The sequence below is a fragment of the Maribacter sp. PR1 genome, assembly GCF_028464145.1.
Taxonomy (GTDB): domain Bacteria; phylum Bacteroidota; class Bacteroidia; order Flavobacteriales; family Flavobacteriaceae; genus Maribacter.
In genome coordinates, this window is the sequence record NZ_JAQPCG010000006.1 from 57,672 (window position 1) to 115,342 (window position 57,671).

General features: G+C 37.7%; 48 protein-coding genes and 1 pseudogene (2 of these 49 cut by a window edge). 20 read left to right on the top strand and 29 right to left on the bottom strand.

Features of this window, described 5'->3' with window-relative positions:
* The 11 genes from PP182_RS13065 to PP182_RS13115 all read right to left on the bottom strand — a co-directional run.
* A protein-coding gene (locus PP182_RS13065; protein ID WP_272651709.1) for an NADP-dependent glyceraldehyde-3-phosphate dehydrogenase crosses the window boundary here: on the bottom strand, positions 1–92 show its beginning. 1,501 nt of this gene lie to the left of the window's left edge; the window shows 92 of its 1,593 coding nt (coding positions 1–92); the start codon lies at positions 90–92; its stop codon lies beyond the left edge, outside the window.
* A 10-nt stretch (positions 93–102) separates the two neighbouring features.
* On the bottom strand, positions 103–1,353 hold the full coding sequence (gene ilvA / locus PP182_RS13070; RefSeq protein WP_272651710.1) for a threonine ammonia-lyase IlvA: 1,251 nt from the start codon (positions 1,351–1,353) through the stop codon (positions 103–105).
* Positions 1,354–1,387: 34 nt separating this feature from the next.
* Positions 1,388–2,863 carry a ketol-acid reductoisomerase gene (gene ilvC, locus PP182_RS13075; RefSeq protein WP_272651711.1) on the bottom strand — a complete coding sequence of 492 codons (1,476 nt, stop codon included), beginning with the start codon at positions 2,861–2,863 and terminating at the stop codon, positions 1,388–1,390.
* A gap of 64 nt (positions 2,864–2,927) precedes the next feature.
* Positions 2,928–3,455, bottom strand: a complete 528-nt coding sequence (ilvN, locus tag PP182_RS13080; RefSeq protein ID WP_272651712.1) for an acetolactate synthase small subunit — start codon at positions 3,453–3,455, stop codon at positions 2,928–2,930.
* Positions 3,456–3,524: 69 nt separating this feature from the next.
* Positions 3,525–4,106 carry an O-methyltransferase gene (locus PP182_RS13085; RefSeq protein ID WP_272651713.1) on the bottom strand — a complete coding sequence of 194 codons (582 nt, stop codon included), beginning with the start codon at positions 4,104–4,106 and terminating at the stop codon, positions 3,525–3,527.
* A gap of 3 nt (positions 4,107–4,109) precedes the next feature.
* Entirely contained in the window at positions 4,110–5,843 is a 1,734-nt protein-coding gene (gene ilvB, locus PP182_RS13090) for a biosynthetic-type acetolactate synthase large subunit (RefSeq protein ID WP_272651714.1), read from the bottom strand.
* Positions 5,844–5,870: 27 nt separating this feature from the next.
* A complete protein-coding gene (gene ilvD / locus PP182_RS13095; RefSeq protein WP_272651715.1) occupies positions 5,871–7,553 on the bottom strand; it encodes a dihydroxy-acid dehydratase in 1,683 nt (560 codons plus the stop codon).
* 382 nt (positions 7,554–7,935) lie between these two features.
* Entirely contained in the window at positions 7,936–8,775 is an 840-nt protein-coding gene (locus PP182_RS13100; protein ID WP_272651716.1) for a biotin-dependent carboxyltransferase family protein, read from the bottom strand.
* Positions 8,768–9,505 carry a 5-oxoprolinase subunit PxpB gene (gene pxpB / locus PP182_RS13105; protein WP_272651717.1) on the bottom strand — a complete coding sequence of 246 codons (738 nt, stop codon included), beginning with the start codon at positions 9,503–9,505 and terminating at the stop codon, positions 8,768–8,770. The genes PP182_RS13100 and pxpB overlap by 8 nt, the downstream gene beginning before the upstream one ends.
* Positions 9,502–10,245, bottom strand: coding sequence for a 5-oxoprolinase subunit PxpA (gene pxpA / locus PP182_RS13110; protein ID WP_272651718.1), 744 nt, complete (start codon positions 10,243–10,245; stop codon positions 9,502–9,504). Before pxpA ends, pxpB begins: the two co-directional genes overlap by 4 nt.
* Entirely contained in the window at positions 10,246–11,439 is a 1,194-nt protein-coding gene (locus PP182_RS13115; RefSeq protein WP_272651719.1) for an Nramp family divalent metal transporter, read from the bottom strand.
* A gap of 218 nt (positions 11,440–11,657) precedes the next feature.
* Here PP182_RS13115 and PP182_RS13120 point away from each other — a divergent pair, with 218 nt between their 5' ends.
* From PP182_RS13120 to PP182_RS13135, 4 genes are all read left to right on the top strand, one after another.
* Positions 11,658–12,104 (top strand): hypothetical protein, encoded by a 447-nt coding sequence (locus PP182_RS13120; protein ID WP_272651720.1) that lies wholly within the window; start codon positions 11,658–11,660, stop codon positions 12,102–12,104.
* A 9-nt stretch (positions 12,105–12,113) separates the two neighbouring features.
* Entirely contained in the window at positions 12,114–12,677 is a 564-nt protein-coding gene (locus PP182_RS13125) for a hypothetical protein (RefSeq protein WP_272651721.1), read from the top strand.
* A gap of 84 nt (positions 12,678–12,761) precedes the next feature.
* On the top strand, positions 12,762–13,880 hold the full coding sequence (locus PP182_RS13130) for a pyridoxal phosphate-dependent aminotransferase (RefSeq protein ID WP_272651722.1): 1,119 nt from the start codon (positions 12,762–12,764) through the stop codon (positions 13,878–13,880).
* A 207-nt stretch (positions 13,881–14,087) separates the two neighbouring features.
* Positions 14,088–14,948 (top strand): PIG-L deacetylase family protein, encoded by an 861-nt coding sequence (locus tag PP182_RS13135; protein WP_272651723.1) that lies wholly within the window; start codon positions 14,088–14,090, stop codon positions 14,946–14,948.
* Positions 14,949–15,187: 239 nt separating this feature from the next.
* Here the strand turns inward: PP182_RS13135 and PP182_RS13140 are convergent.
* Positions 15,188–15,756, bottom strand: a pseudogene (locus PP182_RS13140) (ATP-binding protein); the annotation flags it as partial.
* A 302-nt stretch (positions 15,757–16,058) separates the two neighbouring features.
* On the opposite strand from PP182_RS13140, the gene PP182_RS13145 reads away from it, so the two are divergent.
* Positions 16,059–16,943 (top strand): SDR family NAD(P)-dependent oxidoreductase, encoded by an 885-nt coding sequence (locus PP182_RS13145; RefSeq protein WP_272651724.1) that lies wholly within the window; start codon positions 16,059–16,061, stop codon positions 16,941–16,943.
* A gap of 137 nt (positions 16,944–17,080) precedes the next feature.
* Here PP182_RS13145 and PP182_RS13150 read toward each other — a convergent pair whose 3' ends face one another.
* The 13 genes from PP182_RS13150 to PP182_RS13210 all read right to left on the bottom strand — a co-directional run bounded on the left by PP182_RS13150 (position 17,081) and on the right by PP182_RS13210 (position 35,409).
* Complete coding sequence (locus PP182_RS13150; RefSeq protein WP_272651725.1) at positions 17,081–18,616, bottom strand: YifB family Mg chelatase-like AAA ATPase; 1,536 nt, start codon at positions 18,614–18,616, stop codon at positions 17,081–17,083.
* A 55-nt stretch (positions 18,617–18,671) separates the two neighbouring features.
* Complete coding sequence (locus tag PP182_RS13155; protein ID WP_272651726.1) at positions 18,672–20,420, bottom strand: hypothetical protein; 1,749 nt, start codon at positions 20,418–20,420, stop codon at positions 18,672–18,674.
* Positions 20,421–20,431: 11 nt separating this feature from the next.
* Positions 20,432–21,661: a DUF4249 domain-containing protein gene (locus PP182_RS13160; RefSeq protein WP_272651727.1), complete on the bottom strand. Its 1,230-nt coding sequence runs from the start codon at positions 21,659–21,661 to the stop codon at positions 20,432–20,434.
* Positions 21,662–21,700: 39 nt separating this feature from the next.
* The gene (locus tag PP182_RS13165; protein ID WP_272651728.1) at positions 21,701–22,930 is read right to left on the bottom strand and encodes a DUF4249 domain-containing protein; all 1,230 of its coding nucleotides are present in this window, start codon (positions 22,928–22,930) and stop codon (positions 21,701–21,703) included.
* Positions 22,931–22,945: 15 nt separating this feature from the next.
* Complete coding sequence (locus PP182_RS13170; protein WP_272651729.1) at positions 22,946–24,127, bottom strand: DUF4249 domain-containing protein; 1,182 nt, start codon at positions 24,125–24,127, stop codon at positions 22,946–22,948.
* Positions 24,128–24,139: 12 nt separating this feature from the next.
* Positions 24,140–25,096 (bottom strand): TonB-dependent receptor plug domain-containing protein, encoded by a 957-nt coding sequence (locus PP182_RS13175; RefSeq protein ID WP_272651730.1) that lies wholly within the window; start codon positions 25,094–25,096, stop codon positions 24,140–24,142.
* Between the two features lie 56 nt (positions 25,097–25,152).
* Positions 25,153–26,910 (bottom strand): carboxypeptidase-like regulatory domain-containing protein, encoded by a 1,758-nt coding sequence (locus tag PP182_RS13180; RefSeq protein WP_272651731.1) that lies wholly within the window; start codon positions 26,908–26,910, stop codon positions 25,153–25,155.
* Between the two features lie 2 nt (positions 26,911–26,912).
* Positions 26,913–27,644: a hypothetical protein gene (locus tag PP182_RS13185; protein WP_272651732.1), complete on the bottom strand. Its 732-nt coding sequence runs from the start codon at positions 27,642–27,644 to the stop codon at positions 26,913–26,915.
* A gap of 137 nt (positions 27,645–27,781) precedes the next feature.
* On the bottom strand, positions 27,782–30,172 hold the full coding sequence (locus PP182_RS13190; RefSeq protein ID WP_272651733.1) for a penicillin acylase family protein: 2,391 nt from the start codon (positions 30,170–30,172) through the stop codon (positions 27,782–27,784).
* 70 nt (positions 30,173–30,242) lie between these two features.
* Positions 30,243–32,228: a protein-disulfide reductase DsbD family protein gene (locus tag PP182_RS13195; RefSeq protein WP_272651734.1), complete on the bottom strand. Its 1,986-nt coding sequence runs from the start codon at positions 32,226–32,228 to the stop codon at positions 30,243–30,245.
* Complete coding sequence (gene tilS, locus PP182_RS13200; protein ID WP_272651735.1) at positions 32,225–33,529, bottom strand: tRNA lysidine(34) synthetase TilS; 1,305 nt, start codon at positions 33,527–33,529, stop codon at positions 32,225–32,227. Before tilS ends, PP182_RS13195 begins: the two co-directional genes overlap by 4 nt.
* Positions 33,530–33,569: 40 nt before the next feature.
* Positions 33,570–34,868, bottom strand: coding sequence for an anthranilate synthase component I family protein (locus PP182_RS13205; RefSeq protein WP_272651736.1), 1,299 nt, complete (start codon positions 34,866–34,868; stop codon positions 33,570–33,572).
* Positions 34,869–34,872: 4 nt separating this feature from the next.
* The gene (locus PP182_RS13210; protein WP_272651737.1) at positions 34,873–35,409 is read right to left on the bottom strand and encodes an NADPH-dependent FMN reductase; all 537 of its coding nucleotides are present in this window, start codon (positions 35,407–35,409) and stop codon (positions 34,873–34,875) included.
* 129 nt (positions 35,410–35,538) lie between these two features.
* Between PP182_RS13210 and PP182_RS13215 the strand changes: the two genes are divergently transcribed.
* Both PP182_RS13215 and PP182_RS13220 read left to right on the top strand, forming a co-directional pair.
* Positions 35,539–36,723 (top strand): heparan-alpha-glucosaminide N-acetyltransferase domain-containing protein, encoded by a 1,185-nt coding sequence (locus tag PP182_RS13215; protein WP_272651738.1) that lies wholly within the window; start codon positions 35,539–35,541, stop codon positions 36,721–36,723.
* 58 nt (positions 36,724–36,781) lie between these two features.
* Positions 36,782–37,012, top strand: coding sequence for a CDGSH iron-sulfur domain-containing protein (locus PP182_RS13220; protein ID WP_272651739.1), 231 nt, complete (start codon positions 36,782–36,784; stop codon positions 37,010–37,012).
* Positions 37,013–37,065: 53 nt separating this feature from the next.
* On the opposite strand, the gene lpdA is transcribed toward PP182_RS13220, so the two are convergent.
* Together lpdA and PP182_RS13230 are read right to left on the bottom strand one after the other, a co-directional pair.
* The gene (gene lpdA / locus PP182_RS13225) at positions 37,066–38,472 is read right to left on the bottom strand and encodes a dihydrolipoyl dehydrogenase (RefSeq protein WP_272651740.1); all 1,407 of its coding nucleotides are present in this window, start codon (positions 38,470–38,472) and stop codon (positions 37,066–37,068) included.
* A 141-nt stretch (positions 38,473–38,613) separates the two neighbouring features.
* Positions 38,614–39,072 (bottom strand): Lrp/AsnC family transcriptional regulator, encoded by a 459-nt coding sequence (locus PP182_RS13230; RefSeq protein ID WP_272651741.1) that lies wholly within the window; start codon positions 39,070–39,072, stop codon positions 38,614–38,616.
* A 154-nt stretch (positions 39,073–39,226) separates the two neighbouring features.
* Here PP182_RS13230 and PP182_RS13235 point away from each other — a divergent pair, with 154 nt between their 5' ends.
* From PP182_RS13235 to ribB, 8 genes are all read left to right on the top strand, one after another.
* On the top strand, positions 39,227–40,447 hold the full coding sequence (locus tag PP182_RS13235) for an aminotransferase class I/II-fold pyridoxal phosphate-dependent enzyme (RefSeq protein ID WP_272651742.1): 1,221 nt from the start codon (positions 39,227–39,229) through the stop codon (positions 40,445–40,447).
* Between the two features lie 69 nt (positions 40,448–40,516).
* Entirely contained in the window at positions 40,517–42,010 is a 1,494-nt protein-coding gene (gene nhaC, locus PP182_RS13240) for a Na+/H+ antiporter NhaC (protein ID WP_272651743.1), read from the top strand.
* A gap of 111 nt (positions 42,011–42,121) precedes the next feature.
* Positions 42,122–42,628, top strand: coding sequence for a thiol peroxidase (tpx, locus tag PP182_RS13245; RefSeq protein ID WP_272651744.1), 507 nt, complete (start codon positions 42,122–42,124; stop codon positions 42,626–42,628).
* A gap of 10 nt (positions 42,629–42,638) precedes the next feature.
* Positions 42,639–43,004: a diacylglycerol kinase family protein gene (locus PP182_RS13250; protein ID WP_272651745.1), complete on the top strand. Its 366-nt coding sequence runs from the start codon at positions 42,639–42,641 to the stop codon at positions 43,002–43,004.
* A 61-nt stretch (positions 43,005–43,065) separates the two neighbouring features.
* Positions 43,066–45,447, top strand: a complete 2,382-nt coding sequence (locus PP182_RS13255) for an FtsK/SpoIIIE family DNA translocase (protein ID WP_272651746.1) — start codon at positions 43,066–43,068, stop codon at positions 45,445–45,447.
* Positions 45,448–45,450: 3 nt separating this feature from the next.
* Entirely contained in the window at positions 45,451–46,095 is a 645-nt protein-coding gene (locus PP182_RS13260) for a LolA family protein (RefSeq protein WP_272651747.1), read from the top strand.
* A 73-nt stretch (positions 46,096–46,168) separates the two neighbouring features.
* Positions 46,169–47,611 carry an LptF/LptG family permease gene (locus PP182_RS13265; protein ID WP_419197732.1) on the top strand — a complete coding sequence of 481 codons (1,443 nt, stop codon included), beginning with the start codon at positions 46,169–46,171 and terminating at the stop codon, positions 47,609–47,611.
* Positions 47,601–48,743 (top strand): 3,4-dihydroxy-2-butanone-4-phosphate synthase, encoded by a 1,143-nt coding sequence (ribB, locus tag PP182_RS13270; RefSeq protein ID WP_272651748.1) that lies wholly within the window; start codon positions 47,601–47,603, stop codon positions 48,741–48,743. The genes PP182_RS13265 and ribB overlap by 11 nt, the downstream gene beginning before the upstream one ends.
* On the opposite strand, the gene PP182_RS13275 is transcribed toward ribB, so the two are convergent.
* Together PP182_RS13275 and PP182_RS13280 are read right to left on the bottom strand one after the other, a co-directional pair.
* Positions 48,744–49,943: a DegT/DnrJ/EryC1/StrS family aminotransferase gene (locus PP182_RS13275; RefSeq protein WP_272651749.1), complete on the bottom strand. Its 1,200-nt coding sequence runs from the start codon at positions 49,941–49,943 to the stop codon at positions 48,744–48,746.
* Between the two features lie 26 nt (positions 49,944–49,969).
* On the bottom strand, positions 49,970–50,320 hold the full coding sequence (locus tag PP182_RS13280; protein ID WP_272651750.1) for a pyruvate kinase: 351 nt from the start codon (positions 50,318–50,320) through the stop codon (positions 49,970–49,972).
* Between the two features lie 168 nt (positions 50,321–50,488).
* On the opposite strand from PP182_RS13280, the gene PP182_RS13285 reads away from it, so the two are divergent.
* From PP182_RS13285 to PP182_RS13305, 5 genes are all read left to right on the top strand, one after another.
* A complete protein-coding gene (locus tag PP182_RS13285; RefSeq protein WP_272651751.1) occupies positions 50,489–50,887 on the top strand; it encodes a hypothetical protein in 399 nt (132 codons plus the stop codon).
* 69 nt (positions 50,888–50,956) lie between these two features.
* The gene (locus PP182_RS13290; protein ID WP_272651752.1) at positions 50,957–55,291 is read left to right on the top strand and encodes a CusA/CzcA family heavy metal efflux RND transporter; all 4,335 of its coding nucleotides are present in this window, start codon (positions 50,957–50,959) and stop codon (positions 55,289–55,291) included.
* Positions 55,292–55,299: 8 nt separating this feature from the next.
* Entirely contained in the window at positions 55,300–56,436 is a 1,137-nt protein-coding gene (locus tag PP182_RS13295) for an efflux RND transporter periplasmic adaptor subunit (protein ID WP_272651753.1), read from the top strand.
* 85 nt (positions 56,437–56,521) lie between these two features.
* Complete coding sequence (locus PP182_RS13300; protein ID WP_272651754.1) at positions 56,522–56,965, top strand: thioredoxin family protein; 444 nt, start codon at positions 56,522–56,524, stop codon at positions 56,963–56,965.
* Position 56,966: 1 nt separating this feature from the next.
* On the top strand, positions 56,967–57,671 hold the 5' portion of the coding sequence (locus PP182_RS13305) for an FAD:protein FMN transferase (protein WP_272651755.1). 276 nt of this gene lie beyond the right edge of the window; the window shows 705 of its 981 coding nt (coding positions 1–705); the start codon lies at positions 56,967–56,969; the stop codon falls past the right edge of the window.

Below are 57,671 nucleotides of genomic sequence, written 5' to 3' on the forward strand. Positions count from 1 at the left end.
TCTTTCAACTGTCCATCTACCAAATATTTATTTTGATGAATAGGATTTTCTATCGCAAATTCCTTAGGTATGTTAGTGTTCTTTATACTCATGTTTTAATTTTTATACCAAATATTGAAATAAATCGGGTTTGTCGTTAATATAATCACCAAAAAAATTGTTCGCCTTCATTCTGTCCATTAAAGGCTGTAAATCCTCAGGATTTTTTAGCTCAATTCCCACTACTGCCGGTGCATTCTCCTTGCTTGATTTTTTAGAATACTCAAAATGTGTAATATCATCATTTGGACCTAATATTTCAGCAACGAATTGTTTCAATGCCCCTGGACGCTGAGGAAATCTTACGATAAAATAATGTTTTAATTTGCCATATAAAAGTGCTCTCTCTTTTATTTCAGCCGTTCTGGTAATATCATTATTACTACCACTTACAATGCAAACCACATTTTTGCCTTTGATTTTCGATGCATAGGCATCCAATGCAGCTATACTAAGGGCTCCAGCTGGCTCTACCACAATGGCATCCCTATTATACAAATCTAAAATAGATTGGCAAACTTTACCTTCATGAACCGTTATGATATCGTGTAGATTTTCTTTACAAATGGAGAATGTTAAATCACCTACCTTTTTTACGGCAGCACCATCAATGAATTTATCAATATTGGATAAGGCCGTATTCTTACCATTTTCAATGGAAATTTTCATAGAGGGGGCGCCATCAGGTTCCACCCCTATAATTTTGGTATGGGACGACAGTGTGTTGAATACAGCAATTAATCCAGATGCCAATCCCCCACCCCCAATAGCTACAAAAATATAATCAATAGGAAGCTTTGTTTGGTCCAGTAATTCCAGACCAACAGTTCCTTGACCTTCTATAACTTTTGGATCATCGAAAGGATGAATAAAAAACTTGTTCTCTTGCAGACAATAACTCAAAGCTGCGTCGAAAGAGTCGTCAAAAGTATCACCTTCCAGCACTACAGTAACCCATTCTTCACCGAACATTTTGGTTTGTTCCACCTTTTGTTTGGGGGTAACGGCCGGCATATAAATGGTGCCCTCAATTTTTAGATGCTTACATGCAAAAGCTACTCCCTGTGCATGATTGCCTGCACTTGCACAAACTACACCATATATTCGTTCATCGCTTGATAGGGAATTTATCTTATTGAAAGCTCCACGTATCTTATAGGACCTTACACGCTGCAAATCTTCCCGCTTTAAATGGATATTGGCCCCATACTGTTTTGATAGGCGTATACTATGAGCAAGCGGCGTTACCTCCGATACTTGCCGGATGGTCAACGCCGCTTTTTTTATATCCTCTACCTTAGGAAAATATTCCATAAGATCAATGGTAAAGGTTTAGGTTTGCCATAAACTAAACTATTGGTTTCATTGCGGTCATGGACGCTCTCAATCGAGTACCTACCACTTCTACCGGATGCTCTCTCAATGATTTGTTTACGGCAATAAGTTTGGCATTGTCAACACCATTATCATCACCTTCTCCATAATGCTTACCGATCACATCAACATCCACTTTCTTCATAAAATCGGCCAATAATGGTTTACAGGCATGGTCAAAAAGATAGCAACCGTATTCTGCAGTATCCGAAATAACACGATTCATTTCAAACAGTTTCTTTCTTGCAATGGTATTGGCAATTAGTGGTGTTTCATGAAGTGATTCGTAATAGGCCGATTCCCCTATGATACCTGATTCCGTCATGGACTCAAATGCCAATTCTACACCGGCTCGTACCATGGCAACCATTAAAACACCATTATCGTAAAACTCCTGCTCAGTAATTTCATCGCCACCAGCTGGTGTTTTCTCAAAAGCGGTTTCGCCTGTGGCAGCTCTCCATGTTAATAGATTTTTATCATCATTGGCCCAATCTTCCATCATGGTTTTAGAAAAATGTCCTGTCATGATATCATCCATATGCTTTTGAAACAAAGGCCTCATAATATCCTTTAATTCTTCCGAAAGTTCGAAAGCCTTAATCTTTGCGGGATTTGAAAGTCGGTCCATCATATTGGTGATACCCCCATATTTCATACCTTCTGTTATGGTTTCCCACCCGTACTGAATTAATTTAGAAGCATAACCCGCATCAATGCCTTTTTCTATCATTTTGTCAAAACAAAGAATGGATCCCGTTTGTAACAAACCACAAAGAATAGTCTGTTCCCCCATTAAATCCGATTTAACCTCGGCCACGAAAGAGGATTCCAAAACCCCGGCCTTGTGACCACCGGTTGCAGCAGCATAGGCTTTAGCCTGCTCCAATCCTTTTCCTTCAGGGTCATTTTCTGGGTGGACCGCTATTAAAGTAGGAACCCCAAAACCCCTTTTATACTCCTCTCTAACCTCGGAACCTGGGCTCTTGGGAGCTACCATGATAACCGTTAGGTCTTCACGTATTTGAGTACCTTCTTCCACAATATTAAATCCATGGGAGTAGGATAAGGTAGCACCCTTTTTCATAAGCGGCATAACTGCTCCTACTACTTGCGTATGTTGTTTATCCGGGGTTAGGTTTATAACAAGATCTGCACTAGGAATAAGTTCATCATAAGTACCCACGGTAAAGCCATTTTCAGTAGCGTTAAGGTAAGATTGCCTTTTCTCTTTAATTGCTGCGTCCCTTAATGTATATGCAATATCCAATCCGGAATCCCTCATGTTCAATCCCTGATTTAAACCTTGGGCTCCACAACCAACGATTACAATTTTCTTTCCTTTTAACGCGGTTACGCCATCTGCAAATTCCGAAGAATCCATAAATCTACATTTTCCCAATTGTGTTAATTGGTCTCTTAATGACAGCGTATTAAAGTAGTTTGACATTTTATTAGTTGTTTTTAAGTGTATTTTTTCCCGGAGGAAAATGATTAGTTAATATTCAAATTTATTAATTGTGTTGAAACTCTTTCAATAAGGTAGAAATTTGCATTTCATCCTTGGTCACGGATATACGCCCAGATCTAACAAATTGCATAATCCCAAAAGGTTTGAACTGTTCGTACATTTCATCGATCTCATATCGCCTTCCACTTTTTGCCAAAATGAAAAACTCCCTGGAAACAGTGACAATTTGGGAATTGCTCTCTTTGATAATATTCTGAATTTGACGCTCGTCAAACAACAAGTTTGAAGCAATTTTAAACAACGCGGATTCCTGATATATGGTTTCGTCATCCGTATGGTAAAAAGCCTTTATGACCTCTATCTGCTTTTCAATTTGTCCGACAATGTTGCGTACCCACTTCTCCGTTGTATATACAACGATGGTAAATTTAGATACATTATCTATTTCCGATTTCGATACGTTGAGGCTTTCTATGTTAATATGTCTTTTTAAGAAAATCCCTGATATTCTATTGAGTAATCCAACATTATTTTCGGAATATACCGAAATAGTAAACCATTCTTTTTTCATAATTAAATCCTATTCCCTTGCTACGGCTCCCGTAACAATTTGTTCATGAAAATGGACCAAAACTAGTCCTTATTTATTCTTTACTGCCAAAATAATTCCTGTTGACCAATTCATTTTTGTCAAGGTCAAATCCTCCCTCTTCTCCAAGTAACCCACCAAATCACTTACATTTTTATCATGCCCTTCCGGCCAATTGGGCTGTGCTATCATATCGTCTATCACATAAAAACCACCTACCCTCAACATATTCAAAGTTTCAACCAACTGTCCATATTTTCCTGGCCATGCATCGGCAAAAATCAAATCGAATTTAGGTCCTGAATAATTAAGTATCCATTCAGCTCCATCTTGACAAACAATGCTAAGCCTCTTGTCGTTGCCAAAAAAGGATTTGGCAATTTCAATTAATTCAGGATCATTATCCACCGTAGTCAAATGGGAATCCCTATCCATCCCATCTATCATCCAAGAAAGACTTAACCCTATCCCCGTTCCCAGTTCCAATATCCTTGACTTAGGTTTTGAGCTAATCAAGGTTTTCAGAAAAGTACCGACATACAAATCGGAAGGCATCGTGAATCCAATCTCATCGGATTTACCTTGAATTTGATTATGGACTTTTGGAATATCCTGTATATGGGAATCGTTCATTGATTATTTTAATCTTATTTCTGATACGGCCGCACCAGATGGTATCATTGGGAACACATTGTCCTCTTTTTCAACTTTCACCTCGAGGAAAAATGGATTTTTAGAAGCCATCATATACTGAATCGTACTTTTCAAATCCTTTCTTTCCGATACCCTTTTTGATTCTATATGATACCCCTCAGCAATCTTTACGAAATCTGGATTCGTCATTACGGTAGAGGCGTATCGGCGGTCAAAGAATAATTCTTGCCATTGACGCACCATACCTAAGTGATCATTGTTAAGTACCACAATTTTTACAGGGATATTATGTTGAAAAATAACCCCCAATTCCTGAATTGTCATTTGGTATCCACCGTCTCCTATTATTGCAACCACTTCCCTATCCATAGCACCCATTTTGGCACCGATAGCAGCCGGTAAGGCAAACCCCATGGTTCCCAGACCCCCAGAAGTTATGTTACTTTTAGACTCTTTAAACTTAGCATATCTACAACCAATCATTTGATGTTGTCCTACATCCGTTACTATAACTGCCTTTTGGTCAGATGCTAAATTTATCTCCTCGATTACCTCGCCCATAGTAAGTCCTTCCTTAGTAGGGTGAATATCATTTTTTATTACCGTATCGTATTCAATTTGATATTTTTCCTTAAAGATATTATGCCATGATTCATGACTTTTAGAATTGATCATAGGCAAAATTAATCCCAAAGTTTCTTTGGAATTACCAAGAACCGCAACATCGGCATGTACATTCTTATTTACTTCGGCCGGGTCAATTTCAAAATGAATAACCTTGGCTTGTGTTGCGTAATCTTCCAACCTTCCCGTTACACGATCATCGAAACGCATACCTATGGCGATTAAAACATCACACTGATTGGTCAATAGATTTGGGCCGTAATTCCCATGCATTCCAACCATACCTACATTTAGGGGATGTTCGGAATCCAAGGCAGATGCACCCATTATAGTCCACGCCGCAGGTATTCCTGCCTTTTCAACCAACTCCTTTAATTCTTGTTCCGCTTTTCCAAGTATTACTCCCTGGCCCCAAACGATAAAGGGTTTTTTTGCTGAATTAATAAGATCTGCCGCCTGTTTTAAAGATTCTATATCTGGCGTTGGAGCTGGTTTATAGCTTCTAACTCCGGTACACGGTGTATAACTAAAGTCCAATTCATCAAATTGTGCGTTTTTAGTGATATCCACTAAAACAGGACCTGGACGTCCCGATTTTGCAATATAGAAAGCCTTGGCCATAATCTCAGGAATTTCAGAAGCCTTCGTCACTTGATAGTTCCATTTGGTAACCGGTGTTGAAATACCAATGATATCCGTTTCCTGAAAGGCATCGGAACCCAATAATTCCCTTGTTACCTGTCCCGTAATACAGACTAATGGGGTAGAATCTATTTGGGCATCCGCTAAACCTGTCACCAAATTAGTAGCACCTGGTCCGGATGTTGCCATTGCAACCCCTACCCTACCAGATACCCTTGCATAACCTTGTGCCGCATGTGCCGCACCCTGTTCATGTCTTGTAAGGATATGGGTGAGTTTATCTTGAAATTTATAAAGCTCGTCATAGACAGGCATAATGGCCCCTCCTGGGTATCCATAAAGCAAATCGACACCTTCGGCAAGCAAACAGTGTATAATTGCCTCCGCTCCACTTATCTTAATTGATTTCTTGGTCTTTTGTGCTGTCTTTTGTTCTTTCAATGTTTCCATATCAACCTATTAATAATATGCCAATTATTAAAATTCGTCCGTAACACATCCTTTGGATGCCGACGAAACACTTTTTGCATATTTATATAAAATACCTCTTTTAGCCTTTAATTCCGGTGCTACCCATTTTGAGCGTCTTTCATTCAATACTTCGTCGGAAATTTCGATATCAATCGTATTGTTTACGGCATCAATAGAAATGATATCCCCGTTCTCGACCAAGGCAATATTACCACCTACTTGAGCCTCGGGAGCCACATGGCCAACCACAAATCCGTGAGAACCCCCAGAAAAACGACCATCTGTTATTAGGGCAACTTCCTTACCCAGACCAGCACCCATAATGGAAGACGTTGGTTTTAACATTTCTGGCATACCTGGTGCGCCTTTGGGTCCCTCATAACGAATAATAACAACATCCCCCTTCTTCACTTTACCCGTTTTTATACCTTCGTTTACCGCTGTTTCACTATCAAAAACATTAGCAGTTCCTTTAAAGGATAAGCCTTCTTTACCTGTAATTTTAGCAACTGCACCTTCTGTTGCAAGATTTCCAAATAAAATTCTAATATGTCCAGTTTCCTTAATTGGTTTATCCAAGGTGCTTACTATATCCTGACCTTCAATCAAATTTGGTACATCCTGTAAGTTTTCAGCCAGAGACTTACCCGTAACCGTCAAACAATCGCCATGAAGCATATCATTATCCAACATATATTTTAAAACACCTGGAATTCCACCAACTCCATGAAGGTCTTCCATTGAATATTTACCACTCGGCTTTAAATTGGCTAAAAGTGGTGTGTTATCACTTATTCTCTTGAAGTCCTCTAGTGTAAATTCAATTTGCGCGGCCTTTGCAATTGCTAAAAAGTGGAGCACGGCATTCGTAGAACCTCCTAAAACAGTAACCAATCTAAAGGCATTCTCCAATGATTCTTTGGTTACAATATCCAAGGGTTTAATATCCTTCTCCAATAAAAAACGTAATGCTTCACCTGCCTTAACAGATTCTTGCTCCTTTAAATTTCCATCGCTTATTGCAGGATTGGAAGAGTTGAAAGGAAGAGACATCCCTAAAGCCTCTATGGCCGATGCCATAGTATTGGCCGTATACATACCGCCACAAGCACCTGCCCCGGGACAAGCTTTATGAATTACTTCTTTATATTCCGTTTCATCAATATTTCCAGCAACTTTTTGTCCATAGGCCTCAAAAGCAGAAATTATATCCAATTTCTTACCGTTATGACACCCCGACGCAATAGTTCCACCATATACCAAGACGGAAGGCCTATTTAACCTAAGCATGGCCATTAGCGCTCCGGGCATATTTTTATCGCACCCTACAACGGTAACCAAGCCATCATAACTCATAGCCTCTACCACGGTTTCCATGGAATCCGCGATAATATCCCGAGATGGCAATGAAAAACGCATTCCCGGAGTTCCATTGGAAATGCCGTCACTAACACCAATAGTATTAAATATCAAACCAACCAGACCAGCATTATCAGCTCCTTTCTTAACATGGACTGCCAAATCATTCAAGTGCATATTACAGGGATTTCCCTCATAACCAGTACTTGCAATTCCGACTAGCGGTTTCTTTAAATCGTCATCGGTTAAACCAATAGCATGCAGCATAGCTTGTGCCGCAGGCAATGAAGGGTCTTGGGTTACACTTTTACTGTATTTGTTTAATTCCATAATAATATTGTAGTCTGGTAATCTTAAAATTTAAGTCGGTTTATTTCAAAGATAAAAGTTTAATAATCGTTGTTTTTTTAACAAAATTTCTGGGTTCAAATTCAATGCGATAAAATTTTATTTAAATAATTGATTTTCAATATTTTAACCTTTGTTTTTATATCATATTCAATACATATAAGATTTGATTGCAGCATATAAAAAAACCTGTATCGGACGCGTCTGATACAGGTTTTTTAAGTCAATGAAAAATCTATATCATTTCCAACAGGAAATAATGACGACCACACTGACTATAATGTATTTCAAATTCATAAGGCAATAGTACATAAAATTTTTAGCTAGCCAAAAAATAGTTTCATAAAATAAAAATCCTCAAAATTTATATAAATTTAAAAGAAACGGTATTGCCCTCCCGCTTTTGCGCTAAAATGGAGATTGATTTATCGGAGAGTTGCAAAATCCTTGGGTACCCCCCTGTGGTCTGCCCATCTTTCATAAGAATAATCAATTTTCCCGAAGGTGTTAACTGAACCGTTCCAGGTAAGGTGGCCGACGTTAAAATGCTGATATTATGCTTTTCTATCTGTTCAACCAATTGGTAGGCCATTCGATTATTTTCCTTTGAAATGGTAAATTCTTTTGAAAACAATATTTCGAGTTGTCTATCTGTCAGCAATTCATATTCCGGTGCCTTGTACACCTCCAAGACCACCTCATCCAAAAAACTATCAACTTTTATTTCCGATATTTTGGGTTCATAGGAATTAACGGCTTTATAGGGGATAGTGTCACCTTCCTCTATTCGGTTATTATTTGTGATTGGAAGATAAAAAGACCTACTACCTAATATTTCCTTTGTTTTAAAACCACCTTTTAAGGCTAAGTACGTTCTAAATCCTTTTTCTAGTTTGCCATAAGACAATATATCACCCACATGTACTTTGTACACCTTGTAGTTATGAACAGGTTCATTATTTAATGTGACCGATATTATTGCTCCTGCCAAAACAATATAGGTTTCCTCCTCAAAAATTAGCGTGGGACCGGTCATGGTAACTTCCAAAACCGCACAATTAACGTCGTTTTCCAATAACGTATTCGCCTTGTGAACTGATAGTTGGTCCATAGAGCCGGATACCGGAACACCTTTGTTTCTATGATGAAACCTCCCAACATCTTGGACGCTAGTAAAAAAACCCGCCTTTAGAACCTTAAGCATCTAAAACAACTTTTTCTGGTTTATATATGCCTACTTCGGCTTCAATTTTATGTAGCTCATGCTCGCCCTTGGATACTTGTTGAAATTGAATTCTATCACCAACATTAACGAAGCATGGGTCATCTTTGGCCTTATCAAAAAGTGGTACAGGGCAATTTCCTATAATATTCCAACCTCCTGGAGACTCTTGCGGATATATACCGGTTTGTTTTCCGGCAATACCAACAGCACCTTTTGCTACTTTTAATCTAGGAGTAGCCTTCCTAGGAGTTTCCAAATCCTTGTGAACACCACCCAAGTACATGAATCCGGGTAAAAACCCTATACCATAAACAGTATAAATGTTTGAAGTGTGAAGTTCAATAACCTCCTCCACAGACTTCCCGATATTTTTGGACACTTCTTCCAAATCGATACCGAAGGAGACATCATAGCTTACCGGGAGTTTCCATAACAATTGCGGTCTTTTAGGGGCTTCTTTCGATTGTTCATACCATTCATAAATTTTTGATTCAAAATTTTCGTAATCGATTTCGACTGATGGATTAACCAATAACAATGAATTATAGGCGGAGATGGTTTCCCACTCAGCTTCCTCTAGACAGTCTTTTCTTAGAAAGTCCTCAAAGTCCAAGATACTATCTAAAATAATTTCGCTCACTTCATTGGGCCATTCAACCAATAAGGCATGATTTCCATAAGGTTTCAATGATATGGGGGGATGAATCATTTCTTTAAGGCTATTTGGTGTTTTGGCAATTCTTCCGAAATATACATCAATATTTGTAAAGCCCCAGAAGTGTCCCCATGGATACAATAAGTATCCGCATTCAAGGGTTTAAATTCCTTGGAAATGGTCAACACTCTTTTCGTCCTAACTATGCGCATAAGATGGTTTAATACTTCTGAAGGTTTTTCTATGAGCGCATGTGGCTCGGAACGGGATACAAGACTTAAATCACTATTGTAGTTTCTATCGGCAAAAGCTTCAATTTTTGTCCTGAACCCATTCATTTTGGCCAATCTTTGAATCAAGGCACCATAGGGAACAAACAACTCTAGATCCGTTTTATATTCAGAAATAGCATCTAAAAATAGTTCTGCCAAAGACCTATCCCTTGCAACATCATTATATAGTGCGCCATGTGGCTTTATATGTGTTACCACAGCCTTCTCTTGATTACATATATCAATTATAAGAGAAATCTGTTCCTTTATACTACTTGTAAGTTTTTTATCAGAAATTTTCATGGTCTCCCTACCAAAATTCTTTTTATCGGGATATGAAGGATGAGCGCCTATTTTTACCTTATGCTTAATAGCCAAACGAGCCGTCTTGGTCATCGACTCACTATCCCCTGTATGTCCACCACAAGCAATGTTACATGAAGAAATAAAGGGAAAGAGTTGTGACTCATTATTTACGCCTTCGCCTACATCACAATTAATGTCAATTAATATTACTCCCATTTAAAAAATTTCAAAAACCTTCAATATACTTTTTGCGCCTAACAAAATTGATAGCAAAACGATAGTTAAACCCATTGTATTCTGTATAATGGTATTCCTATTTTCACCCATTACCCGCACCCTATTTACAACCCAAAGGAGAAATATAGCTATAAAAGGTAAAAGAATACCATTGGCGACTTGCGCAAATTTAATTACTTCAATGGGTCTTATTTCAAAGGAGAGAAAAAATACACCCAAGATTAAAATTAATATCCATACCAATCTAAATTTAAAATCCTTAAAGCCGTTTTTCCAACCGAAACAACTCGCCGCGACATAAGCGGCAGCCAAAGGAGCGGTGATAGCTGAAGTAACCCCTGCAGCAAACAGACCAATACCCATAAAATACTTAGCACCCGCTCCATATAAAGGTTCCAACGCTTTTGTCATATCCATTACATTTGTCACCTCGATCAAATCTATAGAAGCTGCGGAAATTATTATACAAATAGAGACGAATCCACCAAAAAGTATAGAGATAAAGGTATCTCGCCTACAATATTTTAAATCACTTTTAGAATTCCATTTCTCACTGACCAAAGAAGCGTGCAAGAATAAATTATAGGGAACAACAGTAGTTCCCACCAGCGCAATAACCGTTAATAAACTTTCACTATCAACTTTGGGTACAAATAGTCCTTTAAGTACTTGACCAATATTTGGCTGTGTAAGCAAGGCAGTTAATACAAATGAAAAACTCATTAGAATAACCAATGAAATGAATACCTTTTCCAACAACTTATAATTGCCAATATATAAGAGTACAAATGCAATTATTCCAATTACAAAAGGAAAGTATGATGTGTAGGTATTCCCTAAAATTGCCTCCAATCCTAAGATACCTCCTCCAATATTTCCCGCCTCATAAGCGGCATTTCCAATTACTATTGCCGATAGTATAATAATTACAACCAGTGTCCTTAAATATTTATTAGAAATTTCCTGTTTTATGACCTCTGCCAACCCTTTTTGCGTTATTATTCCAAGTCTAGCAGACATTTCCTGTAACACCATTGTGGCCAAAACTGATAACAGCATGGCCCATAAAAGGGAATATCCAAACGATACACCGGCCAAGGTACATGCGGTAACGGTACCCGGTCCTATAAAAGCAGCCGCAACCAATACTCCAGGACCCATTTTTCTGAACATTGATAAAAAATTTAGGTTTTGTAAATATACCCTCAAATGATTTAAAAAAATTTCCCTTTAAAAAAATTGAATTTCACCACAGTTTTAACATTTTCGAATACCGTTTATCTAAAAAAATGTCGTTCGTCTAAAATCAGGATGTCATACATCGATTCTTAATACTAAACCTAAAAAATTGATGTTATTAATATCCCCGAACCAAAAATTTAACCTACTTAATGACTTGTTTAGAATGTAAAAAAGAACTTGGATATCTTGATCATAAAAATGCCATTGAAAGTATTGGTGTTGAGCTTTGCGCCCATCACCAAGAACTTATTAAGGAGTTGATCAAAAAGAACAAAACCCCCTTAGAGGCTATTCAATTATATTATGGCCTTAAAGAAGCCGGTGTCCATGGCATGCTAGAATGGTGGGACGGTAAAAAGTCCGTAGACATCGCTATTTCTAGAGTAAAATTAAACATTGAAATCGACTGCGGTTATGAAAAGTTAACCGAAGAAGAGGCAATCAACAACCTGGAAGAAGCTATGCATTCTTTTAAGAATGGTTTTACCACCATCCGAATTCCACATATATTGGTTCGTTATTATTTGAACGAAACCATTAAAAACATTATAGGAATTATGGAAGGTTTAAAATCCAACATCAAAGTAATCAATTAAAAATGTGTTATGAGCAAATCTAACAAAACCCTAAAAACTCCCCTTAGAATATCATTAGCTTGTTTGGTTGTTGGAATGCTTACCCGTATTATAAATTGGCCGTATTCCGGAGGAATTATTTTAGTATCGTTTTTGGCTATAGGTATTCTTTACGCAATCAGGTTTGCCAAAAAAAAGGAAAAGAAACCGGTAGATTATATTAAAATGATATTGGTTCTTTTTTGGACTACCAATGGTCTTCTAAGAATCATGGATTTTCCGTATACTATATTATTTCAAATTGGTACCGCAATATCCTTTATTGTTTGGTTTGCGATGGAAGGAACCGCCTATTTTATGGACAACGATAAAAAATCGACCAATACCCTTATAGAAATTGGATGGAACTTTGCTATGGTCATAGGTGTTCTTGTCATCATTGCTGGGGGATTAATGCATCTTTTAAAGTGGGATTATTCCATACCTACCCTTACAACCGGTTTAACTATAGTTACGGCTTATATTTTGAAAGATATTTTCAATTCCACCAAAAAAGAGAATAAGGATAACAACAACGAAGAATATCAACTTTAGTATAAGATCTTCTTAAATAATATCCCCGAATAAAAAACTTCCGGAAGTCTAAGTTTTTGTACCTTATAAATCAAATACAAAGGTATGAATCATATAGATCGAAGAAACTGGTTAAAGACTTTTGCGCTCAGTAGTGGTTTTACAGTTTTGGGAGGTACGGCCCAACTGGCATGGGGTAATACCTTAAAAGGAAGTAACAATACCGCGCTAAAAATTGCCAAGCTTAATAGCAATGAAAATCCGTTCGGACCTTCGGATAAAGTAAGGAAAGCCATTACTGCCGCTTTTGATAAGGCTTGTAGGTATCCATCCATGGTCTTTAAACCACTCTTGGAAAAAATAGCAGAGACCGAGGGAGTCTCAACAGATCATATCGTTGTCACCGGTGGGTCCACGGAAGGACTTAAGGCAGTGGGTCTTACCTACGGTTTAAATGGTGGTGAGTTGATTGCTGCCGACCCAACCTTTCAATCCATGCTTACTTATGCCGAAAACTTTGGCGCCTACGTACACCGAGTTCCTGTGGACGAGAATATGCAACACGATTTAAAGGAAATGGAAAACCGAATCAATAGTAAAACCCGACTCATATTTATCTGTAACCCCAACAATCCCACCGGGACCCTTTTGGACAAAAACGACCTGAAATCCTTTTGCGAAAGCACCAGTGAAAAAGCCATGGTTTTTAGCGATGAAGCATATTACGATTTTATCACGGAACCGGATTATCCTTCTATGGTCAGTTTGGTAAAGGAAGGTAAGAACATTATTGTGTCCAAAACTTTTTCCAAAGTGTATGGTATGGCGGGCATGCGTATTGGTTATTTGGTAGCACGGCCGGATATTGCAAAACGTTTAAGAAAGAATATCATGGCAATGACCAATGTTTTGGCCATTGAAGCTGCAAAGCAAGCCTTGGATGATGATGAGTTCTACAAGTTCAGTATTGCCAAAAATGTTGAGGCAAAAGAATCCATATATAAGACTTTGGACGATTTAGAGCTTCCATATATTAAATCCCATACCAATTTTGTCTTTTTTAAAACCGGTAAACATATCAGTGGACTTATGCCGGCCATGGAAAAAGAGAATGTTTTTATCGGAAGACCGTTCCCTCCTTTTTATGATTGGGCACGAATTAGTACCGGAACTATGGAGGACATGAAGCAATTTGATGTGGCTTTAAAAAGGGTCTTTTCCTAACCAACCCTCCCGTTACAAACTTATACATTGAATTGCTTAGCTAAATATGATCTCCGTTTACCCCAGGGAATGGTCTAAATCGGCCATAGTTCTTGTAACTTTTAAGATTCGGTCATACAGCACGAATTGAATAGATTAAGGCTTTAATCCGGAAGGATTTGAATGCGTAAAATACTTATATTTATATTCAGCATAAACTTTATCTTGATGAAAACTATGAAAGTCTCAATTTTTAGCTATTTGATTTTTACTTCACTAATTGCGTTTGCACAACCAAAAGAAGCAGTTGAAAACTGGAAGGGAAAGAAAGTGCTATTGATTGGGGCTCATCCCGATGATGATCATCAATCCCATGGCACATTGGCTATGCTAAATAAAAATGGCAATGAAATATATATCCTGACCATGAGTACCGGGAATGTAGGAACAAAGGACACAAAACTTGGAAAGGATGACCTTGCCAAGATTAGACGGATTGAACAACTCGATGCAATGAAACAAATTGGTTTATCTGAAGATCGGTACATTAATTTGGGTTATGATGATGGTAGACTGGAATTTGCGAATAAGGAGGAAGCTATTGGTAAATTGGTATATTATATAAGAAAGCTAAAACCCGATGTATTAATGGCTTTTGATCCTGGTTATAATTATCAGGTTTGGCACAAAAGTGATCATCGTGCGGCGGCATATTTGGCCGCTGATGCTGTAAGAGCAGCCGAATGGCCTTTGATGTATGAAGGGCATATCATACAGGACAAATTAGAGGCGCATGTTATTCCTGAATTCCTTTTCTATGGAGGCAATGTGTCGGACAAAAACACTATTGTAGATATTACTGACTTCGTAGATCAGCGCGTAAACGCAGGCTCCAAATATGTGAGTCAATGGACATCAGGATGGAATAATTATCTGGGACATGATATTGAAAACTATCCCGCCGCAGAAAAGGAAAAATTATTTAACAAAATCAAGGGTCGTATTAAAGTAATTGATGGAAAATTTGTTGAGAGATTTAGATACCACCAAGGAGCACCAGACTCCATGGGTCATGGGCCAAGGGATTAATGCCGCTCTTTCAAAATCGGAGCTGCTGCAAATCCTTTGTAAAATGAAACTCTGATGTTCTATAGCGTAAATTAAATATTTCTTTACCTTGATGAGGAAACCACAACAATTACTTCAATTGATAAAATTCTTAGGAAAAGTTCGCTGATGTCTGCTCATTGCAAATAAGTTCAGCAAATACACCAAGCGGACACCAAACAGAAACTCGTGGCAAAATTAATCACTGAAAACTACCCTAATCACCCTTCTCTATTTAAAGAACAATATTGTATCGCTTCCGAAATATGATTCCCGTTCAAATCCTTTTCATTAGCTAAATCGGCAATGGTACGGGCGACTTTTAAAATTCTGTCATAGGCCCCGGCGGAAAGATTCAAGTGCTCCATAGCATTTTTAAGTAAGGCTTTCGAGGTTTCGTCTAGCCTACAAAACTTCCGGATCTGTTTGGTATTCATTTGTGCATTGTAATGCACATTTTCCAAATCCTCAAAACGCTTGGTCTGTTTTTCCCCTGCTGCAGTTACCCGTTTGCGGATGTCCACACTGCTCTCCCCTTTTCTATCTTCGGAGAGTTTCTCAAAGGGTACCGGTGTTACTTCAATATGAATGTCAATTCGATCTAACAGTGGTCCGGAGACCTTGCTTAGATAGCGTTGCATTTCTGCAGGAGAAGAGGTAACCGGGGCATCCGGATCATTAAAGTAACCACACGGACTACGATTCATACGGGCCACAAGCATAAAACTAATGGGATAGCTTACTAAAAAACGAGCTTTTAAAGAGTGACCTTTCTATCCCTAATAGTCTGTCATATCATTCGAAAAAAATCTTTATCAAACTCTAGTTACTAGTCAAAATAAAACGCTGATTTCTAAATAGTATTTCGCTCCAAGTTAATAAGAGACCTCTCCACGAGCTTAGTCAATTTATAAGTCGCTATTTATTGGGAAAATATGTCCTAATTCTTGTAATCTGGATAATCTAGGACATTGTTAAATAGCAATCAAATTAGATTAGTGAATATCATCTGCAGGTTTGCACATTAATGTATTTCAAATTAATGACAAGTCGATTGATGAGGGAACAATTAAACTTCTTAATAACAAACTAATGAACGAAAAAGACTTAAAAAACAAAATAGTTTGGGTCACGGGCGCATCCTCCGGAATAGGAGCTTCCCTAGTTACCCAATTAAACAACCTAGGTACAATAGTAATTGCTTCAGCTAGACGAAAAGAAAAATTAGTTAAACTGAAGAAAAAGAGTAGCAATCCAAAAAATATCATCATTATTCCACTTGACATAACGAATACTAATTCAATTAAAAAGGCGATGGCAAAAATACAGCAGCTTGACAAACTTGATCTAGTAATTCATAATGCAGGAATTTCACAGAAAGGATTGGTGATTGAAAACGAAATGAAAATTGATAGAACTATTATGGAAACAAATTATTTTGGAACCATATCTCTTACAAAAGCAGTAATGCCTATTTATTTAAAACAAGGTTTTGGTTCGTTCGCAGTAGTATCAAGCTTTGCAGGTGTTATGGGTCTCCCTGGAAGGTCAGCCTATGCGGCATCAAAACATGCCCTACATGGTTTTTTTGAATCATTAAGAGCTGAAAATATAAGATGTAAAATACATATAAGCTTTATTATTCCTGGCTTTATAAATACTAAGATAACGGCAAAAGGTCTATGCGGTGATGGTATACCACATGGTAGAGTAGAAACGTCCCATCAAATGGGTATGACTCCGGGGCAATGTGCTGATAAAATCATTAAAGGGTTAAGCAAGCGAAAATCGAGAATTTTAATTGGAAAAATCGAAGTGTTCTTACTTTATATACATAAAATTTCCCCAAGATTAAGTCATTACATTATAAAAAATCATCCTATGAAAAGAATTCGCAATATTAAGTCTAAAATTAAACGCCCTATTAGGTTTAAGAGAACTTCAATGATTGAAAAGGTAAATGAAGAATTCAAATAATCCTTGCTAAAATAAAATTATTTATTCCAGAATCATAATGATTTATAATTTCTAAGTAGATAAAACTTATCTATGCGTCTATATTTAAAACATTAAATTACAATTAGTTACAACAAATCTATTAATTTGATATAAGACTATCCCAACCAACCCTCCCTATCCAAACTCCGATATTGAATCGCTTCGCTGATATGGTTTCCATTTACTTCCTGCGAGTTATCCAAATCTGATATGGTCCGCGCAACTTTTAAGATTCGATCATAAGCACGAGCTGAAAGGTTTAATCGCTCCATCGCATTTTTAAGTAGAGATTTAGATTTTTCGTCCAGCTTACAATATTCCCGTATTTGTTTGGTATTCATTTGTGCATTGTAATGCACATTTTCCAAATCCTCAAAACGCTTGGTCTGTTTTTCCCTTGCTGCAGTTACCCGTTTGCGGATGTCCACACTGCTCTCTCCTTTTCTATCTTCGGAGAGTTTCTCAAAGGGTACCGGTGTTACTTCAATATGAATGTCAATTCGGTCTAACAGTGGTCCGGAAATCTTGCTTAGATAACGTTGCATTTCTGCAGGAGAAGAGGTAACCGGGGCATCCGGATCATTAAAGTAACCACCCGGACTAGGGTTCATACTGGCTACCAGCATAAAACTACTGGGATAGGTAACCGTAAAGCGTGCTCTTGAGATAGTCACCTCCCGGTCCTCCAAGGGCTGACGCATAACTTCCAAAACACCTCTCTTGAACTCTGGTAATTCATCCAAAAACAGTACTCCATTATGGGAAAGGGATATTTCACCTGGTTGCGGGTATGCTCCTCCACCAACTAAGGCTACATCGGAAATCGTATGGTGAGGACTTCTAAAAGGTCTTTGACTCATTAGTCCCATATTTTTTATTTTCCCTACAACACTATGAATTTTAGTAGTTTCCAAGGCTTCATGTAAGGTCATTGGTGGTAAAATAGAGGGCAACCTCTTGGCCAACATCGTTTTTCCGGCACCTGGCGGACCAATAAGAATTATGTTATGTCCCCCGGCTGCAGCGATTTCCATACAGCGTTTAATGCTCTCCTGACCTTTAACATCGGAAAAATCAAATTCTGGAAAGTCAAGGCTTTTATAAAATTCGGCACGGGTATCTATGATGGTTTGCTCTAAAGGTGTTCCCTGGTCAAAAAACTCCAATACCTGTTTGATGTTATCCACACCATAAACTTTCAGATCGCTTACAATAGCCGCTTCCCTAGCGTTATCATTCGGTAATATAAACCCTGTAAAACCTTCTTCCTTAGCTTTAATGGCGATGGGCAAAGCACCCTTTATGGGCTGTAAACTTCCATCCAAGGAAAGTTCCCCCATAATGATGTACTTCTCAATATCCTCTGATTGTATTTGGTTGGACGCCGCTAAAATCCCCAATGCCAAAGTCAAATCGTACGCAGAACCCTCCTTTCTTAAATCGGCCGGGGCCATATTAATCGTAATTTTCTTTCCTGGAATTTTATACCCGTTATTTTGTAATGCAGCGGCTATTCGGTAATTACTTTCTTTAATTGCGTTATCGGGAAGACCTACCAAATGATAACCAATTCCTTTATCAATATTAACCTCAACGGTTATCGTAGTTGCCTCCACGCCAAAGACGGCGCTCCCGTAAACTTTTGTAAGCATTTGATTTTCCTTTGGGCTAAATGTAATATTTTTCGACCAAAGTTTATTTTTCCATTTATTCTATAGTGAATCGACTTGTAAGAAGAACAGGTTTACCAGAAAGTGTAAACCCTTCTACGACCACCTCGAATTCCCCCTTGATATCCGAGCTGTAAAAATCTATTTCCTGTACTTTCTGGGTTATTTGATACTTAGGTAGCCAAAGTAATTGATATCTAAAATCCGGTAGGCGATCATATTTTTCCCTGGCAGCACCCTGATAGGATTGACGATAGTAATTCTTACTCTCATTGGGTTTAAAAAGTTCTTGCGAGAACAGATTATCCGTATAGTAGTTTTCGAAATAGTCGTTTTTAAATGTTGTAATATCTACTACGCCTTGAAATGTTTTGGTACCATAAAAATGATTGTTTCTGGAAATGCTTATCGTGTTTATCCTATTGGATGGCAAATTTAAGAGTCGGCCATGATCTAAAACCAAAATCCCATCTACGATGACTAAAGGTAACTGACCAGAATCAACATAGGGATCTTCCGGTCTAACGTGAAACTGCATTTCACCATTTTTATCGGCCTGTAACCACACATGCTCAACAATTTCCACAAAAGTTTCTTTTACTGTTGAAAATCGGGTGTATTCATCCAAAACATATTTCTTTACATCGGGACCATAAAACCTTGCATTCCCATTTCCCAATAATATAGTGTCCGGTTTACTACTGTAATAGGCATTTTCAATTTGATTATGAATACTACGTTCTTTAATAACCGGCTCCATTTCCTTATCCAATTTAAATGAGTGATAATTAAGTTGGGAAAAGTCTAATGATTTTTCTGGATAAAATACTATATCATATTTACTTTCACCTCCTCCTAAAGGTTGCAAGTAAATATCCTGTGCTGTATAGTCTTTATCCACATTAACAAAAAACTCGCCATTATCATCGGTATTTACAATTTTCAGAAGATAATCCTCGCCCGGGAACGAAGCTGCAAGTAAAACTTCCTTTTTATCACCTGCATCTTCTGTTTTTGAGACCTTGCCACTGATCAGTTCACCTCTAAGTTCTGGAAGAATTAATTCTTGAACAATCTGTTCTGATGGATACACCGTTTGATAATCCATAACAGAAAGGTTTTCCGGGGCTTTCAACTCATTAACCCTTCTCACTGAAATTACATAGTTTCCTAGACCTTCCTGATAGCCCTTCGAAATAAGTTCTAAATGAATGGAATCCCTTATTCCATAGGTATTCTTATCCAATTGCATTTCTAATGGTATACTCCCATATGTAACTGCTTTTCCTTTTCCCTTATATTCATCATGGTTCTCCAATAACTTGGCTTGCCTAAAAACCGCTTGGTCACTGGTGTATGGATTTATTATGGTAAGGTCCTGACTGAAAAAATAACCTTTACCATTATTTAACATCCATTGTGTATAGGCAACCAACTTATAATTCCCGGATGGGATGTTGGATGGAATAAAAAAGTTACTATCCCCTATCCCTTTATTCAATTTAATTTTATGGTTAAGTACGATGTTGCCATTTTCGTTTACCAATTTTAAATAGGCAATTTTACTTACACCACTCAATTGTCCGGTTTTTGCCTTAAGGTTATATAGGGTGTAATAAAGGTATTCGCCAACGAAGCCTAAACTCGTATTTGTTTTTAAGTACACTTGCTCTTGGTAAGGTACTTTAGTTTCGTTGATAAAGGTATTGGTAGAAGTACCTTGGGCTGTTATGCTTAGCATACTGATATATAGTACCCCAAAAAAAATAAACCTAATTTTTCTCATCTTTCTATTTTTTATTCAATCCAAAATTCTGGAACAACATTACTGCCGTATACAGTACAATCGCCACAAGGTGTAGGTACCATTAAAAAAGGGCCGTACTCACTAAAATTCAAAGGATTGGTTTCTTGGTCATAATCTTCAACATATTTCAAGAGTTCCAATTCAATGGCAATCAGTAAAGGTGATGCTCCCGTTTCCGTAATAATTGGAGGAGAAACCAAATCACAACTTATTGGATAATCCGGTAAATTTTCATTGGGGAAAAAATCATTATAATCGAAAAAAATTCTTTTCTCCGAAACCGTACTGACTTGAAAAAAACCAATAACATCTTCATTAGGTTCGGATAAGCTTCGAATGTTACCTTCCAAAAAACCGGTTTGTAACTGAGAAAAGAAATTTTCGGAACCAGCCATGGATTCCAAGGTTTCATAATAGGTGAAGGCGGCCCTCGATTGTACATATTGTCTCACCAAAATGCTATATCTATGGGAAAGGATATAATTGTCCCTATTTATAAAACGAACGGGGAATTTACTAATACGGTCTTCACCAAATTCCGTTGTACTTTGTTGAATTATAGTATTCGAGGGTACGGTTTGATAACAAATTTGCTCCTCTTGCTCCTTTGGACGTGTTCCCACTTCAGGTTCCGGTAGTGGAGAAACAATATAGGCATCCAAGCCACTCCAAAACGGTGCAATTATTTTATAGGTTTCCTCGTATTCGTACCTATAGTAATTAGATTGTCCCGTGGGATCATAGCTGTCTACATAAATAAACATACCTTCATTTTCCGCCACGTCATTAAAATCGCGCTCGGCATATAAATTATCTATTGTTGTTTGGGTGGGTACATTAGTTTCATCCGATCGGTATTCCTTTCCATCTTGTGTAAGGATACTTAAAGTGTATGTTCTGCCGGGCACCACCGAAAAGGCTTCATTTGACCGATATTCGCCATCAGATGCCTCTGAAAATGAATAAACGCTCCCATCACTATCCAAAACAGATACATTGGCACCACTGACCCCAGACATTAATACAGTATCCAGCGGAAAGGTGCGGGACACCCTAATTTTCTGAACTTCCTCTTGATCTGTAATGGTTCCCTCTACGACCAAGGCACTTTTAAATTCGGTGCTCTCAAAATCAAAGGCATCTATGCAAGACTGGAAGGTTAACATAATGGCCATGTTAAGCAAAAAGATTAAAACAACCTTACTATGTCTTTTTCTCATCAAGTTATTTATATTTTTTAAAATTTCCTTCATACTTTTTTACTGTTCTATCCAAAAATCAGGAGCTATATTGCTGCCCAATTTTGTACAATCTCCACAGGCTGGGGTAACCATAACAAATGGTGCTGCTTCACCTAATTCTTCAGGGTTTTCAAGGTCTGCACCCTCACCAAACTCATAAAATTTATAGCCATTTTCAATTGTAAAATTCAGAAATTCATAATTATCAATAGGAATTGGATAAAAGGTGCATTCGCTGATATATTTCGGTAATTCCAAATCCGGAAAATAATCTACATAATCAAAAAACAATCTTTTTTCCGAGACGCTGCTCACCTCAAAAAAACCGATGACCTGCTCCTCCGGATTATCTAGTGCTGTTATGCTACCTTCGAGAAACCCGGTCTGTATTTGTGATAATACTCCATTGGAGGCAAAAAGTTCCTCTAGAGCCTTATAATAGGCATAGGCCTCCTGTGACTGTACATGTTGCTTTACCAATATGCTGTACCTATGGGAAATAATGAAATTATCTTTGTTGATAAAACGTACCGGAAACTTGGTAATTCGATTGTTGCTAAAATTACCGCTATTTTGCTGAATGATTTCGGATGACTTTTCAAACCCGAAGCAGACCCTTTCCTCTTGTTCCTTAAGCTTAAAAGCAACTACTAAATCCGGTAAAGGCATCCTTATATAAAGGTCCACGGCGTTCCAATAGGGTGCAATTATTTTATAGGTTTCCTCATACTCGTACCTAAAAAATTTGTTCTGGCCTGTAGGGTCAAAGCTATCGGCATAAATAAATATGCCCTCATCCAAATCCCCGTCCCTAAAGTCACGCTCCGTATAAAGGCTATCGATTTGGGTAGGGGCGGGGGCAATCTCCTCCTCGGAAATATATTCCTTGCCATCCGAGGTTATAAAATTCAGTCGATAACCGATTCCTGTCCTTGCCGCAAACGAAGCGCTGGAAACATACCTGCCTTCTCCCTGGTATGTAAAATCATACATACCCCCATCGGAATCCGTTACCTGCACCATAGCTCCGCCCTCCCCATAAATACCGGTGGTATCCAAAGGAAAGGTCCTTGAAAGACGCACTTCCTGTAACTTGTTTTCGTCCGTAATAGTTGCCTGTACCACCAACATACTCTCAAATCCCGATTCCTCATGTTGCAGTTCCAAAGGTTCCACACAATTCTGCATACAGAGACCTATGGCGATGGCCATCAAGCTTTTATCAGAAATTGTTATAGAACCTTTCATTCTTTTTAAATCAATCTATTCTTCCCAAAATTCAGGGACCTCGTTACTACCCAGTACAGTGCAATCCCCGCATTCTACAGGAACCACTATATAGGGGGACGGCTTCGAAAAATTACCGTACTGTCCGTTATTGTCATCCCAATAGGTTGTGGCATGCCTTTCTATGTCAGTGATTAAAGCGTTTATATTCGATAGAAAAGGACATTCCACGATATACTGAGGCCTATCCTCACCTCTAAAAAAATCCACATAATCAAAGAAAATTCGTTTTTCGTCATAAGAACTCACACCAAAATACCCCACAACGTTCTCGTTTTTATCAGTAGATGTTATATTCCCCTCCAAAAAACCTGTCTGTATCTGAGAAAAAACGGATTCACTGCCACTTAGTTCGTTCAACGTATTATAATAAACATAGGCCTCCCTAGTTTGTATCCATTGTTTTACCAAAATGCTGTATCTGTGGGAAATACTGAAATCGTTCCTATTAATAAACCTAACTGGAAATTGGGTTATTCTTACTTCGTTGAAATCATCCGTCTTGGCCTGTAAAATATCTGCAGAACGGTTTGTCTTAAAACAAACCTGTTCTTCTTGTGACCTTATTCTCACATCCACAAGATTGTCCGGAGGTATTAAATAGAGTTCCTTATTTGTCCAAAATGGAGCTATAATCTTGTAGGTCTCTTCATATTCGTACCTATAGTATTTGTTCTCACCTGTTGCATCAAAAGAGTCCAAATAAATGAACATACCTTCCTCAGCACCATCATCCTTAAAATCCCTTACCGCATAAACACTATCAATTTGCGTAGGGTTTGGAGCAATTTCCTCCGTGGATGTATATGTTACCCCTTCTGTAGTAACAATATTAAGCCTATACCCTATACCCGACTGTGCCGCAAAGGACATATTAGACACATATCTTCCCTGCCCCTGATCACTGAAATCATAGGCACCCCCGTTGGAATCCAGAACCTGTACCTTGGCACCGCTCTCTCCATAAACACCGGTGGTATCCAAAGGGAAGGTCCTAGTGATGAAAATCTCCTGTTCCTTATTCTCGTCCGTTATGGTTGCTTCTACTACCAATGCACTTTTAAAATTTATTATTTGTGGTTCAAAGGGTTCTATGCAAGAAATCACAAAGATTAGCAAGCAAATCCACAGAAAGCCAAGTCGTAATAATTTGGTCATACCCATTCATTATTAAAACTTAAAATTATACGTAATCGTGGGTACCGGAATGGAGAAAATTGAACTTTGGTACGCCTTTAAGTCTCCATTTTCGGTCACAAAAAATACGGAATAGGGATTGTTTCTCCCCAAAACGTTGTACACAGAAATATTCCAAAAACTATGGGCCAATTTTTTTAGCTTATGATTTCCTTCTATGTTAAAACCAAGGTCCAACCTATAATAATCCGGTATACGAAATTCATTTCGATTACTATAGACCACGTATTCAGAATTATTAAAATTGTAACGGGCCACGGGATAGGTTACTGGGCGTCCCGTCTGATAACTTAAATTGGCAGAAGCACTAAACCTTTTCGTAAATTTATAATTTAGGACCGCACTAAAATCATGTGGTTTATCATAATTGGTAGGGAAAAATTCTCCGTTGTTTACACGTTCCTCAGCATATTGACTATCCAATTTTAAGAAGGAACGAGCGTAGGTATACCCCAACCAACCATTTAATCTCCCCGAATTTTTGCGAATCAAGAATTCAATTCCGTAAGCCTTGCCATCTCCTTGTAAAGTTTCTGTCTCTATGGTTTCGTTCAGCAGTAGTTCTGACCCGACCTTAAAATCCAACAGATTATCCGCTTCCTTATAATACCCTTCCAAGCTTATTTCATAAATATTGGCATCCAAGTTTTTGTAGAATCCAAGCCCTACTTGTCTTCCTCGCTGGGGTTTTATATTGTTATCCGATAGTTTCCAAGTATCTATAGGACTTATGGTAGTTGTATTCGATAACCTATGGATGTATTGATAGGTACTGTTGTAACTAGCCTTAACGGAAAAATCTTCACCGAGAAAATATCTTGCGGAAAAACGAATTTCTGGCCCACCGTAGGTTTCTACAAACTCGTTATTATCATAGGACACGGTTTCAACCAAAGTCTCCTCGTTCTTTGGCACCCCTTCCTCGTACACCCTTGCTTCTGTTTCCCCCAGCGTAGCAAATATGGAATATCGAAGTCCGACATCTATTAAAAGTTGGTCGTCACCTCAAAATTATCCGACAAATAAATAGCGCCTTCCAAGGCCTTTTCCTTTGCTATCGTTTGGGGAACCACGATGGAATTATCTCCGTTAGGCTCTAAATAACCAGGTTGAACATTGTAGAGTTTCGTGGAAAGGCCATAGTCAAATTTATGGGCTTTACTATGTAGATAGGTGAATTTAAACTTAGCTTCGGTCTCATCCACTACAAATCCCAGGTCAAAATTGTTGTCCGAGTTTCCTTCATAGCCGATGTTGAATTTATAATTACTATTCGCAACAATTAAGCTACCGGCATTCTTATCATTAAATTGATGGTCCCATTGGAAGGACAGTAGTCTGTTGTTGTATCCATAGACGGAATCAGAAGTTATACTAAACGCATCATCACTATAATATCCCATAGCCCTGACCGTATTTTTTTCATTTATGGTGTGCGTATATTTTGCAATGGCATCATAAAAGGAAGCTTTACTATTGTTAAGGGATTCATCTTTTAATGACCTTAATATCCAACCCGAATAAGTTCCCCTTCCCCCTAACATAAGTCCGGATTTTCCTTTAACAACCGGAATTTCCAATGCCAAATTACTGGTGACCGGTCCTATAGCGGCTTCGCCCGCTATTTTTTCCGTGTTGGCATCCTTGGAGGTAATATCAAATACCGAGGAAAGTCTACCCCCATATTCAGCAGGAATACCTCCCTTTAATACTTTAAGATCTTTGGTCGTAAATGGATTTATAGCCTGAAAAATGCCAAAGAAGTGAGAGGGATTATAAATTACGGCATTATCCAAGAGTATTAGGTTTTGGTCCGTACTACCGCCACGCACATTAAACCCGGCGGCTCCCTCGCCTGCGGTTGAAATTCCGGGAAGTGTGGTTGCAACTTTTAAAACATCCCTTTCTCCTAAGACCAGAGGAATGTTTTTGGTTTCCTCGACGACCAACTCCGTACTACCCGATATAGCTTCCTCAACATTTTTTGCCGCATTCGCCTCGACGGTAACCTCATCTAAAAACTCTACACTTTCAGCCAACTGAAAATTTAGGTTTCCATCATTATAAACAATTACTCTGGTCGTTGTAGGCTCAATACCCAAAGAGCTTGTTTTAATTATACTTGTTCCTGCAGGAACTTCCAATTCAAAATAGCCATTATCATCGGTAACAGCTCCCGAATTCCTATTGTTTAAAATGATAGATAAGTTTGAAATAGGTTGATTTTGATCTTTTGTAGTTGCATAACCGCTTATTTTAAAGCTTGATCTAGAATCCGCGAGATTCTCTTTTCCAATCCTAACGGTCCTCGAAATTTCGCTACTTTTATTCGCTTCGATATTTGAAAATACGGGGCTACTGGTTACCCGGATATTATTTGAAGCTATTTGGACAGTATCAACCTCCTTACCAAAAAAACCTTCTGGCAGGTCTTTATAAATAATACTGTTCTGAGTTAGGATAATTTTAGTATTATCGTATTTAAAGAAGTTTAAGGTGGTTTCCTCAAAAATACCCTCAAGTATTTCTGTTAATGTTGCCTCGGTAAATGCTCCTGAAAAATTTTGTCCAGAAAACCAAGCTTCGTCATAATAAAACCTGACCTCCGCTTTTTGTTCAATGATGTTTAAAACCGTAGTAATACTCTGGTCGGTAAATTGAAAACTATATTTTGGTTCATTCTCCTGACCAAAGTTTGCCACACAAGACAGCAGGACAAAAATGTATATTATTCTCCTTATCATTATTATCCTTTATTTTCAGTGTTAATTACGTCGGCTAGCTTGGAAAAGAAACTGGTCCAAAAAGTATCTTCATTTATTTTTCGCAAGGAAGAATTAAAATTTTCATTAATGAATGCTTTCTGTTCCGGCCAAATACGAAGGACATCTTTTTTATTTGAAATTTCATAAAACTCCCCTTCATAATTTAGGGCGTAACTATCCTCAGGGATAAATTCGTAATAAAGCGTATTTCCCCTTATCCGTTTAAATCTCTTTTTTGTATTCTTTTTTAATAGCGTAATCGCCTTTTCCTTAAAAAGAACTTGATAAAATCCGGTTGCGCCCAATGCTTCGGTATCTTCGGGAACCTGAACAAAATCAGCATCCTGTAAATTAAAGGATTGAATTTTAGATTTAATTAGAATTAGGATAGGATAGGGATAGTTATAACCCACGCTGAGAAGTAGATTATCAGCATCTAAATCATATTTTAATGGGACTTGATCAAAAAATTGACCGTCATATACCAAAGACCCCATTTGAAAGTCACTATTACCAAAAAATTTGTGCTTATCATTAATGGTTCTATAAAGCTCTATATATTCGACCCCATTGTAGAGTGACGTATTTTTTCGCTGGACTTCCTTATCGAACCAATTAAAGTATTCGGGTTCAATTTTAGCATTTTGGCCAATACATATATTTAAAAAAAATAGGAATATTAAAGAAAAGAAAGCGCGGTTGGTATTTTTCATTGAGTTAGCTATTAGCTAAAAATAACAAAAAACCTTTGAGGTGTGCTAAATTAATTCGGCTTCTTTTTGAATTTTAATAAATCACTAAAATATGATCAAAAACTAATACATCTACTTCATTTTTTTTCCTTCAATTATCAATTCTGGAAAATGAGAACTGATGCTGCTTTATTTTTAATCTCCTCCTCATTCATCATCATCTTTCTAAATTTCCCATTTATATACATTTCCGCCTGGTCCTTGTAATGGGGACTAAACGGGTTACCGGATTGTCCTGTAGGCAGAATACTACTACTGTTCTCAATATCCGAAAAGTCGATAATTCTACGTGTAGAAGGGCCAGAACTAACCTTATAAAATCCTGTACTATCATAAGGAAACGCCATATTATTAATAACCTCCCTAGTACCATCAACCGGAAATGGACCCACATTAAAAAATGACCGAAGTGCTGCTACTTGTCCAATGGGGTGTCCATGTTCCAAGGTATGCACCTTTTGCCATTTCCAATCGTCTATTTTAGTACCAAAATCTGCTTCCAGTGAAGCTAGAGCATCTTTAAAGGATTCTATCAGGATAGTTTTCCTATTTTCCTGAATACGTTCCGTATTTACATTATCCCACCAAATTGAATTTTCATTTGATATCATTGGTGCTATTGTCCTTTTAATTAGATGTGTGGACAACAATTGATTGAACATTTCCTTCCCAAGCTCATCCTGAAAAGTATTGACCAAAAAGTAATAGATCAAACGAGTATAGATAGTTCCATCTACATTCTCAAGGGAATAGGTTCCATCCCATGAACTCAATTCATCCAAAACCTCTTTCTCAACCGCCGATAAGTCAGCTTCACCTATCAACAACAATAAACTATGCAACACCTCCAAATGCACAGGGGAATTGACATCCAAAATCATTTCGGCAACATCCTCTTTATCCCAATCATTTTTGGGGTCCAAAAGACTTACAATTCTCTTCGCCCTGTTCTCGGGTAAGTAATATCCTGGATATAACAAACCAGCAATGGAATCCGGTTGATTGTTTGCCGAATAGACATAATTCCATGGAGGGTTAACTGCTTGTGGATTTTTTTCAAAAGGCAAAAAATCTTTTTGTAAACTAGGTCTTCGTTCAAAACCATAGACCAATTTGGTATTGACGCTATCCGGAATATCCCATAATTTGGCCGTGGCAAACCAGCCGATATTGCCCTTGGCATCGCCATACATAATATTTAGTCCGGGTGCATGGATTTTTGGCAAGGCCGATGTAAACTCGGAAAGCTTTGTGGCATGGCTTATTTCGTAAAAGGCATCGACCACCGTATTTTTCTCTTGGGTATAAATCCAGGACATCGCTATTGGCGTCTCATTTTGAATTTGATCGGCAATTCCGTTTAGGATTGGTCCATGGACGGACTGTTTGAAAGTGAAATCAACATCCTTGGCATCTTTTACCTTTATCTTTTTTGTAATAATAACATAATCTACCCAATTCCCGGCTAGTTTATATTGGTCGTCGTTTGCAGGATTATTTTCTTCGTAATAGAAATCCACATCGTCATTCTCGAACATCGTCATACCGTAGGCAATCTCCCTATTATGACCCAGTACGGGAAATGGAATACCAGCAATATGATAACCGTATTTTGAATACGTAGGTGTTTCTATATGGGCCTCATACCAAACCGATGGTTGCGCAAAACCAATATGGGGGTCATTGGCGAATATAACTTGACCATTCTTTGTCTTTTGGGGAGCCAACACCCAGCTGTTGCTACCTTCGAATAAAGGTAGTTTAAGTTTGTTTAGAGATTCAGTGACCATAGCGGTTACTGAATTACCAATAGCATTCCCTTCACCATGCCTATGGTTTTTAATCCATACCGTATTCGGGTTGGAGTGTATTTCCAAATCTTCCAAATACTCGGGACCAAGCTTGATCTCAATATTGCTCAACAAGGGGTCCGTTTTATGACCCATCGCAAAACTAAAGGCCATATACCCCATTATATTATAAACATCCTTTACAGTGAACTTTGTTTTCTCTATACCTGTAAGATAAAATTCTACGGGAGTAGGTCCTTCTTCAACAAATTGATTAAGACCTTCCAAGTAGGCATTAATGATAGTAACCGCCTCACTATTCTTATTCAAGTTTGAAACAGTCAATTTTGAAGCCTCATCTATTCCCAAGGAAATAAAAAACTTATCTGTACCTATTAAATCTTCCCCAAACACTTCGGATAAACCTCCGCTGCCAATTCTCCGGAGCAATTCCATTTGCCATAGCCTATCTTGGGCATGTACGTAACCTAATGCCTTAAAGGCATCTGTTTCTGACTTCCCATAAATATGGGGAACCCCATAATTGTCGAAATATACCTCTACCTGATTTTCTAGACCGGCCATTACCTTCTCACCGGAGTAATCAGGTTTGTGTAACCGGACAAAAATAAACCCTGAAATAATCAATAGGAGAATTAGGACAAGCAGAAATAGCCCCAGCTTCTTTAAAAACTTCATTGTATAGTTCAAATTAACCCTTCTAATTTAGGTTTAAAATCCCTAAGGAAAAAAAGAGTGATTTAGATTCTTATGGGTTACTTGAAATCACTTTTTTTTCAAAAGCCCTTAACCCCTCTTCCAACCAAACTTTATAAGAATTTGCGTCCGTGTTTTGTATCGATGTATTCAACACCTCCAAATCAGGTGAAAGGAGTACGTAAAAAGGTTGGGATACCGCATTAAAGTTGACATCCTGGAATGTACCCCATTTCTGCGCTATATTTCCAATGCGTTTAATTCTACCAGAATCATACTGAAAATTAAACTGTTCTTCCTCTGGAAGTTCCTTTCTATCATCAACGTATAATGAGATTAGGACATAATCATTGTTGAGGATTTCATAGACATCGGGTTCACTCCACACATTTTCCTCCATTTTTCTACAATTTACACATGCCCAACCCGTAAAATCCAACAAAATGGGTTTATTGTTTTCTTTGGCATACGCCAAACCTGTATCAAAATCCTTAAAGCAATCGATACCTAGAGGACAATCCGATTCCTTTTCGAAAATGCTATAAAAATCCGGTGGTGGAAAACCGCTCAACAATTTCAAACTAGTCACGTTAGCCAATCCCAGTACTAAGTATAGACTGAAAATAGCACTGACGGCCCCTACAATAATTCTACCCTTTGATAATTTAGCTTTTGGACCATCGTGTGGAAATCTGAATACTCCGAATAAATATAAGGTCATCAAAAGTCCTATAAGAATCCATATACCCAAGAACACCTCTCTTTTTAGTATTCCCCAATGTCCCACCAAATCTGCATTGGACAAAAATTTCAATGCAAGTGCAATTTCCAAAAATCCGAGAACCACTTTCACCGTTGTCATCCAACCTCCAGATTTTGGTAAGGAATTTAACCAAGCAGGGAACAAAGCAAAAAGTGCAAATGGAAAAGCCAAGGCAACCCCGAAACCTGTCATCCCTGCGGTAAGGTTCATCGCCACATCGCCCTCCGCTAAAGTGGTTCCCCCTAGTAGCCCTCCCAATATGGGTCCGGTACATGAGAACGATACAATGGCCAAGGTAATCGCCATAAAGAATACACCTAACACCCCTCCTATTTTAGAGGAGGCCGCATCCATTTTATTGGCCCAGGAACTCGGTAAGGTAAGTTCATAGTAACCGAAAAATGAAAACGCAAAGAACATGAAAATGGCAAAAAATATAATGTTTAGCCAAACGTTCGTTGCGATGGTATTTAATATTTGAGAATCTACAGAATCAAATAAGTGGAAAGGCACGCTCAACAGAAAATAAATAAGGACGATAAAAAAACCATATAATAGCGCATTGGCTATCCCTTTCGATTTTTTCTTTGAATGCTTAGTAAAAAAAGAAACCGTTAGCGGAATCATAGGAAACACACAAGGGGTTAACAAAGCTATAAGCCCCCCGAGGAATCCTAGGGCAAAAATCACCCATAAATTGGAACCTGAACCAATGTTTTCTTGCCCTTGGCTAAGCAATGCCTTGTTCTTAAGATCTAGCTTAAGGTTTGAGGTCAGTAGTTTACTTTTCTCATCCAGTACAATCTCATCTACAACGGCTTCCGAACCGTCTAAAGAGAAAACAAAATCTACATCAGCTGGAATACAAACTTCTTTGCAAACCTGATAAAATAAATTAACCTTGACTTGTTTTGTACTTGGGTTCAAAAGTTTTATTCGCTGTGTAAAGATGGCTTCTTCCTTAAAAAAGGTTTCCTCTACCTCAAAAATATCGCTGTATTCCTTTACGGTTTTGCTCTCCTCAGTACCACCAACCAATTCAAATTCTTCACCTACTTTACTGAACGTAAACTCACTAGGCAATGCACCACCTTCATCAGTAAATTGTGAGTATACATGCCATCCCTCATAGATATCTCCTTTGATTATTAACTCATATTCCGTGTCCGAAATCTTATTTACCTCGTGGCTCCATAGTACTGGATTCTCATCATCTTGGGAAAAGCTCAAAAACTGAATCGCAAGAAGAAAAAACCCTATTATTATATGTCTCATAAAATTGCTACTCTTAGTATTTTTTTTGTTTTATTCTGAACTTTAAATCGCTCGTCCGCCCGTCTACCAATAACCCAGACAATTTCATTATCGGAGCATAATAACCATTGTTCCCTTTTGGAAAAAAAGTCCATTTTTTCATCCTTGAAAAATTTGGACAATTTCTTTTTTCCATTTAATCCTAATGGATAAAAATAGTCGCCTTGCTTCCATTTCCTTACGGTTAACGGAAACTTTAACGCATTTTTATCGATATAAATTATATTCGGAGTGTTATCCTTTCTTTCGGATACCTGCCTTAATTCTAAATTTAAAGGTGTCGTAACTTTTTCTTGACCTTCTTCAATTTGAAATTCAACCTCTACTTTCGCTTTATTCTTTGCCAAAATGAGATTGTCCCTGTTCTTAAGTAAGGTGTATTTATTGGAATGAAGACTTTTACCACTCATGCCATGTAATAAATCGCGAACATTGTCCCATTCCGTAAATCCATATGCTTGGAAGATTGTATATAAGTAAGCATCCAACGGTTCCAATTCTTCCAATTCGGCGATGCCTATTTTTATATATCCATTTTCCTTTATGAACAAACCGTCCTTAATCTTTTTTATTTCATTTTCAGAAATATCTTGTGTTTGGCTTAGGAATTTCTGTGTTCTTTTAAAATTCTCTAAAAAAGTTGGATGCAACTCCTTTAATTTGGGAACAATTTCCAAGCGGATTTTATTACGTAAATATTTAGTATCCCTATTACTTTCATCTTCTCGCCATTCTAAATTTTTCTCCAGGGCATATTTCGAAATTTCTACTCGGGAATATTTAAGTAAAGGCCTGCGGATATTTCCGAAATTTGCAGGAATTCCCGTTAAACCCTCTATCCCGGTTCCTCGGGAAAGATTAATTAAAAACGTTTCCAGATTATCATCAGCATGATGAGCCGTCACCAAAAAATTAATATGATGTTCTTCCAATTGATTCTTAAACCAAGAATATCTCAAATCCCGTGCCGCCATCTGTACAGAAACATTCTTATTATTTACATATCCCATGGTATCAAAATGAGCTACCAAGACAGGCTTATCTAAGGATTTGGCCAATGATTTAACAAAGGATTCATCTCCATCACTAGCATCCCCTCGTAACCTAAAATTACAATGTGCCAAGATAAAATCCATACCACATTGATTACATAAATAAGAAAGCAAAACGCTATCCAAACCTCCACTGCAGGCCAATAAAAATTTGTGCTTTAACAGTTCTGGGAAATTATGGGATATATGCGATTTGAAATCCTTGAGCATGGGGCAAAGTTAACTAATTAAGTCCTTTCACTTAACCCTATTATTCCTCCAAGACCTGTCTCATCGCCTTGGCCTTAAGAAGGCATTCCAAATATTCCTTTTCAGGAACAGATTTTGCTGTAATGGCCCCACCCACTGCATACGAAAGATATTTCTTTGAACTATTGTATAGGATACTTCTAATAACCACATTAAAGTCAAAATCACCTTCCGGGGTAAAATAGCCCACCGCACCGCTGTACAGTCCCCTTTTAAAGGATTCCAATTCTTCGATGATAGTCATGGCAGAAACTTTGGGAGCTCCTGTCATGCTTCCCATGGGAAAATTATTTTTGATGATATCTACGGGGTTCTCCTGACTATCAACTTCGCACGTCACCGTTGAAATCATTTGATGTACTTGATCAAAAGAATATACACTACAAAGCTCTTCTACTGCCACACTGCCTCTTAATGCATTTTTTGAAAGGTCATTTCTTACTAGGTCCACTATCATAATATTTTCCGAACGCTCCTTTTCATCATTCTTTAGATGTCGTTTTAGCAGTTCATCCTCTTCAAAAATTGGAGATCTAGCTGCCGTACCCTTGATGGGTTGAGAAATCACTTTATTGGTCATTTTTTTTAGAAATCGCTCTGGACTTGCGCAAAACAAATACTTATCAAAAATCTTTACATAAGAAGCAAAAGGAGGTTTGGAGATTTCATTGAGTCGATTATAGGTTCTTAAAACGTCAATTTTATGACCTTCACAATAAAATTCCTGACAAAAATTTACTTCGTAAATATCTCCTTGATGAATATGGTCTAGAATACGTTCAATCTTTTCAAAATATTCATCTTTGAATATTCGCATTTTAATAGGGGGCTTCTCATTTTTTCGTTGCCCTGCGCTGGTGGTTTCCTTAAAATTTGAAATTGATATAAAATCGGACGAAATTTCATCAGCAACCATATTCAGGTAGTCAAATATAATTTGATCACCTTTTAAACGGATAATCTTTTTTGGTTGAAAAAAAAATAGTTCTGGAAACCCCGGACCATCAAAGTTTTGAGAAACAAGATTTTCGGTGTCATTTTTTAGATCATAGGACAAATACCCGAATATCCAATCGTTTACTTGAGATTGATATTCCTTTAAATCATCGAATGCCTTATAGGAGTCAGTAGAAATACCTGTTAGACCATCTACCGCAAGTAGTGCGTCAAATGAACTGTATTGGTTCTTGTGCCCATTGTTATCCAACCAGACCATTTCGTCAAACTGTTGGGCCCAACATAACATCGATTTTTTGTATTCCTCGATATCAATCAAAGTATGGACGACCTGTTCCCTCAAAAGTCTATTGTATGGCCTTTAAAAAATTGTTCAGTAGTGATTGGTGTTGTTCTGCCAAATCCGAATTCAAAATGCCCTCATCCACTTTGAAATTTTCTTTATAGCGAGACAATGAAAATGTCGCTACAATATTGGCGCCAAACCTGGTCAATAGCTTATCCGTTACCTCAAGGGCTCCTATAGCCCCTCGTCCCCCATTAGAGGTCGCCATTAACATAACCTTTTTATCCCTAATAAAATCCCGGTCTAATCTGGACAACCAATCGATTAAGTTTTTAAAATATGCAGAAGGATAACTGTTGTGTTCGTTGACAGATATAATAATCCCTTTAGACAATTGAATATCCCTTTTTATTTCATTCAAGGAATTCGAGTATCCATGCTCACGTTCATGATCTTCACTATACATCGGAAAGGGACGGTCATACATGTTCATTATTTCCACCTTTTCAGAAATTATTAGTGAACCGGTATGTTTTACCAATTCAAAATTTATGGATGTAGAGGAATTGCTTCCGGCAAAGGCTAAAATAAAGGACATAAAAGCAAACTAAAGTGATGGACTAAAATAGATCAAAACCGAATGAGTTACCAGTATTTTATCTAATTTCGCGCTATAAAACATCCAACAAGGCTGTAAATTAAGTATATAGGGTATTTACGTTTCTATATGAACAAAAATACAACACGTTTATTTTTTATAGATGCCATACGAGCATGGGCCATTCTAATGATGCTGCAAGGACATTTTATAGATGGGCTACTCGATCCAATATACAGGGATAATTCCAATATGGTTTATTCCGTTTGGAAATATTTTCGAGGTATAACAGCACCTGTTTTCTTTACCGTATCCGGATTTATTTTTACTTATCTCTTGATAAAAGTCCCTCAAACTGGATTGAACAATCCAAGAGTGCAAAAGGGGATTAAAAGGGGTGTACAGCTTATTTTTATTGGTTATTTGTTACGCCTTAATCTGTGGGGGTTGTTTAAAGGAGAAATCTATAGTTCCTTCTATTTTGTAGATGTACTCCATTGCATTGGACTTTCCATCCTTAGTATTATTGTTATTTATCTTATTACCTCCAAATCAAAAAAATGGCTTTTCCCCACCTTAATGCTTCTAGCCACTTTAGTATTGTTCATTTTTGAACCTTATTATAAAACTTTGGACTATAGCTTTCTACCGCAATGGTTAGCCAATTATTTCACCAAAAGCAGTGGTTCTGTTTTTACGATAATACCATGGTTGGGATATACCGCATTTGGAAGCTTTGTCTCTATATTATTCTCGAAAAACAAAGAGTATAAATACCTTTACACGATTTCCATACCTTTATTTGCAATTATAGGCCTAATTCTAATATACTTCTCATCGGATTTCTTTTTAACCTTGTCCAGGGTCACTGGAGTGAAGTTGTTTTCCGATATATTTTTCAACAATTATCTTTTTATTCGCTTGGGCGATGTCCTCGTAGTATTTTCTGTTTTTATGCTTTTTAGACAATTCTTGACAAATAGAACAGGTCTTAGGTTGGGACAAAGTACCTTATCGATTTATGTAATACATTTTATAATCTTATACGGTAGTTTTACCGGTCTGGGGCTTTATGCATTCTTTCACCATACCCTCAACCCTTGGATTTCAGTTACTGGAGCCATAGCCTTTATGATTGTTTGCTCTTTTCTTGCTCTGAAATATGAAGATAGAAAGACTGAAATAAAAGCGGGGGCAAATCAATTATTGAACCTACTAAAACTTCAATTAGAACGCTTTTTAATAATTGGTTTTAGTCATGTTAGAACTCTGTCTTATCAGTTATTTCAATTATTAGGCTTAATTAAAAATTGATTGCCGAATTCTTTTTTCGCTTTATTTCCATTAAATTGAAACTAAAATAAATAGCTATATGAGCGATAAATCGTATTCCCCTATTGCAATTGAATTAGAAAAGGATAAGAAATATGCATGGTGTACCTGCAGTCATAGTAGCAATCAACCCTTCTGTGATGGTTCACATAGAGCACATAACAAACCGCCATCGTTAGGTTTTAGTGTGGATGAAAATAAAGAGGCATTTTTATGTACGTGTAAAAGAACCGATAATCCGCCCTATTGCGACGGGAGTCACAATAAGTAACAAATGAAAAAGCAGCTAATTTTAGCTGCTTTTTCATTTGTTACTATTCAATTTTAAATGTGTAATGCACGGTCATCCGTGGCCGCCAATGCAGCTTCCTTAACTGCCTCGGCATAAGTTGGGTGAGCATGACTCATTCGAGAAATATCCTCTGCAGATGCCCTAAATTCCATAGCTGTAACTGCTTCAGTAATTAAATCGGCACATCGCGCCCCAATCATGTGTACGCCCAATACCTCATCGGTTTTCTTATCTGCCAATATTTTTACAAAACCATCTATATCCATACTCGCCCTAGCTCGCCCCAAGGCCCTCATTGGAAATTGCCCTGACTTGTATTCCACACCGGCCTCTTTTAACTCTTCTTCCGTTTTACCTACGGCAGCGACCTCTGGCCAAGTGTAAACTACACCAGGGATTAAGTTATAATCTATATGTGGCTTTTGTCCTGCTATTTGCTCGGCCACCAAAGTTCCTTCTTCTTCAGCCTTGTGGGCCAGCATGGCGCCTTTTACCACATCTCCAATAGCATAGATGTTATCAACGTTTGTTTTTAAATGGCCATCGACCTCAACTCTGCCCCTATCATCCATTTTGACTCCTGCCGCTTCTAAGTTAAGCCCTTCTGTGTAAGGTCTTCTTCCAACAGAAACTAAGCAATAATCGCCTTCAAAAACAACCTCTATACCCTTTTTGTCATCGGCTTTAACCGTAACCTTATCTCCTTTACGCTCAACGGATTTTACTTTGTGCGATAAAGCAAATTTAACTTTCTGCTTCTTAAGAACTTTCATTAATTCTTTGGATAAGGCACCGTCCATTCCGGGAATAATTCGGTCCATATATTCCACAACGGTAACATCTGCACCTAACCGCTTATATACCTGTCCCAATTCCAGACCTATGACACCGCCACCAATAACAATCATATGTTTTGGAATCTCTTTTAGCTTTAATGCTTCCGTTGAAGTAATGATTCTTTCCTTGTCTATGTCGATGAAAGGTAAACTTGAAGGTTTAGATCCTGTAGCTATAACAATGTTTTTAGCTTCGATGGTTTCCGTTTTACCATCGCTTTTTTTGATAGCTACATGAGTTGCATCCTTAATACTTCCGACACCCTCAAAGACATCAATCTTGTTTTTATCCATTAGAAATTGGATACCCTTTGTAGTTTGATCTACAACACCTTGCTTTCTGGCTATCATTTGCTCAAGGTTTATCTTTATCTCTCCAGGAATTTCAATACCGTGCTCCTCAAAATGTTTTACGGCATCCTCGTAATGATGTGAAGAATCCAACAAGGCTTTGGATGGAATACACCCAACATTTAAACAAGTACCCCCTAATGTGGAATATTTTTCAATTATTGCTGTTTTCATTCCTAACTGGGCACAACGAATTGCACTTACATATCCTCCGGGCCCTGACCCAATTATGGCCACATCGTATTGATTCATAAATTTTAAGTTTTTTACTCGATATCCGAGTATTATATACTCCGAAGCAAGCTTCGGATTTTCGATTTTATTTCTTATTGAATACCTCCAGGAGTTCCACCGGATAGTTTTCTATCGTAAAATTACTGCTTTTTTAAATTTTTAAAGTGGTATTACGGTAGAATGCTTTACTTCTTTAATAGTAAAGGAACTTTGCGTACTACCTATATGCGGTATTGCAGTTAATTTGGAAACCATAAAATTCCTATAATCCTCCATATCCTTTACATGAATTTTCAGAATATAGTCGAAATCCCCACTTAAATGATGGCATTCCACCACCTCTTGTAGTTTAAGGATTTCACGCTCAAAATGACGTATATTCTCCCTTGTGTGCTGTACCAGTTTTACGTGGCAGAATGCGGTAAAGCCTTTGTTTACTTTAACCTTATCGATTAGGGCAACATAAGAAGTTATAACATTGGAACGCTCTAGACGTTTTATTCGTTCATAGACAGCCGTAGTGGATAGCCCAAGGGTCCGAGCGTATTCCTTGGTAGTTTTTTTACAATCGGATTGCAATAACTCCAATAATCTACCATCAATCTCATCAAACTTCATAGCTGAATATCATTCTAAAATTTAACCTTCTGATATCTTACTTGTAGGTTTAAAATCTAAAAATAAACAATTATTAGTTAATTAAACTATATTGTATATTATGTATTGACAATCCATCTACAGAATGCTATTTTTGATGATAAATACTATAAATATGGGTCATAAAGAAGCAAACGATTTACAGGATTTACAATACTTTGGAGAATACGGTGGAGTAAATCCCTCTATTTCAGATTCTTCAACGTATACGTTCCTTTCCGCAAAAACGATGTTCGATACCTTTGAAGGTAATACAGAAGGCTGTTATTTGTATAGTCGACACTCCTCACCTTCCAACTTATACTTAGGGGAAGCTTTGGCGGCCTTGGAGGGAACAGAAACAGCAAACGTTACAGCTAGCGGAATGGGAGCCATTACGGCTGTTATCCTTCAACTATGTGATACCGGTGACCACATAATCAGTAGTAGAACCATTTATGGGGGCACCTACGCCTTTATGAAGAACTTTTTAAAGAAGTTCGATATACATATCTCCTTTTTGGACATTACTGATTTGGATGCAGTGGCACATGCGATGACTTCAAAGACCAAAATGATTTATTGCGAAAGTGTAAGTAACCCATTGCTAGAGGTTGCCGATATTTCCGCTCTTGCCAAGATTGCCAAGAATAACAATATACCTCTGGTAGTAGACAATACCTTTTCGCCTCTTTCTATTACCCCGGCCAAATTGGGTGCGGATATTATCATCCACAGTCTTACCAAATTTATAAACGGATCCAGCGATTGTGTGGCTGGCGCGGTATGCGGCACCAAGGAGTTTTGTTTAAGCTTAAAGGATGTCAATAATGGGGCTGGAATGTTATTAGGTAGTACTTTGGATAGTTTGCGTGGTGCATCCATTTTAAAGAATATGCGCACTTTGCACATTCGCGTAAAAAAACATAGCGAAAATGCTCAGTTTTTAGCAGAAAAGTTCGAACAAGATGGGCTAAGGGTTGTATATCCCGGATTACCCTCCCACCCCGGTCACTTAATTATGGAGGACCAAATGAATCCACAGTATGGCTATGGCGGACTTTTAACTATAGATGTTGGGTCTTTAGAAAATGCAAACGCTTTAATGGAAATGATGCAAGACAAGAAACTTGGTTATTTGGCCGTCAGTTTGGGGTTCTATAAGACACTTTTCAGTGCTCCAGGTACTTCTACCTCTTCTGAAATACCTTTGGAAGAACAAACAGAAATGGGATTAGGTGGTGGTTTAATTCGTTTCTCAATTGGACTGGATAACGACATTGAGAGAACTTATGAATTAATGAAAAGGTGCATGCTCGATTTAAAAATTCTGACAACTGATGCGTTAAATACATAACGAGGCATTAGGTCAGTTGCACAGCATTATCATAAATCGTAATATTACGGCCAACCAAACCAAAAATCAATGGCGAAACAGAATTCCAATAAGCATAGGGAGAATGAAAATATTGTTGAAAATAGAGAGCTTAATATTTGGGAGGCCTTAATACCGGTAATTGCCCTAGTATGCATGTTGGCCTATAACGTATACGTCTTTGGGGATGATGCCCTTAGCGGGTCTAATCAATTTATTTTATTGTTGGGTGGAGCTGTTGCAGCCATCGTAGGATTTTTAAACAAAGTATCCTATAAGCAAATGATTGCAGAGGTAGCAGAAAACGTGAAATCTACAACGGGTGCCTTACTTATTCTCTTAATGGTAGGGGCTTTGGCCGGCACTTGGCTTATTAGCGGGATAATTCCTGCAATGATATACTACGGTTTGCAAATTTTGAATCCAACCATTTTTCTAGCTGCATGTGTGATTATATGTGCCATCATATCGATTGCAACGGGTAGTAGTTGGACAACAGCGGCCACAGTAGGCATTGCACTAATTGGTATTGGAGATGCTTTAGGGATATCTCTTGGAATGACCGCAGGTGCAGTTCTCTCTGGCGCCTATTTTGGGGACAAACTTTCCCCTTTAAGTGATACAACTAATTTGGCTCCGGCCATGGCAGGTGGGGAGCTTTTTAGCCATATTAAGTATATGTTATGGACTACCATACCTACCATCACAGTAACGTTAGTGGTATTTATAATTATTGGTCTTAATCTTGAAACCAATGGAGAAGCGGATATTGACACCCTATTATCTTCTATTGAAGAGTCTTTCAATATCAATGGATGGTTATTTATTGTTCCATTGGTAGTGATCGCCCTAATCGTAAAAAAAACTCCACCACTTGCCGCATTGTTAATTGGAACTTTACTTGGGGCCGTTTTCGCATTAATTTTTCAACCAGGAGTTGTTGCAGGGATTACAGGGAACACTGCCCTTAATTTTGAGTCGGCCTACAAAGGCGTTTTAAAAGCAATCACCGTCAATACTTCTATTCCAACCGATAATGAAGCGCTGAACGATTTGTTTATGGCGAAGGGAATGGCAGGAATGTTAGGAACTATTTGGTTAATCGTTTGCGCCATGGTATTTGGTGGAATCATGGATGGCATAGGGGCACTTTCTAGAATTAGCAGTGCGCTTTTAAGTCTTGCTAAAACAACTTTTGGTCTTTTTGCCAGTACCGTAGCTAGTTGCCTGGCATTGAACGTCACGGCTTCTGACCAATATTTGGCTATAGTAGTGCCGGGTAAAATGTTTTCCAAAGCCTATTCGGATAAAGGTTTGGCACCAGAAAATTTGAGTCGTACCTTAGAGGATTCTGGTACGGTTACCTCTGTATTGGTCCCTTGGAATACCTGTGGAGCTTACCACAGCGGTGTTTTGGGAGTAGGCGTTGGTGAATATTTCATGTATGCGATTTTCAACTGGCTTAGCCCGATCATGACACTAATTTTTGCGGGTCTCGGCATTAAAATTAAACAATTGGTAACTGCAAGCACAGTAGAAGCATAGTTCCCGGTTTATTCTTGTTCCAATAAATAATTTCTTTGCTGTTTTTAAGCGTTTCCCTTAGTTATCATTGCTATATTTTATAATTTCACAATCCATTTAAAAAAATTAGATATGGCCACCGTTACATTAAAAGGAAGTGAGATACATACTTTAGGAAGTTTACCAAATACAGGTAGTAAAGCTCCCGAATTCCAATTGACAAAAAATGATTTGTCTTCCGTTAATCTTTCAGACTACGAAGGTTCCAGATTGGTTTTGAATATATTCCCAAGTGTGGACACAGGAACTTGTGCACAATCCGTTAGGCAGTTCAATGAAGAAGCAGCGGAATTGGATAACACGATAGTCCTATGTATTTCTAAAGACTTACCATTCGCCCAGGCTCGTTTTTGTGGAGCCGAAGGAATAGAGAATGTAGAGTTATTGTCCGATTTTAGGGACGGTAATTTTGGAAGAGCTTACAATTTGGAATTTAAGGATGGTCCATTGGCCTCTCTTCATTCTAGAGCTGTTGTGGTTTTGGATGAAAATGCAAACGTACTATATACAGAACAAGTTCCAGAAACTGTTGATGAACCCAATTACAAAGCTGCTCTTGAGGCTTTAATGGATTCTTAAATCCAAGATAATGCCAAAAGAATCTTTTCTGGTAAACAGAATTAAAAGTGTTGGATTTGCCATTCGTGGTGCCATTTTATTGGTCAAATCAGAAGCGAGTATAAAGATACAGGTATTTATCACCATAATTATGACCGCTGCCGGTTTCTATTTTGAAATATCCAATACCGAGTGGATTTTGCAGATATTCGCTATAGCCTTGGTTCTAGGTATCGAGGGTATGAATACCGCTGTTGAAAAACTATCGGATTACGTTCAACCTGAGTTTGACAAAAAGATAGGTGTCATAAAGGATATATCGGCAGGTGCCGTGATGCTCGTTTCCATAGCCTCCAGTATCATAGGCTGTATTATCTATTTCCCAAAAATATTTTAAAAATATTAGCAAGATGGCTTAGGGTGTAAATTTGTATTTTTGCCCCCAGAATATAGTTTACATGGCAAAAAAGGCATCCAAATCAAGGCCGAAGGCAAAATCTACCAAAAAGAAAAATCCACTTAGGATATCCAAACAAAATAAGATAATCCTAGGAAGCCTCTTAATTCTATTCAGTATTGCCCTATTTTTCTCTTTCGTATCTTTTTATTTCACTTGGGAACATGACCAAAGTTTACTTTCCGAATTTAAAGACAGAAATGAGGAAGCTAAAAATCTTCTAAATAAATTTGGGGCCAGTATAAGTCATTTCTTTGTTTATAAAGGGTTTGGTATATCCACCTTAATTATACCCTTTTTATTATGCCTTTCGGGCATTTATATGTTTTTAGGACTTAACAAAAAAGGCTTGTTGAACAAGTGGATTTGGGGTCTTCTCTTTTTAATTTGGTTTTCTATAGCATTTGGTTTCTTCGCTACGGAAAGTCCATTGTTAGGGGGGCTTGTAGGTTATGAGATGAACGATTTTTTACAAGATTATACCGGTAAGATTGGTGTATTGTTATTACTTCTTTTTGGATTGGTATTTATTATGGTTCGTCTTTTCAACCTAACGCCCGAAGGAGTTGCAGCCTATTTTAAATCCAAGAGAAACGAACTTTCTGCCGATTTTAAGAATACCAAAAGTGATAAAGGTTCGGATAACCCCGAAGAAATAACCAAAAGTGGAGAAGATGAGGAGCCTGTCATTATAGATACGTATACACATAAAGAGGAAATACCACATTTAAATAAAGAAACCGATAAGAAAGAATTGGAGGTTACAGTTCCAGAGAATCTGGAAGAAGAACAATTGGCCATGGAAGTGGAACAAATTGTAGAGGAACCAGAAGAGGTAGATGTATTGGCCAATAAATTAGTAGATGATTTTGGGGAGTTTGACCCTACCCTTGAATTGGGGAACTATAAATTTCCGACCATTGATTTATTGGATGCACATGGAGTTACGGGAGGTATTACCATAAACCAGGAGGAATTAGAGGAGAACAAGAACAAAATTGTCGACACCCTTAAAAACTATAAAATTGGAATTGCCCAAATAAAGGCAACCATTGGACCCACGGTTACCCTTTACGAAATAGTTCCAGAAGCAGGAATTAGAATTTCCAAAATAAAAAATTTAGAGGATGACATTGCACTATCCCTCGCGGCATTGGGAATAAGGATAATCGCTCCCATTCCAGGAAAAGGTACAATAGGTATAGAGGTTCCAAATAAAAATGCAACAATAGTATCCATGAGATCCGTAATTGCTTCTAGTAAGTTTCAAAAAGCGGAAATGGAACTTCCCATAGCCTTTGGTAAAACTATTAGCAATGAAACGTTTGTGGTGGACTTGGCAAAAATGCCACACCTCTTAATGGCCGGCGCTACGGGCCAGGGGAAATCAGTTGGTTTAAATGCTGTTCTAACATCACTACTATATAAAAAGCATCCGGCTGAGGTAAAATTCATTTTGGTCGACCCTAAAAAAGTGGAGCTTACACTTTATAATAAAATAGAGCGACATTTCCTCGCGAAACTACCAGATTCTGAAGAAGCCATAATAACGGACAATACCAAGGTGATAAATACTTTGAATTCCCTCTGTATTGAAATGGACAATAGGTACGAACTTCTAAAACTAGCTATGGTTAGGAACTTGAAGGAATATAACACCAAGTTCAAGGCCAGAAAACTGAACCCAAATGATGGTCACAAATTCTTGCCGTATATCGTCCTAGTTATTGATGAATTTGCGGACTTGATTATGACGGCAGGAAAAGAAGTTGAAACCCCAATCGCAAGGTTGGCACAATTGGCAAGAGCAATTGGTATACATTTAATTGTAGCCACACAAAGACCATCTGTAAATGTAATTACAGGTATAATAAAAGCGAACTTCCCAGCTCGTATTGCCTTTCGAGTAACCTCAAAGATTGATTCCAGAACCATTTTGGATGCCCAAGGCGCAGATCAACTCATAGGACGAGGAGATATGCTATATACTCAGGGCAATGATGTTACACGTATACAATGTGCTTTTGTGGATACACCAGAAGTAGCAAAAATAACCGAATATATTGGTTCGCAACGTGCTTATCCAGAAGCACATGAACTGCCAGAATATGTTGGTGAAGACTCTGGCACGAGTGTTGATTATGATATAGCCGACAGGGATAAAATGTTCCGGGAAGCCGCTGAAGTAATTGTAACTGCTCAGCAAGGTTCAGCCTCGCTTATCCAACGAAAATTAAAACTAGGCTATAACCGAGCAGGAAGAATTATTGATCAGTTGGAAGCCGCCGGTATCGTTGGACCATTTGAAGGAAGTAAGGCTAGACAGGTTCTAGTTACAGATTTGGTTGCCCTTGATCAATTATTGGAAAACGAAATAAAATAAAAAATGAAAAAAGTACTATTAATATTAGCAATTGTTTTGTCGGGGAATGCCTTAAGAGCGCAAACACCAGAAAAGGCCAAAGCCCTATTGGATGAAGTTTATAACAAAGTAAAGAGTTATGACAACATTTTTGTAGATTTTAAGTTTGATCTCAAAAATACTGAGGCAGGCATAAATCAAGAAACTAGAGGGGATGTGACCTTGGCGGGAGAAAAATATGTTTTTAACTATTTAGGTTCCAAACAGCTTTTTGATGGAAATAAGGTTTACACGATAGTTCCAGAGAATGAGGAAGTAACTATTGAAGATCAGTCGGAAGATGAAAATGCTATGACCCCTTCAAAAATGTTGACATTCTATAAAGAAGGACATAACTACGAATGGGATATACTTCAAGATGTTCAGGGAAGAAAAATTCAGTATGTAAAATTAACTCCGATAGATTCAAATACAGAAATTAAGTCTCGTTTGTTGGGTATAGATATGGGCACTAAGCATATTTATCGACTCATTGAAACTGGAAAGAACGGAACAAAGACAACGATAACTGTTAATTCTTTTAAAACCGACCAATCTTTATCCTCAACCTTATTTACTTTTGATGAGGCGAAATATAAAGACGAAGGTTACTACATCTTAAGAAATTGATCATTTGAGAATTCTAGACCGGTATATATTAACTAGGTTCACCTTTAATTTTGTCAGTTCGTTTGTAATATTGATGTTCATCTTCATTTTTCAAACGATTTGGCTTTTTATAGATGATTTGGCCGGCAAAGGTTTAGATATCATTATTATTGGAAAGTTTCTTTTCTATTTAATGCCGGACTTGACTGAAAAGGTTCTGCCCCTAACCGTGTTACTATCGTCAATCCTTACCTTTGGTTCTTTCGCAGAAAACTATGAGTTCGCGGCAATGAAGGCGTCGGGTATCTCCTTGCAAAGAGCTATGCTTAGCCTTATCGTATTTGTGGTACTTCTTGGTGGGGTTACTTTCTTTTTTGCCAATTCAATTATCCCACTATCCCAAAGAAAAATTTACAACCTTAGAAAGAATATTGCTAAAGTAAAACCAGCTGCCGTGGTAGCCGAGGGTGTATTTAGTGATTTCGAAGGTATGAATATCAAGGTTGATGAAAAATATGGGGATAACGACAGGTACTTGAAGAATGTAATTATTCATCAAAAGAATAATCAAAGTAAAAATAATGTCGTTATTAAATCCAAACAAGGAGAGCTGGTAAGTAGTGAAGATTCGGACATTGTTCAACTAATACTTACTGACGGACATTACTACGATGATATTGAATCTAAAAAGAACAAGTTAAAATATCCTCATGCAAAAGCCGATTTCGACACCTATATAATGAATATAGAAATACCTGAATTGAATAATGAAGACTTAGAGGCCGAGCGGGACATCAGCACTGATAAGATGAAAAACATATCTCGTTTGAAAAAGGATATCGACTCTCTAAAAGATGATAATTATAGGATTGTAAGGGCGTTTTCCAAAAGTATTAGCAACCGTATAGGAATGTTTCAACCATTGGATCCCAATGACACAACAGAAACAAGAACCTCACTTCAAAGAAAACAAGACTCGATAAGGCAAATTAAACTGGACCTTTTGAGGAAAAATCCAGCTAGGCAAGACTCCATAAAGCAGGACTTAATTTATTTATTCCCTGAATATTTAAAAGTGCAGGTAATTAATTCTGCGAAGAATGCAACTACAAATATTCTAAATTCGGTTAGGGGCAAAAAGGAAGAAATGCAGAAACGATATAAAATTTATAACATGCATATCCTGTCCATGCATAATAAATATGCTCTAGCATTCTCCTGTATTATATTATTCTTTGTTGGGGCTCCACTTGGAGCTATTATAAGAAAAGGAGGACTTGGTCTTCCTATGGTAATTGCAATTGTCTTATTTTTGGTCTATTATTTTATCGGAGTTTTTGCTGGAAATTATGCCAAAGAAGGGAATATTCATCCCATGCTAGGAGCTTGGCTCTCCACATTAATTATGTTACCCTTAAGTGTTTTCTTGACAAAAAGGGCAACAGAAGATAAAGGGTTGATGAGTTTTGGAGTGGTAACCGATTTTTTCAAGAATTTAGTTAAGAAAAAAAGTAAAAATGAAGATGATGACAGCTAATACAGTGGACCAAATTCAACTTAACACTATTGAGGAAGCAATTGAGGACATTCGCCATGGGAAGGTGATTATAGTTGTAGATGATGAAAACAGAGAAAACGAGGGTGATTTTTTAGCTGCTGCAGAACTTGCAACACCTGAAACCATTAATTTTATGGCAACCCACGGAAGAGGACTTATATGCGCACCATTAACCGAAGGTAGATGTGAACATCTAGGACTTCAACGTATGGTAAACAATAATACGGACCCTCTGGAGACAGCTTTTACGGTTTCTATAGACTTAAGGGGGCAAGGGGTAACAACCGGTATATCTGCTTCCGATAGATCAAAGACTGTTTGTGCACTTACAGATGACAACATTAAGCCTCATGATTTTGCCAGGCCAGGACATATCTTTCCGTTGGTTGCAAAGGAAGGCGGTGTTCTCAGAAGAACTGGTCATACCGAAGCTGCCATTGATTTCGCAAGACTAGCAGGTTTAAAACCAGCCGGTGTAATAGTAGAAATCATGAATGAGGATGGTAGTATGGCAAGACTACCGGAATTAGTTGACGTAGCTAAGAGATTTGACCTTAAGATAGTCTCCATCGAAGATTTGGTAGCCTATAGAATGGAGCATGACAGTCTTATTCATAAAGAATTGGATTTTGATATAAAAACAAGGTTTGGGGATTATAGGATACATGCCTACAAACAAACCACGAATAACCATATCCATATTGCTTTGACCAAAGGCTCTTGGAGTTTTGGAGACAATATCCTAACCAGAATTAATTCTACACTAGTAAATAATGATCTTCTAGGAACCTTGACCAATAGTGTAGACTCCCAACTGGAAAATATGTTCAATGCCATAAACGAAGAAGGTAAGGGCGCCATTGTCTTTATTAATCAAGATTTGGAGTCCTTGAATCTACTTTCCAGACTTTCGGAACTAAAAGAACTCCAAAATAAGGGAATTTATAAAGCACCGAAAATAGAGATGGATTCAAAGGATTTCGGAATTGGCGCACAAATACTCCATGATTTGGATATATCTAAAATGCGTTTACTTACCAATAGTCAGCAATCCAAAAGGGTGGGTATTGTAGGTTATGGTCTTGAGATTGTGGAATATGTATCTTATTAGTTAAGCATGTAGAACCTCGGAAACAATGTTTTTCATTTTTTCCGCTCTTTCCTTTACCTCTTTTTCTGTCCAACTCAATTTTATTAGACAGGAAATTGTTCTACCGATCCAATAATCAGAAGCTGAAAAATCGGATTTAGAATAATCGGGCAATTGTTCTTTTATTTCTTCGGGAAGTTTGCCCAAACTATGCATGTGGGTAAGATGCTCCCATTTGCGATAATAATGCCAGTTATTATCAAACCAGTAAAAACAGGCATCCACTCCCCTTTCACTTAAAGAAGAATGCACTTTTTTGGTTAATTCTTCGGTTGGCAGAAAAAAGCTAAGAAAAGAATAATTCTGTTTGCCACCCTGTGGAATTCTTCTAAAGGTTACACCATCCAAAGTTTTTAGGGCATTATATATTACTTCAAAATTTCGTTCTTGTATCCCCAAAAATTCATCGAGTCGTTGAATTTGAGCACATCCTACAGCTGCATTTAACTCTGATATTCGGTAGTTATACCCTAGAAATGGATGGGATTCTGTGCCTCTATTATTTCCCACATGGTCGTGTCCATGATCGGAATAGTGGTCGGCATGTATATAAAAATCTTCATTATTGGTTATTAATGCACCACCTTCCCCACAGGTAATGGTTTTTACATAATCAAAAGAAAAACAACCCAAATCCCCATAACTACCTAAAGGTTTACCTTCAAAACTTCCCCCAATGGCTTGGCAAGCATCTTCTAAAAGTATCAATTTATGTTTATCACAGATTGCTTTTAAGCTTTTTAAATCTGCCATAGAGCCACACATGTGAACAGGCATAATCACTTTCGTTTTTTGGGTAATCGCCTTTTCTACAGCCGATGGACTTAAGGTCAAAGTATCATCTACATCAACGAGTATTGGGACGGCCCCAATAGCAAGAATGGACTCAAAACTTGCAACAAAGGTAAAAGTTGGCATAATTACCTCATCCCCTGCTCCAACACCAGCACTTGCCAAAGCTACCGTTAAGGCAGCAGTACCGCTGCTGACCACTTGGGCATATTTGGTCTGCATTCGTTCACACAAGGCTTGTTCCAACGCTTTGGCCTTCCAATGGCCATTTCGCATACCGTCAAAACCATATCGCATAAGGACCCCAGAGTCCAATACTTCATTAACATTTTGTTTTTCCTGTTCACCAAAAAGTTCGAATCCGGGCATATATAAATTTTAGTTTTAGAAGTTACTTAATTTCGTTTGGATTTAAAGTACTTATAGATTTCCACTTTTTCTTTAACGGTAAACTCATGAGCTTCGAACCAATCGTAAGCAGCAATTTTTTCGTTTTCAATTTGTGCTTTTCTAATAGCCTCCAAAGAAACCATGTGCCAGTGCGAACCTTTTTTCCTGGAAACGGAATAGCCGATATCTTCCGTTATATAGGACGTCTTTGGCTGATTAATTAAACGAATGCCATTTTTCAATACCGCCAATGTTTTGGTCAAGGAAACGACTTCAGAAAATGAGTATCTTACAAAATCGGCAAAGCCATTCTGTCTCGTATTATAAACCTTATCTCCTACTTTAAGTTGTTCCATGTGCTCAAAAATGTGCAAAAATACATGTTGATAATAGTTAATAGGAGCACTTAAAAATGAAATTATTAACATTGATCAGGGATTATTTAAGAACTAGTTGAATTTAGACTGAATTCAATTAAGCCAGTTAGGGCCGTAATTCGAATTGCTTTTACTAAATTTGGATTGGTGAATAAGTTTATTTCCATATCGATTGCTTTTTTAACCCTTTTTCAAAGTTTTGGTCTACATGTCGATGATATAGCCCAAATTGATGAATTTGTGGAACATGCCAGATTTCATAGCGAGGAATATGGTGACAATGTACTTGTCTTTATTTCAAAACATTATGGCGAATTAAAGGCGAGTCATAATAAGGAACATCAAGAGGAAAAGGATGACCATGAGCAATTACCTTTTCAAAATCATTCGCATATGGGTTCCTTGGTCGTTTTTAACACCAATCCGTTTCATGCGGCTTTAATTACACCAACCCTTCCAGAGTTTAGAAAAGCTAATTTTCACTATCAGGCACCCTCATCATCTTCCCATACAATGGGATTACTGCAGCCTCCCCGCCATTCATAATTGATCACGATTATTTTTAGTACCGGTTTGTTAAACCGGAAATTTTTAATGTTGATTATTTTATGACATATGCTATCACGTATTATTGATTTCAGTATAAAGAACAAGTTCATTGTTCTACTTTTTACATGTTTTATAATAGGGTTTGGAGTTTATTCCTTGACAAAGATTCCTATTGGAGCCGTTCCTGATGTCACCAATAACCAAGTTCAGGTAATAACGACCTCACGTAATCTCTCCACACAGGATATAGAACAGTTTATTACCTATCCTGTTGAATTGGAAATGGCCAATCTACCGGGCGTAGTTGAAATAAGGTCTGTTTCAAAATTCGGTCTCTCTGTAGTGACCATTGTTTTTGAAGATGATATGGGTACCTATTTGCCCAGACAATTAATTGCCGAGAAGATCAAGTCGGCAGCGGAAAAAATTCCCGATAATTTTGGAACTCCTGAGATGGGGCCCATTACCACCGGTTTAGGTGAAATTTACCAATATATATTGGATGTAAAACCGGAATATAAAGAGCAATATACAGCACAAGATCTTAGAACCATACAAGATTGGATTGTTAAAAGACAACTTTCCGGCATTCCAGGAGTAGTAGAAGTAAATACTTGGGGCGGTTTTCTAAAACAATATGAGGTGGCTATAAGCACAGAAAAGCTTAATGCCATGAACATTAGCGCCCAAGATGTATTTAAGGCAATAGAATCCAACAACAGTGTCGCCGGAGGAGGATATATTGAAAAAGTGAACCAAGCTTTTTTCATCCGTGGTGAAGGTTTGGTTAATTCTTTAAAGGACATTGAAAATATTGTTGTTAAAAACGATAATGGGATTCCCATTTATATAAAGGATGTAGCCCATGTAGGTTTTGGAAATGCTACTCGTTTTGGGGCCATAACAGGTAACGGGGAAGGAGAAAAAGTTTTGGGTCAAGTAATGATGCTCAAGGATGCCAACTCCAAAAAAGTCATAGAGGCAGTAAAGGAACGTGTCGCCAATATTTCAAAATCACTCCCTGAAGGGGTTTATATAAATGCATTTTTAGATCGAAGCGAACTTATCGCAAAAACGACCTTTACAGTAACAGAGAACCTTATTTTGGGTTGTTTAATCGTCATTTTTGTGGTGGTACTATTGCTAGGTAATTTACGTTCGGGGCTCGTCGTAGCATCAGTAATTCCACTCTGCTTATTATTTGCACTGTCCCTAATGTACATTTTTGGCGTGGATGCGAACTTAATGAGTTTAGGTGCAATTGACTTTGGAATTATTATCGACGGAGCTGTTATTATCGTTGAGTTCATTGCTTTTAATATTACTAAAAAACATACCGAGCTTGAAAGGTTGAACAGTATCGAACAACAAAAGTTAAGGGACGATATCACCTATACCGGTGCAACAAAAATGATGAACTCGGCCATATTTGGACAGTTGATTATTCTTATAGTCTTTATTCCCATTCTTTCCCTAAGTGGTGTGGAGGGCAAAATGTTCAAGCCTATGGCATTGACCTTTAGCTTTGCGCTAATTGGTGCCATGCTCCTTTGTTTTACATACGTTCCCGTGGTTTCTTCAATTTTCCTAAAACCTTCCAAGACAACGGATAAAAATGTCTCTGTACGCTTAATGAAGTGGTTAACCGATAAATACGATCCCATTATTGATTGGGCTTTAAGAAGTAAAAAAGTTGTTCTAGGAGTTGCCGCTTTACTGTTGGCGATTGCAGTTTCACTGTATATGTCCATGGGTGGTGAATTTGTTCCCACACTGGACGAAGGTGATTTTGTTATTCAACCGGTATTAAAAACGGGGACTTCTTTAAGTAAAACGGTTGAAATTACTACTGAAATTGAAAACATATTATTGAAACAGTTTCCGGAAGTGAATCAAGTAGTGACCAGGATTGGTGCTGCCGAAGTACCAACGGATCCCATGTCCATGGAAGAAAGCGACGTAATCATAGTACTCAACCCTAAGAGCGAATGGACTTCGGCCTCTTCAAAAGATGAGTTAGCCGATAAGTTTAAGGAAGCACTTTCAGTTATTCCAGGAATGGAGGTAGAATTCACCCAACCTATTGAAATGCGTTTTAACGAGCTCATTACAGGAGTTCGTGCAGATATTGCTATCAAGGTATTTGGTGAAAACCTAGATATTCTAGCTAAAAAGGGAAAGGAAATTGGGGAGTTAATTCAAAATGTTCCAGGAGCAGCAGATATTTCCGTGGAGAAAATAGCTGGTCTTCCAGAAATGAACGTGAAGTATAATCGATCAAAAATTGCAAGGTATGGTCTCAACATTCAAGAACTGAACGACATGATTTCAATGGGCTTTGCAGGTAAGACTGCTGGAAGTGTTTTTGAAGGAGAAAAGAAATTTGACCTTGTTATAAGGCTTGATGATAGAAAGCGTAAAGACATCGAAAATCTTAGGAATCTATATGTAGATATACCATCCGAAGGTAAAATTCCATTAAGCGAGTTGGCGGAAATCACCTACCAAAAAGGTGCTGCCAAAATATCAAGGGATGATACCAGAAGAAGAATTGTAGTAGGTATAAACGTTAGGAACAGGGATTTACAATCTGTTGTGGACGATGTAAGGAAACTAATCGATGAAAACGTAAAACTTCCTGTAGGATATTCGATCACTTATGGGGGGCAATTTGAAAATCTTCAAAGTGCAAAATCGAGATTATTGTTTGCGGTTCCTATTGCTCTTATCCTCATTTTTATATTACTCTATTTCGCATTTAAATCCGTCAAGGAGGCCTTAATGATATATTCGGCCATACCCTTGGCGGCCGTGGGTGGCGTTTTATTGCTTTGGATAAGAGATTTGCCATTTAGTATTTCAGCAGGTGTGGGCTTTATTGCTTTGTTTGGAATAGCAGTGCTAAATGGAATAGTACTTATTGAACATTTTAAAGAGTTAAAGAGTAAAGAAATTTTTAATGACATGAACACCCTGATCAAAGAAGGTGCGAAAGACAGACTAAGGGCCGTTCTGTTAACTGCATCCGCGGCAGCATTGGGCTTTCTACCCATGGCCATTTCCACAAATGCAGGTGCAGAAGTTCAAAGACCTTTGGCAACTGTTGTTATAGGAGGACTAATTACCGCAACCATCTTAACTTTAGTGGTACTCCCAGTTCTATATTCATACTTAAACAGTCATATAGAAAATGAAAAAAATAGAATCAAAAGTCCGCTAGGAGTCACAGTTATACTTGTGCTTTTTACAATGGTTGATTCAATGGCTCAGGATACCTCAAAAAATTTGCAGGAATTAATTCCTATGGCCATTGAAAATAATAAAGAGCTTAAGTCTTATAAGTTGAGGGTAGAACAATCGGATGCTTTAGTAAATAGTGCCTTCAACCTGGAGAAAACAGATGTTTATTATCATTTTGATGAAAACAACTTGGCCATGAACAATGAACCTTTGCGCGTTTTTGGCGTTTCACAGAATTTTAGCTTTCCAACGGTTTATTTTTCACAACGAAAAGTCAATAAGGCCCAATTGAATATTTCACAAAGTACTTACGAAATCAAGAAAAAGGAACTGGAGCGTATGGTAACCACACGATATTTCGAATATCAATTAGCCAGGGAAAAGACTAAGGTATTTCAAATATTGGATAGCCTTTACAATAATTTCTCCAGCATGGCGAATAGGCGTTTTGAACTAGGAGAGACCAATTATCTTGAAAAAATTACTGCAACTTCCAAGCAAAAACAGATTCAACTCAAGTATGAGGAAGCCCGAAGAGATGTACAAATTTCTTATGAAAATTTATTAAAAACGGTTCAATCTGAAGATAGATTTGAAATTATCGAGGAAACCATCTTAAAGCTTCCCCGGGTGGACGCGGCAATTGAATCGAGTCCGGAGATTTCTTTTTTTCAAAACCAAATTGGTCTAAAACAGGCGGAAAAAAGTCTGGAAAACCAACAATTACTGCCAGATATTGGCCTTAATTATTTTCAGGGAACCAATGATGGTTTAAACGATAATCTTCATGGCTATCAATTAGGCCTTAAGATACCCTTGTTTTTTGGAGGACAAGCCTCTAGGATAAAGTCTGCCAAAATTGCTGAACAAAGTGCGGAAGCTGCCTACAATAATTATGAAATACAACTTAGTACAAAATTGAAAACCTTAACTACCCAACTTGAGGTATTGGACCAATCCTTGGAATATTACGAAAATGAAGGAAGTCTTCTCTCCGATGAAATTTTAAAAACTGCCAATAGTAGCTTTAAGAATGGAGAAATAGATTTTTATCAATATATACAAAGTTTGGAAAGTTCTTACGATATTAAGTTGGAGTACCTAAATAAACTAGAAGCCTATAACAATACCGTAATTGCCATCAATTACATAACCTTATAATAAAAACTATGAAATCTTATATAAATAATATCCTGGCATTCATTATTCTTATGGTCGTGACAGCTTGTGGAGGTGAATCAAAATCTACTGAAACGGTTATCGAAAACGACTCAGATTCGTTTATTAAAATCACCCAGGCACAGTTTGACAAATTGGAAATGAAATTAGGTACTATTGAGAAGAAGTCATTTCCAATTAAAGTAAGTGTAAATGGCATGATAGATGTGCCACCGGAAAACAGGGCGGTTGTAAATGCAACCATGGGAGGTTATGTTAGAACTACGCCTTTTTTAATCGGGGATAAAGTTGTAAAGGGACAAACCTTGATAACTTTAGAAAATCCTGAATTTGTAAATCTTCAGCAACAGTATTTGGAAGTAAACGAGCAACTTACCTATTTGAAGGCAGAATATGAGCGTCATAAAATTATGGCAGCAGAGAATATTACTTCCCAAAAGAATTACTTAAAATCAGAAAGTGATTACAAATCGGCATTGGCTAAGCATACGGGCTTACAGAAACAACTGGTGATGCTTAATATCTCCCCACAAAATGTTAAGGAAGGTAACATCGTATCCACAGTTTCCATACAGGCTCCTATAACGGGAAGTGTTACCAAAGTCAATGTTTCTAGGGGTACTTATGTATCACCCGCTTCCTCTATAATGGAAATAATCAATAACGACCACGTACATCTCGAACTTTCCGTATTTGAAAAGGATATAATGAAAGTAAAGAAAGGACAAAAAATTACCTTTAGGATTCCAGAAGCATCCAATGATACATTTTATGCGGAAGTCCATTTGGTCGGAACCGTCATTGAGGACAATAGGACCATTAAGGTACATGGCCACTTAGAGGAAGAAGGAGGAGAAAACTTTCTGACAGGTATGTTCGTTGAAGCTGACATAATTACGGATGATTTTGAGGCAAACTCATTGCCCAGCACGGCTATCGTTTCTATAGAAGAAGTTCCCAATGTGTTGGTTTTAGAAAAAAAGGAAGGGGATACATATTATTTCACACAAAAAGAAGTTAGCATAAAAGAGGAACATGATGGGTATTCCATAATACAGGAAACCGAAAATTTTGGGCCCAAAACCAATTTTTTGACGAAAGGTACATATAACCTTATAGGAGAATAGCTTTATGAAAAAGTGTTTACACAACATACTTGAAAGTTTTTGGTATGTTAATTGACTAAGTGTTTATTAAATAAGTAGTATTAGTATGAATTATTATAAAATACTGTTGGTAGCTATATTCCTAATGGGAATCAACTTCAGTTTTGCACAAGAGTGGAAAAGTGATTTTAATGTTGCCAAAGAAATTGCAAAAAAGGAAAATAAGCCCATTATCCTTGTTTTTCAGGGTTCGGATTGGTGCGCCCCCTGTATAAAATTAGATAGAGAGGTTTGGAGCACCGAAGAATTTAAAAAATACGCCAAGGGACATTATGTAATGTTACAAGCCGATTTTCCAAGAAAGAAGAAAAATGCATTACCAGAGACCCAAGCAAAAGCCAATGCCAAACTAGCCAGTCTGTATAATCAACGTGGTATTTTCCCTTTTGTGGTAGTGTTGGATGAAAATGGAGAAGTAAAAGGGGAGACCAGTTATAAAAAAATGAATCCCAAGGAGTACATAAACCTGTTGGATTCATTCTCAAAATAGTTTGAAAGGTATCTTATTATCAATCGTTTTACTGTTATCCGCTGCCTCTAAAGCTCAGCAGAACTATCAACGTACCCTAAAGTTGATGGGAAGTAGATTTGATATAACTGTTGTAGCGAATGACTCTACATATGCCAATTCCTATATAGATATCGCAGTAGCGGAGATTCAAAGGATAGAGAAATTGATTTCCTCCTGGGATTCTAATTCTCAAACTTCTGAAATTAATAGAAATGCCGGAGTAAAACCGACAAAGGTTGAATCCGAACTCTTTCAACTAATTGAAAGGGCGATTGGAATTTCAAAATTAACAGATGGAGCTTTCGATATTAGCTATGCTTCCATGGATCGGATTTGGAAATTTGATGGTAGCATGAAAGCCATGCCTACGGAACATGAGATTAAATCTTCTGTAGCTATGGTTGGTTTTCAGAATATTATTTTAAATCCAGAGGAAAAAACCGTTTTTCTAAAACTTCCCGGAATGAAAATTGGTTTTGGCGCCATTGGCAAAGGATATGCGGCCGACCAAGCCAAACAATTGTTGATGCGAAAAGGTGTAACCGCTGGTATTATTAATGCTTCAGGTGATATGAATACTTGGGGGAAACAACCAAATGGAGAACATTGGAGAGTTGCCATAACCAACCCATTGGATAAAAACAAAGTGTTTGCACTTTTGCCAATTACCAACGGCGCCGTTGTA

Excerpts from the sequence above, each read along its gene's own strand:
- ilvA (WP_272651710.1), bottom strand. The coding sequence starts at position 1,353 with ATGGAATATTTTCCTAAGGTAGAGGATATAAAAAAAGCGGCGTTGACC.
- ilvC (WP_272651711.1), bottom strand. The coding sequence starts at position 2,863 with ATGTCAAACTACTTTAATACGCTGTCATTAAGAGACCAATTAACACAA.
- ilvN (WP_272651712.1), bottom strand. The coding sequence starts at position 3,455 with ATGAAAAAAGAATGGTTTACTATTTCGGTATATTCCGAAAATAATGTT.
- PP182_RS13085 (WP_272651713.1), bottom strand. The coding sequence starts at position 4,106 with ATGAACGATTCCCATATACAGGATATTCCAAAAGTCCATAATCAAATT.
- ilvB (WP_272651714.1), bottom strand. The coding sequence starts at position 5,843 with ATGGAAACATTGAAAGAACAAAAGACAGCACAAAAGACCAAGAAATCA.
- ilvD (WP_272651715.1), bottom strand. The coding sequence starts at position 7,553 with ATGGAATTAAACAAATACAGTAAAAGTGTAACCCAAGACCCTTCATTG.
- PP182_RS13100 (WP_272651716.1), bottom strand. The coding sequence starts at position 8,775 with ATGCTTAAGGTTCTAAAGGCGGGTTTTTTTACTAGCGTCCAAGATGTT.
- pxpB (WP_272651717.1), bottom strand. The coding sequence starts at position 9,505 with ATGATTCATCCCCCCATATCATTGAAACCTTATGGAAATCATGCCTTA.
- pxpA (WP_272651718.1), bottom strand. The coding sequence starts at position 10,245 with ATGGGAGTAATATTAATTGACATTAATTGTGATGTAGGCGAAGGCGTA.
- PP182_RS13115 (WP_272651719.1), bottom strand. The coding sequence starts at position 11,439 with ATGTTCAGAAAAATGGGTCCTGGAGTATTGGTTGCGGCTGCTTTTATA.
- PP182_RS13120 (WP_272651720.1), top strand. The coding sequence starts at position 11,658 with ATGACTTGTTTAGAATGTAAAAAAGAACTTGGATATCTTGATCATAAA.
- PP182_RS13125 (WP_272651721.1), top strand. The coding sequence starts at position 12,114 with ATGAGCAAATCTAACAAAACCCTAAAAACTCCCCTTAGAATATCATTA.
- PP182_RS13130 (WP_272651722.1), top strand. The coding sequence starts at position 12,762 with ATGAATCATATAGATCGAAGAAACTGGTTAAAGACTTTTGCGCTCAGT.
- PP182_RS13135 (WP_272651723.1), top strand. The coding sequence starts at position 14,088 with ATGAAAACTATGAAAGTCTCAATTTTTAGCTATTTGATTTTTACTTCA.
- PP182_RS13145 (WP_272651724.1), top strand. The coding sequence starts at position 16,059 with ATGAACGAAAAAGACTTAAAAAACAAAATAGTTTGGGTCACGGGCGCA.
- PP182_RS13150 (WP_272651725.1), bottom strand. The coding sequence starts at position 18,616 with ATGCTTACAAAAGTTTACGGGAGCGCCGTCTTTGGCGTGGAGGCAACT.
- PP182_RS13155 (WP_272651726.1), bottom strand. The coding sequence starts at position 20,420 with ATGAGAAAAATTAGGTTTATTTTTTTTGGGGTACTATATATCAGTATG.
- PP182_RS13160 (WP_272651727.1), bottom strand. The coding sequence starts at position 21,661 with ATGAGAAAAAGACATAGTAAGGTTGTTTTAATCTTTTTGCTTAACATG.
- PP182_RS13165 (WP_272651728.1), bottom strand. The coding sequence starts at position 22,930 with ATGAAAGGTTCTATAACAATTTCTGATAAAAGCTTGATGGCCATCGCC.
- PP182_RS13170 (WP_272651729.1), bottom strand. The coding sequence starts at position 24,127 with ATGACCAAATTATTACGACTTGGCTTTCTGTGGATTTGCTTGCTAATC.
- PP182_RS13180 (WP_272651731.1), bottom strand. The coding sequence starts at position 26,910 with ATGATAAGGAGAATAATATACATTTTTGTCCTGCTGTCTTGTGTGGCA.
- PP182_RS13185 (WP_272651732.1), bottom strand. The coding sequence starts at position 27,644 with ATGAAAAATACCAACCGCGCTTTCTTTTCTTTAATATTCCTATTTTTT.
- PP182_RS13190 (WP_272651733.1), bottom strand. The coding sequence starts at position 30,172 with ATGAAGTTTTTAAAGAAGCTGGGGCTATTTCTGCTTGTCCTAATTCTC.
- PP182_RS13195 (WP_272651734.1), bottom strand. The coding sequence starts at position 32,228 with ATGAGACATATAATAATAGGGTTTTTTCTTCTTGCGATTCAGTTTTTG.
- tilS (WP_272651735.1), bottom strand. The coding sequence starts at position 33,529 with ATGCTCAAGGATTTCAAATCGCATATATCCCATAATTTCCCAGAACTG.
- PP182_RS13210 (WP_272651737.1), bottom strand. The coding sequence starts at position 35,409 with ATGTCCTTTATTTTAGCCTTTGCCGGAAGCAATTCCTCTACATCCATA.
- PP182_RS13215 (WP_272651738.1), top strand. The coding sequence starts at position 35,539 with ATGAACAAAAATACAACACGTTTATTTTTTATAGATGCCATACGAGCA.
- PP182_RS13220 (WP_272651739.1), top strand. The coding sequence starts at position 36,782 with ATGAGCGATAAATCGTATTCCCCTATTGCAATTGAATTAGAAAAGGAT.
- lpdA (WP_272651740.1), bottom strand. The coding sequence starts at position 38,472 with ATGAATCAATACGATGTGGCCATAATTGGGTCAGGGCCCGGAGGATAT.
- PP182_RS13230 (WP_272651741.1), bottom strand. The coding sequence starts at position 39,072 with ATGAAGTTTGATGAGATTGATGGTAGATTATTGGAGTTATTGCAATCC.
- PP182_RS13235 (WP_272651742.1), top strand. The coding sequence starts at position 39,227 with ATGGGTCATAAAGAAGCAAACGATTTACAGGATTTACAATACTTTGGA.
- nhaC (WP_272651743.1), top strand. The coding sequence starts at position 40,517 with ATGGCGAAACAGAATTCCAATAAGCATAGGGAGAATGAAAATATTGTT.
- tpx (WP_272651744.1), top strand. The coding sequence starts at position 42,122 with ATGGCCACCGTTACATTAAAAGGAAGTGAGATACATACTTTAGGAAGT.
- PP182_RS13250 (WP_272651745.1), top strand. The coding sequence starts at position 42,639 with ATGCCAAAAGAATCTTTTCTGGTAAACAGAATTAAAAGTGTTGGATTT.
- PP182_RS13255 (WP_272651746.1), top strand. The coding sequence starts at position 43,066 with ATGGCAAAAAAGGCATCCAAATCAAGGCCGAAGGCAAAATCTACCAAA.
- PP182_RS13260 (WP_272651747.1), top strand. The coding sequence starts at position 45,451 with ATGAAAAAAGTACTATTAATATTAGCAATTGTTTTGTCGGGGAATGCC.
- PP182_RS13265 (WP_419197732.1), top strand. The coding sequence starts at position 46,169 with ATGTTCATCTTCATTTTTCAAACGATTTGGCTTTTTATAGATGATTTG.
- ribB (WP_272651748.1), top strand. The coding sequence starts at position 47,601 with ATGACAGCTAATACAGTGGACCAAATTCAACTTAACACTATTGAGGAA.
- PP182_RS13275 (WP_272651749.1), bottom strand. The coding sequence starts at position 49,943 with ATGCCCGGATTCGAACTTTTTGGTGAACAGGAAAAACAAAATGTTAAT.
- PP182_RS13280 (WP_272651750.1), bottom strand. The coding sequence starts at position 50,320 with ATGGAACAACTTAAAGTAGGAGATAAGGTTTATAATACGAGACAGAAT.
- PP182_RS13290 (WP_272651752.1), top strand. The coding sequence starts at position 50,957 with ATGCTATCACGTATTATTGATTTCAGTATAAAGAACAAGTTCATTGTT.
- PP182_RS13295 (WP_272651753.1), top strand. The coding sequence starts at position 55,300 with ATGAAATCTTATATAAATAATATCCTGGCATTCATTATTCTTATGGTC.
- PP182_RS13300 (WP_272651754.1), top strand. The coding sequence starts at position 56,522 with ATGAATTATTATAAAATACTGTTGGTAGCTATATTCCTAATGGGAATC.